Origin of the sequence: Streptococcus loxodontisalivarius, assembly GCF_016908645.1 — a bacterium.
In the GTDB taxonomy this organism is placed as follows: domain Bacteria; phylum Bacillota; class Bacilli; order Lactobacillales; family Streptococcaceae; genus Streptococcus; species Streptococcus loxodontisalivarius.
Genome location: NZ_JAFBEH010000003.1, coordinates 1 through 57,671, shown reverse-complemented (window position 1 = coordinate 57,671; position 57,671 = coordinate 1). Strand labels below are relative to the sequence as shown.

The window sequence follows — 57,671 nt, the reverse complement described above, 5'->3', positions numbered from 1 at the left end:
ACGACCAAGCTCTTCAGCAAGTGCAAAGGCTGCTTGACTTTCAGGGTTTGGAGACTTAACAGTTGAGAAGTCAGGATCTGGATTTGCTTGAGCTTCAACAACTTGAACTGACTCAAAACCAGCTTGTGCAAGGGCACGACGAGCCAACATTTCACCAGTACCGTGAAGTGGCGTGTAAACGATCTTCATATCACGACCAAATTCATTGATCAAGTCTTGGTTGATATTAACATCTTTAACTTCTTTGAGGTATTCCACATCAACAGCTTCGCCGATAACTTGGATAAGTCCTGAAGCCTTGCTTTCTTCCAAATCAGCCAATTCAACTGCAAATGGATTTTCAATGGCACGGATGTAGTCTGTCAAAGCGTCAGCATCGTGAGGTGGCATTTGACCACCGTCTTCACCATAAACCTTGTAACCGTTAAATGGTGCTGGGTTGTGACTTGCAGTTACCATGATACCAGCAAATGTGTTCAAGTGACGGACTGCAAATGACAATTCAGGTGTTGGACGAAGTGACTCAAAAACGTATGATTTGATGCCGTGGGCTGCCAAAACTTGAGCAGACTCAAAAGCAAACTCTGGTGAGAAGTGGCGTGAGTCGTAAGCAATCGCAACACCACGTTTTTTCACGTCTTCACCTTTTGATTCCAAGAGTTGTGCAAGACCTTCAGTTGCCTGACGGACCACGTAGATATTGACACGGTTTGTACCAGCACCGATGTAGCCACGCATACCAGCAGTACCAAACTCAAGGTTTGTGTAGAAGGCATCCTCTTTCGTTTTTTCATCCATTCCTTCTAATTCTTGACGAAGGTAGTCTGGAAGCTGTTCAAAATCAGCCCATTTTTGATAATTTTCTTGATATGACATAAGATTACTCCTTATATTTTTATAACGCTTACATTATATCATGAAACCCCTTGAAACTCAATTGTAAAAGCGGATTTTACAAAGAAAAAACCTAGACTAAGACTAAACTTAATCTAGGTTATAAACATCATCTTAAGCTCTTATTTTCTTAAGCCTTGGTACGATGATGAGAGTTAGAATTGCTGCAATAATCATCTCAGCGATCGAATTTGTTCCTAAAACGATGGCAAGTAGTGCCTGAATATTGCCATTGTAAACGGATGAAAAGAGAATGAAAATACCACCGAGAACAAAGATAGTATTGGTCAAAGAACCAATAGCACCGGCTAGAATCAAGCCTAGCTTATCTACTTTCTGAAAGAGTTTGTAAACATAGTAAGGGGTCACTCCAATCAGAATCCTTGGAACCAATGCAATAATCAATGAATAGAAGTTCCCATTCTCAACAAAGGGACTAAAAAGGTATGACGTTGGCAGCAGCACGACAGTATTGGTAATCAGTGAAATCATCCCCATTAGAAAACCAAGTGTAGCGCCGATTCGTGGACCATAAATGATAGAAGCCACGATGACTGGGATAGACAGTAGCGTTGGCTTGATAGGAAGGGGTAAAACATTGAAAATCACGCTAGAGAGTAGGTGTACAACCAGCATGACAGCAAAGAAGATAGAAATAACAGCTACCTTTGATGATTGACGTTGTTTCATAAAAAACTCCTTAATGTTAACTTCTTTTAGTATAATGGTTTACAATTAAATTGACAAGTCATTTACGAATTTTTATTTAAAACCTCATCAATCGTTTCTAAAATTAGCTCGAGGTCAGCCAAGGCTCCGCGTCCCACATCACCACAGGCAAGTAGAGCTGACTTGGGCTCGATAATCTGGTAACCAAGCTCTGCCAGTAGCTTCAAATTCCGCTGAGTAAGTGGGTTGTCATACATCTTGGTATTCATAGCAGGAGCCAAGAGCTTTTTCGTTTTAGGGGGAAGGGCTAGCGCTGTTGCCGTTAGCATATTGTCAGCGAAGCCATTTGCCAAATGAGCAATGGTGTTAGCAGAAGCTGGCGCCACGATAAAGAGGTCCGTCTCTTTACCCAAGTCGATATGCTCAATGCGAGGAGCCAGTTTTTCCTCCATGACATCAAGATGGACAGGATTTTTAGAGAGAACCTGCAGAGTCAGTGGGGTGATAAAGGCTGTCGCTGCCTCTGTCATAATGACCTTAACCTCATAGCCACGTTTTTTCAGTTGGCTGGTCAGATCAGCCGCCTTGTAGGCTGAAATCGATCCCGAAACTGCAAGTGTGATTCGTTTAGTCATGAGTTACCACCTTTTCATAGATAAGCTGGGCAATACCTTCCTTATCAAAAGCTTCAAAGCTATCATCCTCTGAAAGGAGATAGGCATGGTGCTGTGTCGGACTAATCTCAGTCAAATCATTGGCTAAAATGTAGTCAGCCTGGTTTTTCTGCAGACTTGCACGCGCTACTCTAAAAAGCTCTTCCTTAGGAACATCTACCAAGAGTTTGAAACCAATCAAGCGGATAGCAGGATTCCATTCCTTAACAAGGCTGATAATCTTAGGTGTCTTTTTAAGAAAGAGAACTTGATAGTCAGCTTGAGACGAAATCTTGTTCTCTGAATTGGACTTGCTTAAGAGGTCTGAAATCTGCTCTGTCTTTTCCAATTCGTCAATATCCGTCATGTAGACAGGTGTGTAGTCTGAGACAGCCATGCTATGGATAAGGACATCGTGGGTCTTGACCAGACCCTCCATCGTTGTCAGTAGACTCTCAACATTTGAAATTTCATGTAGGTTTAAATTAGGCTGGCTAGCTGGTTTGACTGCTTGTTTGGTCGTAACCAAGGTCACCTCATGCCCTTGCGCTAAAAAGGTCTCAGCGATGAGCTTTCCAAGATTGCCAGTAGAGTGGTTGGTAATCCCTCGAACAGAGTCGATCTTTTCTGTTGTTCCACCAGATGTAATCAAAATTTTCATAGGTGCATTTTACCTTAAAATGCCATTTTTGTAAACCTAAAATCAATTTAAGGTAACCTTTAGCTAGAATTAAGCTTCCTTTTAAGAATCCTTGTTAGAATGACTCTAATCATAAAGAAATGCTGGGCTATTTCCAGATTTTCTATTACATTTTGGAGGATTTATATGAACTTTCTCAAAAGGCATGCCTATGCTCTGCTATTTTCAGCAGTCCTGCTAGGTGCCAATACCTATTCTCTGCTAAAGGTCTTTGTCATTCCCTCGGCGGTAACGACAGTGGCAACAAGCACTAGCACCTCGACAAGTAGTACCGCCTCGACCAGCACTGGAGAGGTAACTCAGACCGATACTAGCTACAAGGATGATAATATTTCTATCACAATCACAACAGGTCAAACTTCTGATACGACTTACTATGTTGCTGACATCACACTTTCTAGTGCAGAATATCTCAAGACAGCCCTGGCTCAGAATACCTACGGTACTAACATTACTGAAACCACTTCAAGTATCGCTTCAAGCAACAATGCTATTTTTGCTATTAACGGTGACTACTACGGAGCTAACTCAACTGGTTATGTTATCAAAAATGGAACACTCTATCGTGATACTAGTCGAAATTCTGACTATGATGATTTGGCAATCCTTTCTGACGGTAGTTTCATGACTTATAATGAAAATGACACGACTGCACAAGAATTGATTGATGCTGGTGTTGTTAATACCTTCGCCTTTGGTCCAACTTTAGTTTCAAATGGTGAAATTGCTGTCTCTGAATCAGAAGAAGTCGGACAAGCCATGTCAGACAATCCTCGTACGGCAATCGGTGTTATCGAAACTGACGATGGAAGTCTACACTACATCGTTATCGTTTCAGATGGACGCACAGACGAATCATCTGGTTTGACACTTTATGAAATGGCAGAGCTGATGCAATCATACGGTGTTACAACTGCCTATAACCTTGACGGCGGTGGATCATCTACCATGTACTTCAACGGTCAAGTCGTTAACAAACCTACAACTAACGGAAATACCATCTCAGAAAGGGCGGTGAGCGATATTGTCTACATCGGTTACTAAGAAAACAGCCATCAAAGGAAGTATCATCTACCTGGCAATCAGTATCTTTTGCGTGATTTTCACCTATGTCTATGAACTTTACAGTTACGGTGAATCATCTCCTTACATGCGACTCATGTTTTTAGCACCACTAATTTCAGCAGCCTTCTTTGTTCTGACAGCCTTCGGATTCACTTGGCTTCAGAATCGAGCATCTCTTTTGGTATTCAATTCAGGAATTGCCATCATTGTCAGTGCCTGTCTGGTCAAGGGAATTATCGAGGTCTCAGGACGAACAACAACCATTGACCAACCCTACTGGTATGTCGCTATCGCCTTTCTAGTTCTCAGCCTCATCTTGGGACTCTTTAAGAAAAATCGAAAAGCAGCAGTATAAATCGAAAGAGGCTGGGCAAAAACTAGCTTCAAAATAAAACCACACAATGATTTCTGTCTCGAAAACAATCAAGACGAAAGTACCTCTGTGTGGTTTTTGAGTATGTGACGTTTTTAAGGCTAGATTCTTAGCCAATTTTGTGAGATTCATGCTCATGAAGAGGAAACCAATCTCCGTTTGGACTGCTTGGTTTCCTCTAACGTGAACTCTACGTACGCCAAAAACGCTCTTTAACCTACCAAAAACGGGTTCAACATCAATTTTCCGTTTGGCGTAGATACGAGATCCTTCTTGGCTATGTAATTCTTCTTTGACGAGTTCCTTAAAATAATTCCAAGTGGGATTGTAGTGAATTTGTTTCTGACGACCACTTTCTGTTTTGGCAAGTTTCTCCAACTCTGCTGTGCCTTGTATCTTATCTGCCTCATAGATTTTAAAGTCACGTTTAAAGCCGTACTTGTCAGTTTGACTAGAGTAATACTTAAAGGAATATACAATTCCGTCTGGTTTCACAAACTGGTCTGTTTTTTCAAGATAGTCCCAATTCCTTGGATTAGTAGAACTGTTCTGATATTTCTTGGACAATTCCTTCTGGTACATGCCGTAAGGAATCAGAGGTGTTTTCTCTAATTCGTCAACGATAAAACTATAATTCTCTTCGCTTCCATAACCGGCATCAGCTACAATGTGTTGGAACAAGTCCAAGGTTTGAATTGATTGGAGGAAGGGTTTCAATGTTCTGGTATCCGTTGGATTTGGAAAGATATCGTAGGCAAGGACATATTGACCATTGGTGGCAGCTTGAATATTATAGCCAGGTTTGAGCTGACCATTCATCATATGATCTTCTTTCATCCGCATAAAGGTGGCATCATGATCCGTTTTGGAGAAGGAGTTACGTTCTTGGAGGATTTCTCTGGCCTCTTCATAGCGATGCTTACGAGGGAGATAATCCTTTCTCAACTGGTTACGGAGTTTCTTAATACGACGTCGCTTCTGTTTATTGGCTGACCCACCCTTGATAACTTTGGGTTCCTCAGAAATAGCCTTCTCCACCTCAGCTAAGGCTTCCTCAGTTTTTTCAAGCAATTCTTCTAAACCTTGGCTAGTTTCACAGTCTTCTTTAGACAGGGCTATATTGACACCTTCTTGAACCAGCTGGTCATAGAGTTCTGAGAGTTTCCCATTTAGAGCAGCTTCATATTTAGCAACAGCCTTTTTCCAAGTAAAGGAATAAAGATTGGCATCTGCTTCCAATTTTGTACCATCAATAAAGAGAGCTTGGTCTTCAATCATGCCATGTTCACGCATGAGGAGAGTGAAGTAGATAAAGGAAGTTTTAATCAGGTTGTTGGCATGCTTACTAGAACGAAAATTATTGATGGTTTTGTAGCTGACATAGGTATCCTGACTCAGCCATTTCATGGGAATCACTTCCTCGTTCATCTGCACCATTTTACGACCAGAAAAGACCTGACGGGCATAAGCAAAGAGAGTCATTTTCAGGAGCATGGCAGGATGGAAGGCTGGGCGACCAGTATGAGACTTTTCTTCTAGTAAAACGTGACTAGGAATACTATCCACAAAAAGACTAATGAGTCTAGCCTCGTGTGTCATAGGAATATCATAGGCAAGATTTAGTTCTAAACTGAGTTGATTTGTGTTATACTCTTTATACATGATCATGGCTTTCTAGTTGTTTTGTGGTTATTATAATTATAAACCATGACATTGGAAAACGAGCATCTCCGACTGCGGAAGTGCTCGTTTTTTTCTATTCTGAAGCTAGTTTTTGCCCAGCCTCCGTTTTTTTAGAGATTCTTTTTCTTCTTAGCTTGTTTGGTGAGTGCTAGATCTAGATTGTCTAGGCTAGCAAGGAAACCTTGGCTAAGTTGGAAATCGGTGATATTCGGTTTGAGGTCTACTTCGTAGACTAATTTTAGTTGGTCACCAGAACCTGTACTGTTAATGGAGATAAGCAAATGAGTTGCACAGTAGTTAGCAAATAATTTTTCTAAAATCTGATTGAGATCCTCACGATTGGCTACTGTTAGTGTCAAATGTCTTCTAGTCTGACTGTCTGCAATGATCTTCATATTTTCCAAAGAAAACCAAATCAAGAGCAAAATCAGAGTAGTCGCCGCTGAAAGGAGCAGATAGCCCATACCGCAGGCAAGTCCAATAATCATCGATAGGAAGACCGCTAGCAACTCGCGTGAACCACTGGTTGCCGAACGGAAACGTATCAAGCTAAAGACCCCAGCAACGGCAACGCTGGTACCCAGATTACCGTTGACGAGAAAGATAACTAGAGTCATCAGACTTGGTAGGATAGCCAGTGTGATAACAAATTCTCTGGTATAAAGAGTGCGGTACTTGTAGACCCAGCTTAGCGCCAGCCCCAAAAGAAGGCTGACAAAGAGAGCTAGGATGAGCATACCTGCATTAACAGAAGTTGTAGTTGTCGTAAAAACGCTATTAAATAGGCTAGCTGACATAGGCACCTCCTACTTGGTCATCTGGGGGACAATCCCTTGTGATTTACGGTAGGCTGTACTATATTTAGAGAACTTCTGAGCTTCGATCCCATGTTCCTCCAAAATATCAGCCAACCATTTAGGCTGTTGACCTGGAGCCTTGATTTCCATGATGACATAACCTTCATCAAGTAGAGCTTGTCCATCATTTCCATTGAAAAGACTGACGTCATGATCACGATAGGTCAGGTTTTGGTCAATGGTCACACGAACCTTGGTTGACGAATAGCCTTTAATAGAATGTTTTTCTTTGAGTGAGTAGCGATCATAATAGATATACATACGAGGTTTTAGTCCATCATAACGCTGACGCAACTCATGGATTTCATCGAGGAGATCTTGATCTGTGATGCTAGAATCGACTTGACCATTCTCTAACAGAGCTGTGATTGCTGAAGGCGTTGAAACCAAACGGAATTTGTGACCGACACCTTCCTGATCTTTTTTCTTAATTTCAAGAAAGACCTGACTATCTGCTTGAGGATTTGCGAGGTAAGTTCGCATACGAATTTTTTCACGATGATTCTTCTTAGCGATAGAGTCTTGGATAACTTGAAAATCTTCTGTATCAAAATAGATATTTGAAATAGTAGAAGTTGGATAGTCATCTTCCACCAGATAAACCTTCAAGTCTGTTAAGAGGGCATCTAGGTCCTCCTTAGCAACAATATATTTAGTTTCAATACGTTTAAAGCGTGTTTCTAATGGTTTAGACATCTTGTCTCCTTTGTTTCATTCATTTTAGTGATGGTATGAGTTTAACGACCTTTCCTTATACTTTCTTTAAATGAGGCAAAGCTGTGGCAAACTTGTGGCAGGATTAAGGAAACTTTAACCAATCTTTCAGTCTTTTTTCAGTTGAGACCAGTATTATGTAAGCAATTCAACACAAGCTATCTCAGTATTTTCAATACCTAGAGATAACCAGAAAGGAATTCTTATTATGTATCTTATTATCCCATCTTATGAACCAGATCAGCGTCTCTGCGACCTTGTCAAAGCCTGTCGTAAAGAATTACCAGATGCGCAGCTTATTGTCGTAAATGATGGTAGCAAACCAAATTATCAAACCTATTTTGAAGAATCTAGACTTGCAGGAGCCATTGTTCTTGAACATGTCGTTAATAAAGGAAAAGGAGCTGCTCTGAAAACAGCTCTGCGATTTATCCAAAAAGATGGTGCTAAAGGTCAAGCAATCGTTACCGCTGATAGCGACGGACAACACCTTATTAAGGATATCGTTCGAGTAGCAGAAGCTAGTCAAAAAGAACCATCTGCCCTTATCCTGGGTGCGCGTGCTTTCGTAGGAAAAGTTCCGGCACGTAGCCGCTTCGGAAATAAGGTAACGGCAGCGCTCTTCCATCTTATTACTGGTCAAAAAGTGACTGATACTCAGACAGGTCTGCGTGCCTTCAGTAGTGATCTCATTCCATGGTTACTAAGTCTTGACGGCGACCGCTTCGAATACGAATTTAATATGTTGCTTGAAGCTAGAAAAGCAGGTCATGAAATCGTCGAAGTTCCTATTGAAACTGTCTATCTAGAGGAGAATAAGAGTTCTCACTTCAGACCAATTCGAGATTCTATCCGTATCTATGCTCCCTTTATTAAATTTTCGGGGTCAGCCTTAACCGCTGCGCTTATTGATGCCCTTGCACTCTTTATTTTAGTTGCCATTACAGGAAACCTCCTGCTATCAGTTGTGCTCTCACGCCTCATCAGTGCTTCTAGCCAGTGCCTCCTAAACGCCAAGCTAGTCTTTCATCCAACAGGCTCTCTCTTTAAGGCAGCTATCCGTTACTTCATGTTGGCAGCAGTCATTCTGACCTGCAACTACGTGATGCTCAAGGCACTGGTAGGTATAGGTATCGGCTTGGTCATCGCTAAGCTTCTGACTGAAACCATTCTCTTCCTAGTCAGCTATCGTGTACAGCACCGCTTTGTTTTTCATTAAAATTTAGGGACTCTTTGAGTCCTTTTTTTGTAAAATAGCAGAGCATTTTCTATAAAAAACGTTTTTTTGATAGATTTACACAAAAGAATACGCTTAATAAGCGAACAATTTTCTAAATTCAGTTAAAAATGATGCCTTTTTAGGTTTGGTTTGCTATAATAGTCCTATCAAAGAAAAAGAGGTGTCTCATGAAATCTGATATCGAAATTGCACAAAGCGTAGAACTAAAGCCAATTACTGACATTGTTGAACAAGTTGGTATCACCTTTGATGATATTGAACTCTATGGTAAATACAAGGCAAAACTATCTTTCGACAAGATCAATGCCGTTAAAGACCAAGAACCTGGTAAGCTTGTTTTGGTAACAGCTATTAACCCAACACCAGCAGGTGAAGGAAAATCAACTATGTCTATCGGACTTGCTGACGCTCTTAACAAGATTGGTAAGAAAACCATGATTGCCCTTCGTGAACCATCTCTTGGACCTGTTATGGGGATCAAAGGTGGAGCAGCTGGTGGTGGTTACGCCCAAGTCCTTCCTATGGAAGACATCAACCTCCACTTCACAGGAGATATGCACGCCATCACAACGGCAAACAATGCTCTTTCTGCCCTCCTTGATAACCACATTCAACAAGGAAATGAGCTAGGAATTGACCAACGTCGTGTCATCTGGAAGCGCGTGGTTGACTTGAATGACCGTGCTCTTCGTCAAGTGATTATCGGTCTTGGTAGCCCGGTAAACGGTATCCCTCGTGAGGACGGCTTTGACATCACGGTTGCTTCAGAAATCATGGCAATCCTCTGCTTGGCAACTGACCTCAAGGACCTCAAAGAACGTTTGGCAAATATCGTCGTTGCCTACCGTTATGACCGTACACCAGTTTATGTGCGTGACCTTGAAGTAGAAGGTGCTTTAACTCTTATTCTTAAAGATGCCATCAAACCTAACCTGGTTCAAACCATCTACGGAACACCTGCCTTGGTTCACGGTGGTCCATTTGCCAATATCGCTCACGGTTGTAACTCTGTTCTTGCAACAGCGACAGCTCTTCGTTTGGCAGATTACACCATCACAGAAGCTGGTTTCGGTGCTGATTTGGGTGCAGAAAAATTCCTCGATATCAAGACACCAAATCTTCCTAAAACACCTGATGCAGTCGTAATCGTAGCAACACTTCGTGCCCTTAAAATGCACGGTGGCGTTGCCAAGACTGACCTTTCAGAAGAAAATGTGGAAGCTGTTAAAGCTGGTTTTGCTAACCTTAAACGCCACGTGGAAAATGTTCGTAAATACGGACTTCCAGCAGTCGTAGCTATCAATGAATTTGTCGCAGATACTGAAGCTGAAATCGCAGCCCTCAAAGAACTCTGTGCTGAAATCAATGTTCCAGTTGAACTTGCTAGCGTTTGGGCAAACGGTGCTGATGGCGGTATTGACCTCGCCAAAGCAGTCGTAGAAGCTGTTGAAAATGGCGGAGCTGACTACAAACGTCTCTACTCAGATGAAGACAGCATTCAAGAAAAAATCACTAAAATTGTTACAGAAATCTACGGTGGTCGCTCAGTTGTCTTTGGACCAAAAGCCAAAACACAACTCAAACAATTCGCTGAATTCGGCTGGGATAAATTGCCAGTCTGCATGGCTAAAACACAATATAGCTTCTCAGACAACCCAGCTCTTCTCGGAGCACCAGAAGACTTCGATATTACCATCCGTGAATTTGTTCCAAAAACAGGTGCAGGATTTATCGTTGCACTTACTGGTGACGTTATGACCATGCCAGGACTTCCAAAACGCCCAGCAGCACTTAACATGGACGTTGCCGAAGACGGAACAGCAATTGGATTGTTCTAATAAGACATCTAAAGAGGCTGGGACAAAAGTCCTAGCCTTCTTATTTTTTATAATCTAGTTTGCAAGGCGCAGGGGTTGAGTGGTCTCTAATTCGTTGATAAATCAACCCTTACAGCCCTACTCAACTGTGCGGAGGTGGGACGACAAAATCGAATTCCTTTGGAATTACCGATTTTTGTCCCACTCTCTTTTTGATTCACTAACCATCAAAATGGGTGCAGTAAAAGGATTTAAAATTTCCGTAGCAAATAATTGACTAATAACAGACCGGTTGGTACAATGCTAGAGTAATAAAAATAAAGGAATTGGAGAAATTCTTATGAAACAATATGATTTGCTCGTTATCGGATTTGGTAAAGCTGGTAAAACTATCGCTGGTAAAATGGCATCACTCGGCAAAAAAGTTGCCCTTGTTGAACGTGACGCTTCTATGTATGGTGGAACATGTATCAATATCGGTTGTATCCCAACAAAGACTTTGATTCATGCCGCAGAAGAAAATCTTAGCTTCGCACAAGCTATGGAACTTAAAGAAACTGTGACAACTCGTCTCCGTAACAAAAACGAAGCCGTGCTTACAGGTGCTGGGGTTGATCTTTACAATGCCCAAGCTAAGTTTGTCTCAAACAAGGTCGTTGAAATCTCTGCTGGTGATGATGTAGAGCAACTAACTGCTGAAAATATCGTTATCAATACTGGTGCGGTTTCAAATGTCTTCCCAATTCCTGGGCTTCTTGAGTCTAAAAACGTGGTTGATAGCACTGGTATTCAAAACCTTGACCAACAACCAAAACGTCTTGGTATTATCGGTGGTGGTAACATCGGTCTTGAATTTGCCAGCCTCTACGCGCGTTTGGACAGCCAAGTAACAGTCTTTGAAGCAGCGCCAGCTATCCTTGGTCGTGCCGAAGAAGTAGCAGCTAAACTTGCTCAAACTTACCTTGAAGAAGATGGCGTCAGCTTTGTTCTCGGAGCTAAAGTGGAAAAAGTTGCTAATGCTGGTGAAGCAGTAGTCGTAACAGCTGACGGTAAAGACTATGAGTTTGATGCGGTTATGTATGCTATGGGTCGTAAACCTGCAACTGAAGGACTTGGTCTTGAAAACACAGACATCACACTTACTGAACGTGGGGCTGTTCAAGTCAATGAATACCTTGAAACAAGTGTTGCAGGCGTTTATGCAGCAGGTGATGTTAACGGTGGGCTTCAATTCACTTACACATCATTGGACGACTTCCGTATCCTTCTTGGACAATTTACTGGAAACAGCGACTACAACCTCAATAACCGTAAAAATGTTCCAAACACAACCTTCATCGAACCAGCCCTTTCACAAGTTGGTTTGACTGAAAAAGAAGTTATCGCAGCAGGCCTTCCTTACAAGGCAAATGAATTGGCTGTCGCAAACATGCCACGCGCACACGTCAATAACGACCTTCGTGGTATCTATAAAGTCATCGTAAACACTGAGACAAATGAAATCCTTGGAGCAACCCTATTTGGTTCAAACTCACACGAAATCATCAACCTCATCAAGATGGCAATGGATAACAAAATCCCTTATACTTACATTAAAAACCAAGTTTTCACTCACCCAACAATGGCTGAAAACTTGAACGATGTCTTCAATTTCTAAAAAGCAGTCACTAGAATTGAGACCTTAAATTTTTCAAAAAAGGCTTCCTAAGGGGAGTCTTTTTGGCTGCTTATTATGGTATAATAAAAGCACTATTTTTTTTCAAGGAGGACAAAAACATCAATCAAAAACACAAGGTCGTCCGTCTGCTTGACAAAGGGAGACGTGGGCTTCTTAGAGGTATTTTTAGTCGTATCACTGTTATTGCCGTCCTGTTAATTGTGCAACTCTTGATATTAGTTGCTTCATTCAGCTGGCTCAGTCATTATCAGATTCACTTAGAAGTCTTGAGTGGCATTATCGTCACCATCTCAGTGCTCTATCTGGTCAATAGTGAAATGGACAGACTATCCGTCATTACTTGGATGCTCTTGATTATCCCATTTCCAATCCCAGGAAGTCTCTTTCTTCTCTACACCAAGATTGACTGGGGTTATAATGGTTTAAAAGCTATGCTTAATAAAAATATTGAGGATAGTATTCCTTATCTGACTCAAAATCAAAATATTCTCAAAGAGCTCAAGCAGAATCACTCGACAACTTACAATCTAGCTCGTTACCTCAGTGGAGATAGTGATAGCGATCATTTCCCAGTTTATCAAGATAGCAAAGCGACCTATTTCCCATCTGGTGAGGCTAAGTTCAAAGCCCTAAAAGAACAGCTTCGTGCAGCCAAACATTATATCTTCATGGAATACTTCATCATTGATGAAGGAATCATGTGGGGTGAAATTCTTGCAATTCTAGAAGACAAGGTCAAAGAAGGCGTAGAAGTCCGTGTCATGTACGATGGTATGATTGAATTTTCAACACTATCTTTTGACTACACAGAACGCCTTGAAAAAATCGGTATTCATGCCAAGGCTTTCTCTCCGATTTCACCTTTCCTTTCAACCTACTACAATTATCGTGACCACCGTAAAATTGTGGTTATCGATGGGGAAGTTGCCTTCACAGGCGGCGTTAACCTAGCTGATGAATATATCAATGAAATTGAGCGCTTCGGTCATTGGAAGGACACTGCTATCATGATTGAAGGGAGAGCCGTAGATACTTTCACCATTCTCTTTATGCAAATGTGGGCAGTCACAGATTCAAAGACCAATAACAACTATGCAGACTATCTTGGTCTCCATCAGAAACCAGTCATCTCAGATGGTTTTATAATCCCCTATGCGGATTCACCTCTTGATGACGATAAGGTCGGAGAAAATGTTTACATCGATATTCTCAACCATGCTAGAGACTATGTTCATATCATGACACCATACCTTATTTTGGACAGCGAAATGGAACATGCGCTTAAATTTGCGGCTGAGCGTGGGGTGGATGTTAAACTGATTATGCCAGGTATTCCCGATAAGCCAATCCCTTATGCCCTAGCGAAAACATACTATGCAACCTTGATGAAGGCAGGGGTTAAGATCTACACTTATACTCCTGGATTTGTTCATGCCAAGGTCTTCGTAGCCGATGGTCATAAAGCAGTAGTGGGTACAATCAATTTGGACTACCGCAGTCTTTATCATCACTTTGAATGCGCAACCTATCTCTACCACAATTCAGAGATTGCAAAAATTGAGAAGGATTTCCAAGACACTCTTGAAAGCTGTCAAGAAGTTACCTTTGAAACCCTCAAAAATGAACCCGTTACCACTAAACTTTTGGGTAAAGTGGTCAAACTCATTGCACCTCTCTTGTAATCTCTCCTAAGTCATGCTATAATAACGTCATGCGATGAGTCGATTTGGTCTTTAGACCATTTTGCGCTGGGGAGGTCATAACGCAGGAGCGGACTTTGACGACTTGTGTGAACCTTTTCGTCACATTCTTACGAATGCCCCTAACCCTCTGTCTTTGGACAGAGGGTTTTTCTGTATTATTTTCCTTACAGATACTTTTCTTTTCATTGAAAAAATAGTATAATAGAGCCACTATAAATTTTTAGAAAATTTCGAGAATAGCTCTGCTATTTTCAAAAAAATGAGGTATATGTATGGGTTACACAGTAGCAGTCGTTGGTGCCACAGGTGCCGTCGGTACACGTATGATCAAAATGTTGGAAGAATCTACACTTCCAATCGACAAAGTGCGTCTTTTGTCTTCTGCACGTTCAGCTGGTAAAGTTTTGCAATATAAAGAGCAAGACATCGAGGTTGAATTGACAACTGAAGATTCATTTGAAGGTGTGGACATTGCACTCTTCTCAGCTGGTGGTTCTGTATCAGCTAAGTTTGCACCATACGCTGTTAAATCTGGTGCTGTTGTTGTTGATAACACATCACATTTCCGTCAAAACCCAGATGTGCCATTGGTTGTTCCTGAGGTAAATGCTCACGCTCTTGAAGCTCACAACGGTATCATCGCTTGCCCTAACTGTTCAACAATCCAAATGATGGTTGCACTTGAGCCAGTTCGTCAAAAATGGGGTCTTGAACGTATCATCGTTTCAACTTACCAAGCCGTTTCTGGTGCTGGTCAATCAGCAATCAACGAAACTGAGCGTGAATTACGTGATGTTTTGAATGATGGAGTCAACCCTCGCGATGTTAAAGCTGACATCTTGCCATCTGGTGGAGATAAAAAACACTACCCAATCGCTTTCAATGCTCTTCCACAAATCGACGTTTTCACTGACAACGACTACACTTACGAAGAGATGAAAATGACAAATGAAACTAAGAAAATCATGGAAGACGACAGCATTGCTGTTTCAGCAACTTGTGTTCGTATTCCTGTCTTGTCAGCTCACTCAGAATCAGTTTACATTGAAACAAAAGAAGTAGCACCAATCGAAGAAGTCAAAGCAGCAATCGCAGCCTTCCCAGGTGCCGTTCTTGAAGATGATGTCGCTAACCAAGTCTACCCACAAGCCGTTAACGCTGTTGGTTCACGTGATACATTCGTTGGACGTATCCGTAAAGACTTGGATGCTGAAAAAGGAATCCACATGTGGATTGTCTCAGATAACCTCCTCAAAGGTGCTGCATGGAACTCAGTTCAAATCGCAGAAACACTCCACGAACGTGGTCTTGTCCGCCCAACCGCAGACCTTAAATTTGAATTGAAATAAAATAACAAGGGAGTTGAGATTTGATCTACTCCCTTTTGTTTACAATATGAAAGAGAGTTTAGAGCAGTGACAAGCAAAGAAAACAAACAAAATGATACACTTGAGGAATATTTGCAGATAAAAAATGAGTCAAGGTTAGCAACGACTTTATTTGTCGTCTACACATTGCTTCTTTTTGTAGTTGGATTCTGGCTCGTTTCAAAAGGTGCACGGGTTCACACTTTTTCCTATCTCGGAGTATCAATCTATATTGCTGTTGGTATGAGGATCTTTATTCCTCCATTTCATAAAAAAGCCTATCTTGAACTTGCTCAGCCGGAATTAAAACAGTATTCATCTAAAGGAGTATCTGTATCACAATCCTTTTTGCAAAAACAGGTTATTGCCTATATTATGGTTGTTTTGGTGATGGGGTTTGTTACAGTCCAAGCATTACAGAATATTCCTCAAAAAGTTGAGATTGTAAATTATCCAGTGACTGATACAAGTACCTCTAGTGAAGAAACGACCACCATTCCAAGTTTGGGTAATGCTCAGTAAGCTTTATTAAAAAAGTTATTTTGCAGGCAAGGTTAGTAAACCGTCCAAAAAGCTCTACAAGGAACAGATATAAGTTTACGAGCAATTGTGATGGAACAAGAGTAGTCAAAATCTCGAGTTCAGCTGATCTCAGACAGTCATTTGCGCTTTAAAATCTGATTTTTGATGAGAAATGCAATAAAATTCCATTTATATAACCTATATTAGGAGGTTATAGGGTATAATATTAATATATTGATTTAAAACAAAGAGGAGCAGCTATGTCTATTGAACAATTACGCAATGCGAAAATGATTACGGCGATGATTACGCCATTTAATGAAGACGGTTCTATCAACTTTGATGCCCTACCAAAATTAGTTGAGCATCTTCTTGCCCATCATACTGATGGAATCTTGCTAGCAGGTACAACTGCTGAAAGCCCAACTCTTACTCACGATGAGGAGCTTGAGCTTTTTGCGGCAGTCCAAAAAATCGTTGATGGTCGTGTCCCACTGATTGCTGGTGTGGGTACCAATGACACGCGCGATTCAATCGAGTTTGCCAAAGAGGTTGCTGCCTTCGGTGGTTTTGCGGCTGGACTGGCGATCGTTCCTTATTACAACAAGCCGTCTCAAGAAGGAATGTACCAACATTTTAAAGCAATTGCTGACGCTTCTGACCTTCCAATTATTATCTACAATATCCCAGGTCGTGTTGTTGTAGAAATGACTCCAGAAACAATGCTCCGCTTGGCAGAACATCCAAATATCATCGGTGTCAAAGAATGTACCAGCCTTGCCAATATGGCTTACCTAATCGAGCATAAACCAGAGGATTTCCTCATTTATACTGGTGAAGACGGAGATGCCTTCCACGCCATGAACCTTGGTGCTGACGGTGTTATCTCAGTTGCCTCACATACAAATGGTGATGAGATGTACGATATGTTCCAAGCGATTGAGAACAATGATATTAAGACAGCTGCCAAAATTCAACGTCAGTTTATCCCTAAAGTGAATGCCCTCTTCTCATATCCAAGTCCTGCACCTGTTAAGGCAGTTCTCAACTACCTTGGCTTTGAAGTTGGTCCACTTCGTTTGCCACTCGTTGCAGCACCAGACGAAGATGCCAAACGCATTATCAAGGTTGTAGTAGATGGCGACTACGAAGCTACTAAAGCAACCGTTACAGGTGTGGTTCGTCCAGATTATTAACATAGCTAGGAGTCAAGTTTGCTTGGCTCTTTTCTTATTTTGAGCCATTTTATCAACATTTTTTGAGCTTTATGTTATGATGGGAAAAACGAAAGGAGGTCGCTCATGGCTTCAAATTTCCTCGATACCCTCTTTCCCCCTGCAAAGCTGACGCTGATTCTAGCCGATCAATCACATCTAACCCTGACTAGAACCCGAAAAGGGATTATCTATTTGGATAATGATTTTGAAAAAAGCTTTAGCTACGAAGATTGTCAACTTGTCCTGACAGCAGAAGAGAAGCACCGCATTTCCGACGGAGCATTAGCTGGCGCCTTTGCATCAGCACTCATGGATAGAGATATCCTTACAGGAGCAATCATTGGTGATTGGTGGGAAAAACAAAATGATACAAAAGCAAGAAAAGTTCGTATCATTCTCAAAGATAGACAGACTAAGGAAGAACGACAGATTGACCTTCTCCTGACCTATAACAAATATCAGAAGGTTAGACGTTTCTTCCAAAGGCCTTGAAAACCTAGTAAAATCACCCTTTCAACGATTTTTACTTGACAAATCATGAAAACATTTGCATAATGTAAATAAGAATGAAAATCCATGAAAAGAGGCGATATTATGCAAGTTACTAAACGTAGTGGACAAGTCGTAGACTTCAATCCAGATAAGATTTACCAAGCCATCATTAAAGCAGCACAGACAGTTTATGTCATCGACGACACTTGGCGTGATAACCTTGCCAATGTCACTAAAAAAGTGGTGATTGACTTGCAAGATGCACAAGTTGAACGCCCGACAATCAGCATGGTACAGTCATGCGTTGAAAACCGTTTGATGGACGCAGGCTATATCAACATTGCTGAGCACTATATCTCATACCGTTTGCAACGTGACTTGGAACGAAACGGCTACGCCGACAAAATCATCGTTCACCTCCGTTTTGAACAAACAAAATAGCTAGAGAGTTCATCTCTAGCTATTTTTCTATTTGAGGGATAATCTGATCCAGTAAGAGCTTGATATTATTCTCGAATTGGTCGTCAAGATTAAGACGAATATAAGTGAGGATGCTCTGCTTGATGGAAGAGGTAGTGATCTTTTGATAAACCTTCTGTCTGCTGAGTTTTCCTAGGCTGACCTTGGCTGGTAACTGAACTATCAAGTGACGTGGGGTTATCTGATAAGCTAGACTTTCTTGATAGGGCGCCAGCATTTCTTGACAAAGGCTCATCTGTTTAAAAAATGCCTGCTTGAGATGACGCAGATTTTTGTCGAACATACCATTGTCCAGATAGAGAGACATGGCTTTTTGAATGATGAGATTGGTATCGTAGTCTAACAGTTTCTTATAGGAGAGGAAATCAGCCTTAAGCTGGTCAGGTAGGACAATCATCCCCAATCGAAGAGCAGGGAAAAGGGCAGTAGAAAAGGATTTGAGGTAGATGACACGCTCATGAGTATCGTAGTAGTGAAGCGGTGCCTCCTTGTCCTTGGTGAAATCTCCCATATAGTCATCCTCTATAATATAGACATCGTACTTTTCGGCCAACTCCAGTAAGCGCTCCTTATCTTTCTGACTGTATGTCAAGCCGAGAGGGTTGGAGTAGCGAGAGATGGTATAGAAGAACTTGATAGACTTTTGACTAAAGAGGCGTTCCAAGTCTGCAAAATCCAAACCTGAAAACTGACGCTCAATGATCTCAAAGGCTAGTTGCTGCTCTCTTACCAAACTATTCATCCTTGAATAAGTCGGCTGTTCCAAGAGAATAGTCGATTTTTGATTGGGAAAGGTCATCTGACTGAGGATATAGAGGGCCTGTTGGGTTCCTGATGTCACAACAATATTTTCCTGCTTGGTATAGACATAGCTGTCTGCCAGATAGGTCTTTAGTGACTTACGAAGTTCCAAGAGTCCCTCTTGGTGCTGGTATTGATTGAAGAGGTAGAGTTCACGACCTACTAGGCTTTCATTCATACAGAGGAGAAAGTCGTCATAAGCTAGGTTGTTATAGTCAGAAATACTGAGCTCCACTGGCTCAATCTGCTCTGCCTTATTTTCCAAAACATAGTAACCACTTTTGGGAATGGCATAGATGTCCTTGAGGTAGGTCAACTCGGTCAGAGCCTTCTGAACCGTGTCCTTGCTGCAATGATAGGTCTGGCTGAGCTGCCGAATAGAAGGAATCTTGTCTCCCTTTTTAAGCTGACCAGTCTCAATGCTAGCCTGGATGTCCTTAATAATCTTTTGATAAATTGCCATAAACTGTCCCCATACAGATTGATAATAAGTCTATTGTACAATAAACAGAATTTTCTTACAATAGAACTATCTTTTAAACAGTGGAGGTAATCCTTATGACAACTAGACGTTTGAGCATTTCAGCAATCTTTATGGCTCTGGTAATTATCCTGAGCGCTAGCATTTTTTCTATTCCAGTCCCTGGTGGCCATTTTTACTTTAACACGATCCTTATCTTCTTGGTTGCTATGATTTTTCCAGCCACAGAAGCAGTCATTATTGCTGGCGTAGGCTCATTCTTTGGCGATTTCTTTTTCTACCCAGCACCCATGTTCGTCACACTTATTACACACAGCCTTCAAGTTTTAGTCATCGCTCTGCTATTGAAAAATAAGGAGCTTCGCCCTGATCTCAACCGATTAAAGGTAGTCTCTATACTCGCCCTGGGTGCAGTCATTGACTTGATTGGTTACTTTCTTGGCAGATCCTTTGTCTATGCGACTCCTGAATATGCCTTACTAAAGCTACCATTTGATAGCCTTGGGGTTCTTTTGGGAATAGCTGGCGCTTATCTTTTATATTTTCACACTGGTTTTCTTAAAGAGTTCAAAAAGGTTTGGAAATAAGTCTTAGCTTCTGCTATAAATTGACAAACAGCCCATATTTTGCCATAATTAAAGACAGAGAAAAAGCCGTCAGAACGGCTTTTTTAACTGTAAATAAAGGAAATAATCATGTCAATTTTAGAAGTTAAGAATCTCAGTCACGGTTTTGGAGATCGTGCTATTTTTGAAAATGTCTCTTTCCGCCTTCTTAAGGGTGAGCATATCGGGCTTGTCGGTGCCAACGGTGAAGGAAAATCAACCTTCATGTCTATCGTCACAGGTAGCTTGCAACCTGATGAAGGTAAGGTGGAATGGTCACGCTATGTCTCTGTTGGTTACTTGGACCAGCACGCCGTTCTTGAAAAAGGGATGACTGTTCGTGATGTTCTTCGTACTGCCTTTGATGAGCTTTTTAAGACAGAAAGCCGTATCAATGATATTTACATGTCAATGGCAGAAGAAGGTGCTGATGTTGATGCCCTTATGGAAGAAGTTGGTGAATTGCAAGACCGCTTGGAATCTCGTGATTTCTATACACTTGATGCCAAGATTGACGAAGTTGCACGTGCCCTTGGTGTTATGGATTTCGGTATGAACTCAGATGTGACTGAGCTTTCTGGTGGTCAACGTACAAAGATTTTGCTGGCTAAGCTCTTGCTTGAAAAACCAGACATTCTTCTCCTAGACGAGCCGACCAACTACTTGGATGCGGAGCATATTGCTTGGCTTAAACGCTACTTGCAAGAGTACGAAAACGCCTTTGTCCTTATCTCCCACGACATTCCTTTCCTCAATGATGTTATCAATATCGTCTACCACGTGGAAAACCTGGACTTGGTGCGCTATGCCGGTGACTACGATAACTTCCAGTCGGTTTATGCTATGAAAAAAGCACAGCTGGAAGCAGCTTACGAGCGCCAGCAGAAAGAAATTGCTGACTTGCAGGACTTTGTTAACCGCAACAAGGCGCGTGTTGCCACTCGAAATATGGCTATGTCTCGTCAGAAGAAATTGGATAAGATGGATATTATCGAACTCCAAGCTGAAAAACCAAAACCAGAATTCCACTTCAAGGAATCACGTACACCGGGACGCTTTATCTTCCAAACACAAGATTTGGTTATCGGTTATGACCGTCCATTGACAAAAGCACCGCTTAATTTGACCCTAGAACGTAACCAGAAAATCGCTATCGTTGGTGCCAATGGTATCGGTAAGTCAACCCTACTTAAGAGTCTTCTCGGTGTTATCAAACCACTTGAAGGTCAAGTTGAAACTGGTGACTTCCTTGAAATCGGCTACTTTGAACAAGAAGCTGAAGGCTCTCGTCAGACACCGCTTGAAGCAGTATGGGATGCCTTTCCAGCACTTAACCAAGCCGAAGTCCGTGCAGCACTTGCCAAATGTGGCTTGACCTCAAAACACATCGAAAGCCAAATACAAGTCCTCTCAGGTGGTGAGCAGTCTAAGGTTCGTTTCTGTTTACTCATGAACCGTGAAAACAATGTCTTGGTACTAGACGAGCCGACTAACCACCTTGACGTCGATGCCAAAGATGAACTCCGCCGTGCTCTCCAAGCCTACAAGGGAACTATTCTCATGGTCTGCCACGAGCCTGAATTTTATGAAGGTTGGACAGAAGTTTGGGACTTCAACGAGCTCGTCTAATTTCCCAACTACTAGAAAGAGAAGACATGATTCCAATTCGTTTAGGACTCAAGGCCAGTTCAGATCCCAAGCAAGTAGAGAGTCGTCTAAGATACCATCCACAAGTCTTTGAATTCCATACTGACCAAGAAGACTTCAGCACAGAAGGTCTTAAAAGACTAGAAGAAGCAATCATAGAGGTTAGGAATGCTGGTGTAGAGACCATCATTCTCCATCATCCCATGAAGTACAAGGAGCGTTTCTGCGAGCTGTTAGCCCATTCTAGTAACAATTCTGAGCTGGTCAACTTCATTGATTCATCAATCCAGGACCTTCTAACCTTGGCAAAAAAATATGATGCCAAGGTTCTGGTGCACGGTTCCTATGAAATGCGCGAGCCTGACCTCTTAACTCCCTTTGATGACAAGCTTCAAGCTCAAAATTATCTGCTTGATCGACTGCTCAGCCTTTACCAAAAATATCCCGACCACTTGATCTTCGAAAACGGCATCTGGTCGCTCTTTGCCTTTGGGCATGAAGATTTTGATAAAAAGCTAGCGCAGACTAAGTTACCTTTGGCCTACGACATATCTCATGCCTTTATCGAGCTAGAGGGCGATATGGCTGCGCTTTTGACATCACTGGACAATCTAAAAGACAATATCCAGCATTATCACTTGGTTGATTCAATGGGAAGAAGCCACGACAGCCTGACCCTTGGACAAGGAAAAGTTGATTGGGCGGCTGTCCTTCCCCACCTCAACCCCAATGCAAGCTACATCTATGAAATCAACCTAGCTGACATGACAAATCCCGCAGAACAACTCGCTAGCCATGAGTATTTGGTGGGAATAAATAGAAAGAAATAGTTTAGGAGAGGAAATGAGATTTTTGAAATTAAGTGCCTTGATAGTGGTAACGATCTTATTGAGTTTGGTGATACAAATGCCAACTTATCTGGGAATCACTCTTTTTGATGAGAACCTTGTTCTTAAACTAACAGTTGGACTGCTAGCCTTCTTGGTGACATTAACAGGTCTATTATTACTTAGAGCAAAGAGCTTTCCTAACATTCCTATTAAAGAAAAGCTATCTTTAAAACTTGTTTTCGGATGGACGCTATTAACCGTCTTGTTGATTATTGGGATAAAATCGATAATGCAGTTTTTCGGGGTTCATTTGACCTCTGCTAATAATGATGACCTAATACAACAATTACGTTCGCACAATATGTTGTTTATGATGGTGAACCTTCATCTTCTAGGTCCAATTCTTGAAGAGATTGTTTTTAGAGGGCTTCTCTTAGAGGGACTTCTTAGGCTTTATCCAAAGAAACAATACACGGCAATATTTCTCTCAGCCTTTCTTTTTGCTTTTGCTCATACCTATACCCTATCTCTGAGTCTGCTGGATTATTTTATCTTCGGCTTCCTCTACAGTAGCTTGTATTATCAATCTAGACATTTACGAAACAGTGTGTTAGCTCATATTTTAACGAATTCACTAATTACTCTACTATCGATAATAGCAGGGCTACTGTTGCAATGACAGATTTTATTAACCATGCGGCTTTGCTTAATAATTGTCCAGTAAACATGAATTTAACTAAGGCAAGGCTTCAAACTCTTACTACGAAAGGAATTATAAATACATGGCAACTATTCAATGGTTTCCTGGCCATATGTCCAAGGCACGTCGTCAGGTTCAGGAAAATATTAAACACGTCGATTTTGTGACGATTCTGGTGGATGCTCGTCTGCCCCTCTCTAGTCAGAACCCTATGCTGACAAAGATTGTAGGCGACAAGCCCAAACTCCTCATCCTAAACAAAGCTGATTTGGCTGATAGCAATCGTACAAAGGAATGGCGCAAGCATTTTGAAAGCCAAGGGATCAAAACGCTTGCTATCAACTCTAAGGAGCAAGCAACGGTCAAACTGGTCACAGATGCCGCCAAGGATCTGATGAAGGATAAGCTTGCGAAACTGCGTGAGCGTGGTATTCAAAAAGAAACTCTTCGTACTATGATTATCGGTATTCCAAATGCTGGTAAATCAACCCTTATGAACCGTCTAGCTGGTAAGAAAATTGCCGTTGTTGGGAATAAACCAGGGGTTACTAAGGGGCAGCAGTGGCTTAAATCTAACAAAGATTTGGAAATTTTGGACACACCAGGGATTCTCTGGCCTAAATTTGAAGACCAGTTGGTTGGCTTGAAACTGGCTTTGACTGGTGCTATCAAGGACCAGCTTCTGCCAATGGACGAAGTTACCATTTTTGGACTCAACTACTTCAAGACCTACTATCCAGATCGCTTGCTTGAGCGTTTCAAGGGCATTGACTTAGAGGAAGAAGCGCCTGAAATCATTATGGAGATGACACGAAAACTTGGCTTCCGTGATGATTACGACCGTTTTTATCAGCTCTTCGTCAAAGAGGTTCGTGATGGCAAACTTGGCCGCTATACCCTTGATATCGTCGGAGAAGAAGATGGCAACGATTAAGGAAGTCAAGGAAGCCTTGCAGCAGCTGACAGATTTGTCTGATCCAGGCTGGGAGGATTTTATCAATGATAGCAGGGCAGGTGTCCAAACAGCAATCAAACAGCGTCGCAAAGCTATTCAAGCAGCTATTGACGAGGACGAGCGTTTGGAACAAATGCTGCGCTACGAAAAGGCTGCCTATCAAAAAGGCTATCAAGCCATCGCAGGTATTGACGAAGTCGGCAGAGGCCCCTTAGCTGGTCCAGTAGTAGCAGCCTGTGTCGTTCTGCCAAAAAATTGTAAAATCCAAGGACTCAATGACTCTAAGAAAATCCCTAAGAAGAAGCATGAGGAGATTTATGAGGCAGTCATGGCGCGTGCGCTAGGAGTCGGAATCGGTATCAAGGACAATCAAGTCATTGACCAAGTCAATATTTATGAAGCTACCAAGTTAGCCATGATGGAAGCAATTGCCAATCTAGAAGGTCAGGTTAAACAGCCAGATTATCTACTGATTGATGCCATGAAACTAGACCTTCCCATTGAACAGGAGTCTATCATCAAAGGCGATGCCAATTCGCTTTCGATAGCGGCAGCTTCAATCGTCGCAAAGGTAACCAGAGATCGCATGATGGCTGACTACGACAAAACTTACCCTGGCTATGCCTTTTCACAAAATGCTGGCTACGGAACCAAGGATCACCTGGCTGGTCTCGATAACTATGGGATAACACCCATCCACCGCAGAACATTTGAGCCAATCAAGTCAATGAAAGAGTAGGAGAAGGATATGGCAAGGTTTTTGACCATTGATATCGGTGGCACCTTTATCAAGTCGGCTCTGATTGATGAGCAGTTTAAACTGGAGATGCTGGAAAAACGTCCGACACCCAAGACCAATCTCGATGACTTTCAAGCTAGTCTAGATGATTTGGTAGCTTCAGTCAGAGACGAAATCGCTGGTATCTCCATTTCCTGCCCAGGTCAAATCAATGATAAGACGGGATTCATCCATTCAGGTGGTTTAATTTCTTACTTGAAATTATATCCCCTCGGACAGAATCTAGCTCAGAAGCACCAGATTCCTGTTACTGTCATCAACGATGCCAATGCAGCAGGACTTGCTGAAGGGCGACTGGGTAATCTGCTTGATGTCGACTACGGAGCGGTTTTGGTCCTAGGGACAGGTGTGGGGCTCGCTCTCATCTCCAAAGGACAGCTTTTTTCTTTGAGAAATGCAGAGCTGATTCCCCTTCTTCAACGGTTTCAAACGAGGGATAAGGCACAGAACAATCAAGAGCAGGCAGAGCAGCGACAAATTGGTAATCAATTTTTCCAAGCAAGCCTTCAGAGTCTCTTTGAAAATTCTGGCTCTGCGGTTAATTTCATCAATCAAGCTAGTCAAGTCTTGAACTTAGAAGAAGCAGATGGACGACTGGTCTTTGAGCAATTAGAAACTGGACACAATCCTGATTTGAATCAGCTTTTCCAAGATTATTGCAGACAAATCGCCCTGCATATCATCAATCTAAAAGGACTTTTTGACTTTGACCGTATCTTGATTGGTGGGGGCATCAGCCAGCAGGAGCTCTTGATCGAAGAAATCAAGAGACAATATGACCTCCTCTGTCAGGAACAAAAACTCCTTAGAGATAAGGAAGAGTTCAAGATTTTGTCCTGTCATTTTCATAACCAAGCCAACTTAATCGGCGCATTCTGCCATTTCCAAGATATGAAAGCAAGCATTGAATCTTAGTATTCAGTGCTTTTTTCGAATTATCCTAGTGGAGGTAGTTTTATGAACAATTTTGAACTCTATAAATTAAAGAAAGCTGGTCTTTCCAATCTCAATATCAACAACATTCTCAACTATCAGCAACAGGTTGGAAAATCGCTGTCGCTTCGTGATATGGCAGTCGTTTCCAAATGTAAAAATCCGCTTGTTTTCATGGAGCATTACAAGCAACTTGATACAAAGGCAATCCGTGAGGAATTCAATCGTTTTCCAACTCTATCCATCTTGGACAAGGAATACCCTCTAGCTCTCAAGTCTATCTACAATCCCCCAACCCTTCTTTTCTATCAGGGAAATCTGGACCTCTTAGACAAGCCCAAGTTAGCAGTCGTCGGTTCCCGCAAATCTAGTCAGACAGGCACCAAATCTGTTCAGAAAATCATCAAGGAACTAGGTAATCAGTTCGTCATCGTCTCTGGTCTCGCTCGTGGCATCGATACGGCTGCTCATGTTTCTGCATTGAAAAATGGCGGAGCTACCATTGCCATTATTGGTACTGGTTTGGATGTCACTTATCCTAAAGAAAACAAGGCACTCCAAGACTATATTTCAAAAAATCATCTCATTCTGACCGAGTATGGACCTGGTGAACAGCCCTTAAAATTTCATTTTCCTGAACGTAATCGTATCATCGCTGGACTGGCGCAAGGTGTTATCGTTGCTGAAGCCAAGATGCGCTCAGGCAGTCTTATTACCTGCGAACGTGCTCTAGAAGAAGGACGAGATGTCTTTGCTATCCCTGGTAATATTTTGGATGGTTTATCAGATGGATGTCATCACCTGATTCAAGAGGGTGCGAAGTGCATCACGACAGGCTTTGACGTCCTAAATGAATACTAGAAAATTATCAACTTCTCCTATAGAAAAAAGTTTTTTATTGACAGTTTAAGGAAAGTGGGTTATTATGCTATAGGTTTGCAGTTACTGCAAGGAAAGCTCTGCTATTTTCAAGAGAAAAACAGAGCCTAATGTAAAGTATAGGAAGTAAACGTATGGCAACAGCAAAAACAAGTAAAACGTCTAAAAAAACGACGACAAAGAAGAAATCGACGACTGCTAAGAAAAACTTGGTAATCGTGGAATCACCTGCCAAGGCTAAAACCATCGAAAAATATCTTGGGCGTAACTACAAGGTTGTCGCCTCAGTCGGTCACATCCGTGATTTGAAAAAATCGAGTATGTCAATCGACTTTGAGAACAATTATGAGCCTCAGTATATCAATATCCGTGGTAAAGGTCCGCTTATCAATGATTTGAAAAAAGAGGCTAAAAAAGCCAAGCAAGTCTTTCTGGCAAGTGACCCGGACCGTGAAGGAGAAGCTATTTCATGGCATTTGTCACATATCTTAGGGCTCAGTCTTGAAGATAAGAACCGTGTTGTTTTTAACGAGATTACCAAGGATGCTGTCAAAAATGCCTTTGTTGAGCCACGCCAAATTGATATGGATCTGGTAGATTCGCAACAAGCCCGTCGCGTTCTTGACCGTATCGTTGGTTACTCAATCTCGCCGCTACTTTGGAAAAAAGTTAAGAAGGGGCTATCTGCTGGTCGCGTTCAATCCGTTGCACTTAAACTGATTATCGACCGTGAAAATGAAATTAAAGCCTTTAAACCAGAAGAGTACTGGACTATTGATGGTGCCTTTAAAAAGGGAACGAAGAAGTTCCAGGCTGCCTTTTACGGACTTGACGGTAAGAAGGTTAAACTCAGTAACAATGACGATGTCAAAGAAGTACTGGCTCGTATCAAAGATGACCTCTTCAATGTCGATAAGGTTGAAAAGAAAGAGCGTCGTCGCAATGCACCGCTTCCATATACGACTTCATCATTGCAACAGGATGCAGCTAATAAAATCAATTTCCGAACTCGTAAGACCATGATGGTTGCCCAGCAACTCTATGAAGGGATCAACATTGGTTCTGGTCAGCAAGGTTTGATTACCTATATGCGTACAGACTCAACACGTATCAGTCCAATCGCACAAGGACAGGCTGCTGATTTCATCACAGAACGTTTCGGAAGTCAATATTCAAAACATGGTAACAGAGTGCGTAACGCAAGTGGTGCCCAAGATGCCCACGAAGCTATCCGTCCTTCCAATGTCTTCCAAACTCCAGAATCGATTGCCAAATACTTGGATAAAGACCAGCTCAAACTCTACACTCTTATTTGGAATCGTTTTGTTGCTAGTCAGATGACTGCTGCAGTCTTTGATACCATGAAGGTCAACCTCTCACAAAATGGTGTGATTTTCGTTGCCAATGGTAGTCAGGTCAAATTTGATGGTTACATGGCTGTCTACAATGACTCAGATAAGAATAAGATGCTTCCTGAGATGGAAGAAGGCGATACCGTTAAGAAGGTCCTAACAAGCCCCGAACAACACTTCACACAGCCACCAGCTCGTTATTCAGAGGCAACTCTTATCAAGACCTTGGAAGAAAATGGTGTTGGACGCCCATCAACCTATGCACCGACACTTGATGTTATTCAGCGCCGCTATTATGTTAAATTAGCAGCTAAGCGCTTTGAACCAACAGAGCTTGGTGAGATTGTCAATAGCTTGATTGTTGAATTCTTCCCTGATATCGTCGATGTCAAATTCACGGCTGAAATGGAAGGTAAGCTAGACCAAGTTGAAATTGGTAAAGAGCAGTGGCAGAAGGTTATCGACGAGTTCTATAAACCATTTGAAACAGAGTTGGAAAAAGCAGAGACTGAGATTGAAAAAATCCAGATTAAGGATGAGCCAGCTGGCTTTGACTGTGATGTCTGTGGTCATCCAATGGTTATCAAGCTCGGTCGCTATGGGAAATTCTACGCATGTAGCAACTTCCCAGACTGTCATAACACGAAACCTATCACCAAAGAAATCGGTGTTGTCTGTCCAACATGTGGTGAGGGGCAGGTCATCGAACGTAAAACAAAACGAAACCGAATCTTCTACGGATGCAGTCGCTATCCAGATTGCGAATTCACCTCATGGGGTATTCCTGTTGGACGAAACTGTCCTAAATCAGGCGACTACCTCGTTGAGAAGAAAATCCGTGGTGGTGGCAAACAAGTCGTATGTAGCAATGAAGAATGTGACTACAAAGAAGAAAAAGTCAAATAAACTAAATAGCGTTTCAAACGCTGTTCAGAATGTGGATAAACCTAACTTTCAACGGAACTGGATACAAAAGCTCTGCTTATTTAAAATAAATTTTCCGATTTCATGCGAGCGTTAGCGAGCCTCAAAAGATACTTCCGCCGTGATGAAAGTGTAAGAAATGTCTATTTTAAAGCATTTCTTACACTCGGAATATTTGAGAGTGAAACAGTCCAGCGGACTGTTTCAGGTCTGAGCTTTGAAACTTGAAGGCGAAGAGGCTCAAATGGAATTCCACTGATTCCTGAAATCATCCACTGGATAATTTCACCTACCGTCCGAAATCACATAAGGAAGTATCAAGAAAAAGACTTTGTCTTCAACCAGAACAGCGTTTGAAACGCTGTTTTTCTATATAAGAAATGAAACTTGTAAAAATGTGAATTTTTCTTGTTTCTTCCAAAAAAGATATGAAAAACGAATGAAATCAACTTTCCTATAAGTTTTCATTCTTAAAATAGGCAAAGAGTAGTTTTGCAATCACTTTTCTAAGAAAATACCACTATAAATAGTAAATTTACTGGATTAGAGTTAATTTTACTTTGAAAATGTGAAATGGAAGCATGAAAACGCTTGTAAATATGAGAAAGTTATCATTTTTGTCATTTAAGATTCATTTGTAATCTTCTCTTTTATGCAATTTTAAAATTATTCTAAATAGTTATTTATTTTAGGGAATTACTCTAGAAAAATAGTTTTTTAAGTCGATTTTTGGTAGAATGGTAGTTGCATTGCTTTTTATAAAGCAGTCTTATTTTATTATTTAGAAAGATTTGTGGGTCTGGTTGTCTATCAACTCACTCCCAAAGAGGTATTAGTTTTGTCTCAATCTTATATCAATGTTATCGGTGCTGGTCTTGCCGGCTCTGAAGCTGCCTATCAAATCGCTAAACGCGGTATTCCAGTCAAACTCTATGAAATGCGTGGTGTCAAGGCGACTCCACAGCATAAAACAGCTAATTTCGCTGAACTGGTCTGCTCAAATTCTTTCCGTGGCGACAGCTTGACCAATGCGGTCGGTCTCTTGAAAGAAGAGATGCGTCAGCTTGATTCTATCATCATGCGTAATGGAGAAGCCCACCGTGTTCCAGCTGGTGGTGCCATGGCTGTTGACCGTGAAGGTTACGCAGAAGCAGTTACTGCAGAGCTTGAAAACAACCCACTTATCGAGGTTATCCGTGGTGAAATCACTGAGATTCCAGATGATGCTATCACAGTCATTGCGACTGGACCGCTAACTTCAGATGCCCTTGCTGAAAAGATCCACAAACTCAATGGTGGTGATGGTTTCTATTTCTATGATGCGGCAGCACCAATCATTGATAAATCAACGATTGACATGACTAAGGTTTATCTCAAATCTCGTTATGATAAAGGCGAAGCTGCTTACCTAAACTGTCCTATGACAAAAGAAGAATTCATGGCTTTCCACGAAGCCTTGACAACAGCAGAAGAAGCTCCGCTTAATTCCTTTGAAAAAGAAAAATACTTCGAAGGTTGTATGCCAATCGAAGTGATGGCAAAACGTGGTATCAAAACCATGCTCTACGGACCAATGAAACCAGTTGGTTTGGAGTATCCAGATGACTATGAAGGGCCACGTGATGGCGACTTCAAGACACCTTATGCCGTTGTTCAGCTTCGTCAGGACAATGCTGCTGGTAGTCTATACAACATCGTTGGTTTCCAAACACACCTCAAATGGGGTGAGCAAAAACGTGTTTTCCAAATGATTCCAGGCCTTGAAAATGCAGAATTCGTCCGTTACGGCGTTATGCACCGCAATTCCTATATGGATTCACCAAATCTCTTGACACAGACCTTCCAATCACGCGCCAACAAGAACCTCTTCTTTGCTGGGCAAATGACTGGTGTTGAGGGTTATGTTGAATCAGCAGCCTCAGGACTTGTTGCAGGTATCAATGCTGCCCGTCTCTTCAAAGGTGAAGAAGAAGTGGTATTCCCCCACACAACAGCTATCGGAAGCCTGCCTTACTATGTCACACATGCTGAAAGTAAACATTTCCAACCAATGAACGTTAACTTCGGTATCATTAAAGAACTAGAAGGACCACGTATCCGTGATAAAAAGCTTCGCTATGAAGCCATTGCTGATCGTGCCCTTAAAGACCTTCAAAATTACCTAACCGTTTAATAACTAGAACATAAAAAAAACAATTGAGAAAATGAACTCAATTGTTTTTTCTTTGCTCTTAAATAGCTTTATCCTTAAAAGTAAACTTTGGTCAAACATTATTTCAGAATGATGACAATATTTCAAAGATTTTGACATAAGCCTTTTCATATATGCATAAAAATTGGAAATATACGTTTTTTGGAAGCGAATCCATCTCTCTTTCATTAGTAAACTTCTTTATAATCCGAAAGATTAAATTGTGTAAAAACTCATGAATACACTGATATAAAGGGATTTTCGGCTATTTTAACAGATTTTATTCATGAGAATATCATTAAGAAGTGCCTTAAGTTGATTTTTAAGCAAAAGTTAAGCTATAATATTTTTAACATTTTATGAGGGAGAAACAAAATGGAAATCAAAATGCGATATAAGATGCGTAAAGTGAAGAAAAAATGGGTAACCATCGCTTTAACATCTGTTGCTGGATTTGCACTTGTCGGTGGTCTTACATCAACTGTACAAGCAGAAGATGTGACAACTGAAACAAGTAGTCAAGTCACGACGTCTAGTGAGTCGAGTACTAGTGAAACTAGTCTAGCTTCTGAGACAAGCCAAGCTACAAGTCAAGCTGAGCTTAACCAGGAAGTTAGCCTCACAAGTGAAGAAACAAGTACAACTGCAGTTGATACTAGTAGCCAAGAGGAAGAGCTTGAGACTACTACAGAAACAGCAGTAGCTGCAATTGCACCTTCAATCGCTTATGCGACAACGGAAGAGTCTACTACAAATACGACAATCGTTGATCCTACGACTGAAGAAATCAATTCAGCTCTTAGTAGCCAAGCTAATATCAAATTAGTTGACGGAAAATACTACTATTATGATGAATCAGGTAATATCATCAAGAATATTACTATTACTGTGAACGGCGTGTCACTCTACTTTGATGCAGAAACAGGTGCCTACACAGATACAACTTACAGTTATAGCGACTATAACCAAGCCTACGACAATACTGCAGAGAGCTTTGAAACTGTCGATAACTACCTAACAGCTGATAGCTGGTATCGTCCAAAATACATTCTACAAAATGGTACAACTTGGACTGCAAGTACAGAGAATGACTTCCGTCCAATTCTTATGTCATGGTGGCCAGACACTGCAACTCAAGTTAACTATGTTAACTACATGAACAAAGAACTCGGTATCAGTGGAAGTGTAACAACAAGTTCAACAAGCCAAGCTCTCACAACTGCTACACAAGCTATTCAAGCTAAAATTGAGCAAAAAATCACTGCGCAAGCAAGCACTGAATGGTTGCGTGAAACGATGAAATCCTTCGTTGCGACTCAGTCTCAATGGAATCAAAGTTCTGAATACCGTACAACTGAGCACTTGCAAGGTGGTGCCTTTGAATATGTTAATAGTGATAAGACGCCATGGGCGAATTCTGATTATCGTTTGATCAGCCGCACACCAACTAACCAAACAGGTACTCGTAAATACTTTACCGATAATTCAATCGGTGGTTCAGAATATCTCTTGGCTAACGACGTTGATAACTCAAATCCAATCGTTCAAGCAGAGCAACTTAACCAACTTTACTACTTGATGAACTTCGGTAGCATCTTTGCAAATGATCCAGATGCTAACTTTGACGGTGTCCGTATTGACGCAGTAGATAATGTTGATGCTGACCTTCTTCAAATCGCAGCTGATCTCTACCAAGCAATGTACGGAACTGATGAAAGCGATGCTAAAAACAATGAGCACCTTTCAATCCTAGAAGCTTGGAGTCACAACGACCCACAATACACTAAAGACAATGGTGGTGAGCACCTCAATATGGATGACAGTTTCCGTATTTCCTTGCTCAATACCTTGACTCGTTCATCACGCTATTCTTTGAGTTACTTGATTAAGAGTGAACTTGTTGATCGTTCTAATAACAGTACTTACAACACTTCACAAGCCAATTACTCATTCGTTCGTGCCCACGATAGTGAAGTACAAACAATCATCGCAAAAATCATCTCTTCTGAAATCAATTCAGCAACAGATGGTTACACATTTACTCTTGATGAGCTTTCAAAAGCATTTGAAATTTACAATGCTGATATGAATAGCGCTTCAAAAAAATATACTCACTACAATATTCCAGCTGCCTACGCTCTGCTATTGTCAAATAAAGACACTGTTCCACGTGTTTATTATGGTGACCTCTACACAGATAACGGCCAGTTCATGGAAACTAAATCACCTTACTACAATGCTATCGATACCTTGCTTCAAGCCCGTATCCGTTACGCATCAGGTGGTCAAAGCATGAAAGTGACTAATGTCGCTTCGACAACATACAATAAAACTTATGAAGTGTTGACATCAGTTCGTTACGGACAAGACATCATGTCTTCAACTGATACAACAGGTACAGCCTTGTCTAAGACATCTGGTATGGTTACAATCATTGCAAATGATCCAAACATCCAAATGTCATCACGTACATCACTCCAAGTTAATGTTGGTAAAGTGCATGCTGGACAAGCATACCGTCCACTTTTGTTGTCTACAAGTACTGGTATTGCCACATACTTGAACGATAGCGATACGAAGACTGTTAAGTATGTTGATTCAAACGGTAACTTGACATTCACGTCAGCAGATATTAAAGGTTACTCTACTGCACAAGTATCTGGTTATCTAGCAGTTTGGGTTCCAGTTGGTGCAAGTGCTGATCAAGATATCCGTGTCGAAGCAAGTACTACTAAGATAAACGACGGTCAACAGTACCATTCAAATACTGCGCTTGACTCACATCTTATCTTTGAAGGATTCTCAAACTTCCAAGACTTTGTTAAAACTGATGATCAATACACAAACAAAGTGATTGCACAAAATGTCGATCAATACGTTAAATGGGGTATTACAGACTTCGAAATGGCTCCTCAATATGTATCATCAACAGACGGAACTTTCCTTGACTCAATCATCCAAAATGGTTATGCCTTCACAGACCGTTACGACCTTGGCATTAGCCAAAATAACAAATACGGTTCTGCACAAGACTTGGTTGGTGCCTTGAAAGCTCTCCACTCGGTTGGTATCAAGGTCCTCGTTGACTGGGTTCCAGACCAAATCTATTCATTGCCAGGTGAAGAAGCAGTAGCTGTTAAACGTGTTAATATCTACGGAGACTATCTATCAGCTTCTGGTATCAATGGTCAGGTTTACGTAGCTAATACTAAATCAAGCGGTAGCGATCTTCAATCTGTCTACGGTGGTGCCTTCCTTGATGAACTTCAAGCTAAGTACCCAGAAATCTTCAATGTTAAACAGATTTCAACTGGTAAAACTATCGATCCATCAACTAAGATCACTCAATGGTCAGCTAAATACTTCAATGGTACCAATATTCTTGGTCGTGGTATTGGCTATGTCCTAAGTGATGCTGCAGGTTACCTCAACCTAACAGCAGGAAGTATCAATCTTCCAACAGCTCTATTTAGCAGCGGAACAATTTCAGGTTTCAGCTACGATGGAAAAGGTTACACTTACAAACTAGCATCTGGTAAAACTGCAAGTAATCAATTCATCACTGTTTCAGGTGATTCATATTACTTTGACGGACAAGGCCACATGGTTACTGGTTTAACAACTATCAACGGTACTGTTTATTACTTCTTACCTAACGGTAAACAGCTTAAAAACGGTGTCTATACAGATGAAAATGGCAATGCTTACTACTTTGATGAGAATGGTAAGCAAGTTACTGGAACTGGTTACAAACAAATCGGTAACAGCTGGCGCTACTTTAACAATGGCATCATGGCTACAGGCTTGACTAACGTCAACGGAGACATCCAGTACTTCACAGCAGAAGGTAAGCAAGTCAAAGGTGACTTCGCAACAGATGCTTCAGGTCAAAAACGCTATTACGATGCTGATTCAGGTAACCAAGTAAGCAACAAGTTCGTCATGGATACAGCAGGTAACTGGTATTATGTTGATGCTCAAGGTAATATTTTGACAGGTCTTCAAACAATTAACGGGCAAAAACTTTACTTCGACAACACTGGTAAACAAGTTAAAGGCCAAGTTGTTACTATTGATGGTAGTCAGTATTACTTTGATGCTGATTCAGGTGAAATGGCAATCAGCCGCTTCGCTCCTGATAGTAACGGTAATTGGTATTACTTCGGTACTGACGGTAAAGCAGTCACTGGTCTTCAAACTATCAACGGTCAAAAACTTTACTTCGACAACACTGGTAAACAAGTCAAAGGTCAATTGATCACAGATGCATCAGGTAACATCCGTTACTTCGATAAAGACTCAGGTGAGATGCTTGTTAGCCAAACACTTAAAATCGGAAATACAAACTATAATTTTGATGCCAACGGTGCAGGTACCGCACAACTTGTTCGTGATGGCTTCGTAACAGAAGATGGTAGTCTTTACTACTATGTTAACAAAGCAGCCGTTAAGAACAAATATGTCCAAAACACTGAAACTGGCAAATGGTTCTATTTCGGATCTGACGGCAAAGCTGTAACAGGCTTCCAAACTATCAATGGTGTTAAACAATACTTCTACGCCGATGGTAGCCAAGCTAAAAATGAGTTTGTCACAATCAACGGAAGCGTTTATTACTTCGATAATAATTGGGCTCAAATGGCAACTAGCCAATACATCCAAAACACAAGTACTGGTAAATGGTACTATTTCGGATCTGATGGTAAAGCCGTAATAGGTCTCCAAACTATCAATAATATCCGCCAATATTTCTATGCAGATGGTACACAGGCCAAAGGCGAACTCGTTACAATCAATGGTAAACTTTATTACTTTGAAGCTAGCTGGGGTCAAATGGTTCGTAACACCTACATCAATATCAACGGCCACCGCCTCCGTATTGATTACAATGGTGTTGCTACCTACATCTATTAAAAGATTATTGTAAAATACAGGTCAGATTGCTTCTCATTTCTTAAAGAAGTTTTCGACCACAAGTAGTAAGCAGAGAGATTCAATATTTGCAAGAGAAAAGTCCTTGTAAATATGCAACCATCATTGTTTTCAAAAAATTTCTGAATGCTTTCAAATAGCTTTCTAGAAAAGTTTTCAGTCATATCAAGGGATTTCACGAGAGAGAAACATTATAAGAAAATTAGTTTTTGAAATTACTTGATTTTTGGACAATGAAAGAGTTATAATAATGCGAAACGTTTATTTAGAGAGGGATTAAAAATGGAGAATAAGATTCATTTTAAAATGCGTAAAGTCAAGAAAAGATGGGTAACTGTTGCCGTAACAACAGCTGCTGTCCTTTCTTCAGGTTTCATTGGTTCAGCTGCATCAGCTGACGAACAAGTTAGCCCAGCTACTGAACCAACAACGACTTCAACAACTACAGAAGTTGCTGAAAGTTCAACACAAACTAGCGAAGCTAGCACAACAACAACTACTGAGGCAACTGTCTCAGAAACAAGCCAAGCGGCTACATCAGAATCAACGACTTCAGAAGCTAGCACAACTGTTGCCTCTGAAGCTTCAGATACAACAGCAGCAGAAGTAGCAACTACAACAGCTGCTGAAGAAACTACTGCAACAACTGTTGCAACAGAAGAGACTGCTACAGTTACTGATACTGCATCAGCAATCGCAAGTCTTTCAAACGTTAAACTTGTTGACGGTTCATATTACTACTATGATGAACTTGGTCAAGTTGTTAAGAACTTGACTGTTACAGTTAACGGTATCACATTGCACTTTGATGCAACAACTGGTGCCCTTGTAGATGATTCTGCAAGCAGCATTAAACTTTCAGATAGCACTAACAAAACTGCTTTCACTGAAAATAACCGTGCCTACGATGCGACTACAAACAGCTTTGAAGTTATCGATAACTACTTGACTGCTGAAAGCTGGTACCGTCCAACAGCAATCCTTGAAAATGGTACAACTTGGGTTGAATCTACTTCAAGCGATTTCCGTCCAATCTTGATGGCATGGTGGCCTGATACAACAACTCAAGCTAACTATGTTAACTACATGAACAAAGAACTTGGTATTTCAGATTCTGAAACTTACACTGCTGAATCTGAAACTGCTAGCCTTACAGCAGCAGTACAAGCTATCCAAGTTAAAATCGAGCAAGAAATTACTGCACGCCAAAATACTGAATGGTTGCGTAATGTTATCAGCTCATTTGTAACTACTCAAGATCAATGGAATATCACTTCAGAAATTAAGAATAAAGACCACTTGCAAGGTGGAGCACTTCTTTATGTTAATAATGATAATACAGCATGGGCTAACTCAGCATACCGCTTGCTTAACCGTACGGTAGCTAACCAAACTGGTACAATCAATCCAGCCGTTCTTGATAAAGCATCAGATCCAACTGATATCAGTGGTTACGATTTCTTGCTTGCTAACGACGTTGATACTTCAAACCCAGTCGTTCAAGCTGAGCAACTTAACCAACTTTACTACCTCATGAACTGGGGTACAATCGTTAAAGGCGATGACGATGCTAACTTTGACGGTATCCGTGTTGATGCGGTAGATAACGTCGATGCTGACATGCTTCAACTTTACACTAAATTCCTTGAAGAAGTTTACGGTGTAAACGAAAGTGAAGCAAACGCTCTTGCACACATTTCAATCCTTGAAGCATGGGGTTACAATGATAACCACTATAACGCTCAAAACAATGGTGCAGCGCTAGCAATGGAAAACAAAACACGTCTTGCATTGCTCTACTCATTGACTAAACCAAAATCAGAACGTACTGTTGCTGTAAGCCCAATCTACAACAATACTTTCAACGAAACAAACGAAGAAATCAAAACTGAACAAATCAACTCTGATGGTTCAGTTGCAAAAGACGCTAATGGTAATACTCTTTACTCAACAGTTGGTAAATTGAACACTGAATACGGTGATGTTGATCCAACTTACGTCTTCATTCGTGCCCACGATAACCAAGTTCAAGATTACATCGCTAAAATTATCCAAGAAAACATTAACCCTGAAACAGATGGTTACACATTTACTTTGGATGAACTAGAACAAGCCTTCAAGATCTATAACGAAGACATGAACAGTGTTGAGAAGAAATACACTCTTTACAACATTCCTGCAGCTTATGCAATCATGCTTTCAAATATGGAATCAATCACTCGTGTTTACTATGGTGACCTTTATACAGATAACGGTCAGTACATGGAAACTAAATCTCCATACTACGATGCAATTACAACGCTTCTTACAAACCGTTACAAATACGTTTCTGGTGGACAAGCAATGCGTAGTAACTGGCTAGCTGGTGATTCATCAATCGCAGCATACGCAGCAGCAGATCCATCTGACCTATACGCTTCAACTGAAGTTCTTACATCAGTTCGTTACGGTAAAGACATCATGACTGCTGACGATACTGAAGGTTCAGAATACAGCCGTACTTCAGGTATGGTGACAATCGTTTCAAACAACCCTAAATTGTCACTTCATGAATCAGCAAGTCTTCGTGTTGAAATGGGTCAAATCCACGCTAACCAAGCATACCGTCCTTTGATTCTTGGTACTGCAGATGGTATTAAAACATTTGCAAGCGATGAAGAAGCAGCATCATACATCAAATACACTGATGAAAATGGTATCTTGACATTCGGTTCAAATGATATCCACGGTTACGAAACTGTTGATATGAATGGTTTTGTTGCTGTTTGGGTTCCAGTTGGTGCTTCAGATACTCAAGATATCCGTGTAGCAGCTTCAACTGAAGAAAAAGCAGAAGGAAGCCAAACAAACATCACTTCTGAAGCTTACGATTCACAATTGATCTACGAAGGATTCTCAAACTTCCAAGATTTCGTTAAAGATGATTCACAATATACAAACAAAATCATCGCTCAAAACGTTGAACTCTTTAAATCATGGGGTGTAACATCATTCGAATTGGCTCCTCAATTTGTATCAGCTACAGATGGTACATTCTTGGATTCAATCATCCAAAATGGTTATGCCTTCTCAGACCGTTACGACTTGGCGATGAGTAAGAACAACAAGTACGGTTCATCAGATGACCTTGCTAATGCTCTTAAAGCTCTTCACTCTGTTGGTATCCAAGTTATCGCTGACTGGGTTCCAGACCAAATCTATCAATTGCCAGGTGAAGAAGTCGTTACAGCTACTCGTGTAAACAGCTACGGTGTTACAACTCCAGGCGCTGAGATTAACAACACTCGTTATGTTGCTAACTCTAAATCATCAGGAACTGACTACCAAGCTCAATACGGTGGTGAATTCCTTGCTATGTTGCAAGAGAAATACCCAGCAATCTTCGAAGAAGTCATGGTTTCAACCGGTGAAACTATCGATGCTAGCGAATTGATCAAAGTATGGTCAGCTAAATACTTCAACGGTACAAACATCCTTGGACGTGGTGCTGGTTATGTTCTTAGCGATGGTACAGGTGAGTACTTCTCAACACTTACTGACAAAACTTACCTTCCAGATCAATTGACTGGTCAATCAAGCCAAATCGGATTTAGCTATGATGGAACAGGCTATAAATACACTACTTTGAGTGGAGCAGCAGCACACAACTCATTCATCAAAGAAGATGGTGAACTTTACTACTTCGATGGTAATGGTTACATGGTAACAGGTCTTCAAACAATTGATGGTACCGTTTACTACTTTGCTGAAAACGGTAAAGCGCTCCGCGATGGTGTCTACACTGATGAAGAAGGTAATGCATACTACTTCGATAAGAATGGTAAACAATACACTACATCAGGTTACAGCCTCTTTGAAGACAAATGGCGTTACTTCTCAAATGGTGTAATGGCAACAGGTCTTACAACTATCGACGGTAACGTTCAATACTTCACTGCAGAAGGTTACCAAGTTAAAGGTGAAGCAGTAACTGATAAAGATGGCGTTACTCGTTACTTCGATGAAGAATCAGGAAACCTTGTAACAAGTCGCTTTGCTACTGATTCAGAAGGTAACTGGTACTACCTCAATGAAGAAGGAGTTGCTGTGACTGGATTCCAAACAATCAACGGTCAACACCTATACTTCAACGAAGATGGTACTCAAATCAAAAAAGGTACTGCTACAATCAATGGTAAATACTATTATTTCGACGTTGATTCAGGTGAAATCTATATCAATCGTTTTGGTGAAGACGAAAATCATAACTGGTTCTACTTTGGTGCCGATGGGGCAGCTGTAACTGGTCTTCAAACAATTGATACTTTCCTTCTTTACTTCAATGAAGACGGTTCTCAAGTTAAAGGTCAATTCGTTACTGTTGATGGCGCTACTTACTACTTCCAAGCAGATTCAGGTGCAGCACTTAAGAGCTCATTTGCTTCTGATAGCGAAGGTAACTGGTATTACTTCGGTGCTGATGGTAAAGCTGTAACTGGTCTTCAAATTATCGGTGGTCAACACCTATACTTCAACGAAGATGGTACTCAAGTTAAAGGTCAATTCGTAACAATCGATGGATCAACTTATTACTTCTATGCTGATTCAGGTGAAATGGCTGTTAACACAACAATTACTGATGCTGATGGTAACAACTATGTCTTCAACGCATACGGTGTTGGGTCACTTGTAAGAAGTGGTTTTGTAACTCTTAACGGTGCAACTTACTACTATAGCAATGGCAGTGCTGTAACAAGCCGTTTCATTCAAAATACTGAAACTGGTAACTGGTACTACTTCGGTGCTGATGGTAAAGCTGTAACTGGTACTCAAGTTATCAACGGTGTGACTCTCTTCTTCTACGAAGATGGTACTCAAGCTAAAAATGAATTTGTAACAGACAGTAATGGTCAAGTTCGTTACTACGATGCTAACTGGGGTCAACTTGTAAGAAACCGTTACATCCAAAACACTGAAACTGGTAAATGGTACTACTTTAACAGTACAGGAGTAGCAGTAACTGGTTACCAAACAATCAACAACGTTAAACAATATTTCCACGCTGACGGAACTCAAGCTAAAGACGAATTTATCGTCGAAAGCGATGGAACTCTCCGTTACTTCGATGGTGGATGGGGACGTATGGCTACTAACACAACAAAGACTTATAACGGTCAACGCGTTTACTTCAACGCATACGGTGTTGGTGTTATCCGCTAATCCTTAATACAAAAAGAGGCGATGGCCTCTTTTTTATTTACTCTGAATATCATGATTTGTATGCAAATACTAGCCTATTTGTAAGGGAATTTGAGCTAAACAATTAAGTCTCGGTATTTTAATACTAACTTGAACTTAGACTAATTTTATGATAAACTGTTTAGGTATTTAATATTATAGATGTTTGGGAGACGCCATCGTTAAAAAAAACCAGTAAGTTTTAGCTCCTAGATCAATTACTAGGAGCTTTTTTGATGCCTTTCTCCCACTTTGAAAGGATTCTAAATGAAACGTAAATCTGCACTTGTCGTCTTTAGTGGCGGACAAGACTCAACAACCTGCCTAGCCTGGGCTAAAAAGCATTATGAGCATGTTGAAACAGTAACCTTCCTCTATGGACAAAAACACAGTCTTGAAGTAGAAGTAGCTCAGGAGATTGCAGCTGACTTTGGCGTAGCTAATCATCTGCTCGATATGTCTCTCCTTGGTCAATTGACGGATAATGCCTTAACCAGCGATAAGCCAATTGAGGCTGAGGAAGATCAAATTCCAAATACTTTTGTTGATGGGCGTAACCATCTCTTCCTGTCTTTTGCAGCAGTTCTTGCTAAGCAAAAAGGAATCACCGATATTATTACTGGAGTCTGTGAAACTGATTTCTCAGGCTATCCAGACTGCCGTGATTCCTTCGTCAAATCTCTCAATGTGACGCTTAATCTTGCAATGGATTATCCCTTTGTCATTCAAACACCCTTGATGTGGCTTGATAAGTCTGAAACCTGGGAATTAGCTGACCAGCTGGGCTATTTTGACTATGTTAGAAACAATACCTTAACCTGCTATAACGGAGTCAAGGGAAGCGGCTGTGGTGACTGCCCTGCCTGTCATCTCCGTCAAGCAGGGCTTGAGAACTATCTAGCAAGAAGAGGACAATAATCATGTTTTTTGCACCTAAAGAAATCAAAGAAGCAACTGGAGAGTCTCTAATCTATTGCCAACGAAGAGTAATGGTTTCAAAGGAATTCACCTTTGATGCAGCTCATCACCTTTTTAATTATGAAGGAAAATGCAAAGCACTCCATGGGCATACCTATCGCTTACAGATTGCTGTGTCGGGCTTTCTCGACGAACGTGGGATGGTTTATGACTTTGGAGACCTAAAAGCAATTTATAAGACTGAGCTAGAACCAAAACTAGACCACCGTTACCTTAACGAAAGTCTTCCTTACATGAATACAACCGCTGAAAACATGGTTTACTGGATTTACCAGACCTTTGCGCAAGCATTGCCAAACGAAAGAGGACTCCAAATCGAGCATGTCCGTCTCTATGAAACACCTAGCTCCTATGCTGAATTCAGAAGGGAGTGGGAACATGGCTAGACAAAGACAGCTGACTCTTCCAGTCCTTGAGATCTTTGGTCCAACCTTTCAGGGGGAAGGCAGAGCAATCGGTCAGAAAACCATGTTTGTTCGAACAGCAGGCTGTGATTATCATTGTGACTGGTGCGATTCCGCCTTCACATGGGATGGCTCTGAGAAACCAACTCGTATGACCAGTGATCAAGTGATTGAAGCCTTGGACCAACTTGGAAACTATGACTATGTAACCCTGTCTGGTGGTAATCCTTGCCTTTTAGCATCTAATATGGCTGAGCTAGTTAGCAAACTAAAGGAGAGAGGCGTCACACTAGCCGTTGAAACTCAAGGGTCACGCTGGCAAGAGTGGCTAACTGATATCGATCAAGTGACCTTAAGCCCTAAACCACCTTCAGCAAAGATGGATGTCAATTTGGAAACTCTTGATTTCATTGTCGAAAGATTGGATCCTAACAAGGTGACCTTTAAAATTCCTGTCTTTAACGATGAAGATCTAGAATTCGCCAAATCAATCCAAGACCGCTACCAGCCCGATGTCCTCTATCTTTCAGCAGGAAATCCAGAACCTCAAAAAGACGGTGATATCGTCAGCGGACAACTGAGACGTCTCAAAGAACTCTGGGAAAGAGTTGCACAGGATGATAGCTGGGGAAATGTCCGTGTCCTCCCACAACTTCACACCCTCCTCTATGATAATGAGCGCGGTGTTTAAATTTTAGAAAAGAGAAGCAGCATGAGTAAAGAAACAGAAATGAAAAACCTAACCCTTTTGGGGAATCAAAATACAAACTATATTTTTGAGTATAGTCCAGAAATCCTTGAAACCTTTGAAAATCGTCACAAAGATAACGACTATTTTATCAAATTCAACTGTCCTGAATTTACCTCACTCTGTCCAATGACAGGCCAACCAGACTTTGCAACCATCTACCTCTCATATATCCCTGATGAGCTCTGCGTTGAATCAAAATCCCTAAAACTTTATCTTTTCAGCTACCGTAACCACGGTGACTTCCATGAAAATTGTATCAATACTATCGGGAAAGACCTGGTCGAATTGCTCAAACCTCGTTACCTTGAAGTTTGGGGTAAATTTACACCTCGTGGTGGTATTTCAATTGATCCTTACTATAACTATGGTAGACCAGGAACAAAATACGAAGAAATGGCTAATTACCGTTTGATAAATCACGATCTCTACCCTGAAACAATTGATAATCGCTAACAAACAACCCCACTAGCAAAAACTAGTGGGGTTTGATGATAAAAGATTTGTTACATAATTATAGTTATGTTTTATTTTGACAGACAGAGAAAACTAAGGAGAGATCTAACATACTTAAAATTATGTTACAAATTATCCAAAGCATTTTTTTGTTCATCGTTGACGATATGGGTATAAAGATCTGTAACCTGAGTTGAAGCATGCCCTAATTGATGACTGACCAATACTTGCGATTTAGTTGCGTCATAGAGTCTGGTTGCCAGTGTATGGCGCAGCTTATGGGGTGTCACACGAATTTTGAAGTCCTGAGAGTATTTGGCGACCATTTTTTCAACACTAGATGCATCGATACGGTTAGGGACGCCTCGGTATTCACTAATAAAGAGAGCTGTATCCTGTTTTTCTGCCTTATAACGTGGAGCTCTTATTTCTAAATAAGCCTCTAGATAGGGCTTGGCAAAGCTTGCTACGTTTACGGAATCCCGTTTACCACCCTTACGTGTAACCTCAATGACCATCATATTGAGATTGAGATCTTTGAGATCCAGATTGACTGCCTCAGACAGACGAACACCAGAGGCAAGCAGTAGGGCGATAATGGCTAAATCACGTTCCTTATTTTTTCGGAAAGAAGACTTAGCTCTATTAGAAAGTTTGTTCTCATATTCACAATCTATATGTTCTAAAAAATCCATGGTCTCATCGCCGAGAAAGAGCTTTTGTTTGATATTCTCAGCTCTGGCAGCAAGTGTCTCTTTTTTCTTCTTAGTAGAGACTTTTTTCATCACATTTCGGTAAAAATAAGGCTCTCCCTGATCATTTTCAACCTCCTCAGTCAAATACTTATAAAGACTAGATAAGGCTGACAAAGTACGATTTATGGTTGTTTGAGAAACACCTTGCTTTGTTGAATAGGTATTGAGCGACGGACGTTCTCTAAGGTAAAGAATAAATGATTCCATATCCTTTTTGGTCAAATGTTCCAAAGTCGCTAAATCAATATCAGCAATCTGATGGGCATCTGAAATACCAGACTCAATCAACCAATCAAAGAATCGTTTATATTCCTTGAGGTATTCATATAGAGTCGTAAAACTATACGGTACGGAAAGTTTGGATTGATAATAATCTAAAACAAACCAGGGCATGATTGCCTTGTAGCTTTCAATTTTTTCAAGTAAGAGTTCACGTTTCATATTTTTTCTCCGTTTTTGAAGGATTATTTCTTAAATAGAAGTATATCACACCTATATCTTTCTTTCAAGAAAATTACAGTTTTTCGGAAAGATGTGTGGGAAAAATAATCAATGGTTTTCTAAACACAAAACTCAGTTAATCAGTAAGGTCAGCAAATCTATAAAATCCTCTGTAAAAAATAAATAAGTTACTTCAACTTTCTAGGTAAGAAAAAAGAATGGATTTGAATTCCATTCTTTTTAGATTATTTACGTTTTCTCTTAGCTTTTTTCATTTTGTTAGCCTGGCGTTTCATGGCTGATTTCATTGCAAATGAACCAATTTTCCCTTTGAGACCGCCACCCATCATTTGACTGAGGTCCATGTTTGATAGATCTGGCATACCTGCTCCGCCCATCATTCCTTCAAGGGCTGACATATCCATACCGCTCATATCAGGCATGTTGTTAGGCATATTCTTAGGAAGATTATTTGGATTTAGTCCCATTTGACGCATAGCTTTTTCCATGTCTCCAGACATCATGCCCTGCATCATACCTTTTGCTTGATTAAAGTCCTTGATAAACTTGTTCACTTCAACAAAGGTATTTCCTGAACCTGCTGCGATACGACGGCGACGGCTCGGTGTCAACAATTCTGGATTTTCACGTTCTTCTGGTGTCATTGATGAAACAATGGCACGTTTACGGGCAACTTGTTTTTCATCAACTTTAATATTTGAAAGAGCTGGATTGTTTGCCATACCTGGAAGCATCTTGAGAAGATCTTCCATTGGTCCCATATTTTGAACCTGATCCAATTGTTCAACGAAGTCATTGAAATCAAAGGTATTCTCACGCATCTTTTCAGCCAATTCCAATGATTTTTGTTCATCGTATTCTTGGCTAGCCTTTTCAATCAAGGTCAGAAGGTCACCCATTCCCAAAATACGTGATGACATACGATCTGGGTGGAATGTTTCGATATCTGTGATTTTTTCACCAGTACCAGTGAATTTGATTGGTTTTCCAGTGATTTCACGGATTGAAAGGGCCGCACCACCACGGGTATCACCATCAATCTTGGTCAAAATAACCCCTGTGATGTCCAATTGATCATTAAATTCACGGGCAACATTTGCTGCCTCTTGACCAATCATGCTATCTACAACCAAGAGAATCTCGTTTGGCTGCGTTAGAGATTTCACATCACGAAGTTCCTGCATCAAGAGCTCATCAATTTGCAGACGACCAGCTGTATCAATCAAGACATAGTCGTTCTTGTTTGCTTTAGCAACTTCAAGACCTTGGCTTACGATTTCAAGAGCAGAAACTTCTGTTCCCAAGTCAAAAACAGGAACATCAATTTGCTGACCTAGTGTTTTCAGCTGATCAATGGCTGCTGGACGATAAATATCGGCAGCAATCATCATTGGTCGAGCATTTTCTTCCTTAATCAGCTTGTTAGCCAATTTCCCTGCAAAGGTTGTTTTACCAGCCCCTTGAAGACCGACCATCATTATGATTGTTGGAATCTTTGGAGACTTGTTGAGTTCAGCAGTTTCTGAACCCAAAATCTCTGTCAATTCTTCATTAACAATCTTGATAATCTGTTGTGAAGCATCCAAGGTATCAATGATTTCGTGTCCGACTGCACGTTCACGAACGCGTTTGATAAAGGTTTTAACAACTGGAAGCGCAACGTCAGCCTCAAGAAGAGCTAGACGAATTTCTTTTGTGACTTCCTGAACTTCTTTTTCAGATAGTTTTCCTTTACGACGTAAATTTTTGAAAACGCCCTGCAAGCGTTCTGTTAAACTTTCAAATGCCATTTTCTTTCTCCTGTGTTACATAATTTTAATTACGTAGTTTTATTTTTAATCACGATTATCAATACTTGTCAGCACTGCTATTTGCTCCTGAAGGTAAGCATCATCAGGATACTTTGCGACAATCTCATCGAAAATCTGCCCACGAACGATATAGTCAGAATACATGTGCAACTTCATCTCATAGGCTTCTAAAATCTTCTCAGTTCGCTTGATATTATCGTAAACAGCCTGACGACTGACACCAAACTCCTCAGCAATCTCAGCTAGGCTATAATCGTCAGCGTAATAGAGTTCGATATAATTCATCTGCTTATCTGTCAAAAGCGCTGCATAAAACTCGAACAGCGCATTCATACGATTGGTTTTTTCAATTTCCATAAGCTCCATTTTATCATAAAAGAGCTTGAAAGAGTAGCCTAAAAGGTCGATTGAGTCTTTAATCTAGACAAAATAACTTTAAATTCGTTACATAATATTTTATATGTTACTCAATTGAAGACAAAGTCTTTTAGGAAGATTCATTTTAAACAATATATTACTTAATTGTTTTCCAAATAAAATTCAAAACGATCGCCGACATATTGGCTACGAACATACTCGAATGGTCGACCGTCTGTGAAATAAGAAACCTGAGTCAAAGCAAGAATGGCGTGTCCTTTAGTAACATCGAGGTAATCCGCCACGCGCTCATTAGCTGTCTTGGCATAGATAGTCTGCTGGCTCTTACCAATCTGGTAGCCATTTGCGGTCAGAGTCTTGAAAAAATGCTCTGTTATCTCAGTACGGTTGAAGTCACAAATCAATTTTTCTGGAATTGAAGCTACCTCATAAACCAAGGGAACTTGATCGGCATAACGCACGCGCTCCATACTAATCACATAATCCTTTGAGGTCAACTGCAGTTGCTGACATTCGGTTTCGCTAGCCAGTTTTCTCTGGTAGGAAATCAATTTGGATGACGGTGTTTTGCCTTGGGCATTGACGATTTCTGTGAAGCTGGTCGTTCCACGCATCTTTTCCTGAACACGACGTCCTGCCACATAGGTTCCACTACCCACACGACGTTCCAAAATTCCCTCTTCAACTAGAAGCGTTACCGCTTGACGAAGCGTCATACGGCTGACGCCAAAATCGTCAGATAGGTCACGCTCGCTCGGTAAACGCTGGCCAATCTGCCATTTTCCCTCATCTATTTCCTTTTTAATCTGATCATGAATCTGAATATAGGCTGGAATCATTCTTATCCTCCTCTTGTATCCCTTATATTATAGCATTTTTTGACAAAGCTGTGCTGCTAAGTCCATCTCATTAGTCCAGAGGTTGACTCACTCTTATACCTCGATTGGTAAAGAGCTGCGCCAGATGAGAATCTTCTAATCCTGCTTTGCTTTTTTCTGCATAAAATCTAATGCCTTTTCCTACTTTTTGTGCTATAATAGGTGCAAACTATATCGTCTGGTATCTCCAGACATTAAATGAAAGGGTAACAATGACTGACATTTCTACTTTGAATGATGTTCAAAAAATCATCGTTCTTGACTATGGTAGCCAGTACAACCAACTGATTGCACGTCGTATCCGTGAATTCGGTGTCTTTTCTGAGTTGAAAAGTCACAAGATTTCTGCCGAAGAAATTCGTGCTATCAACCCAATTGGTATCGTTCTTTCTGGTGGTCCAAACTCAGTTTACGCAGACAATGCTTTTGGTATCGATGAAGAGATTTTCGAACTCGGTATTCCAATTCTTGGTATCTGCTATGGTATGCAACTGATTACTCACAAACTTGGTGGTAAGGTTGTACCTGCTGGTGAAGCTGGTAACCGTGAATACGGTCAATCAACACTTCGCCTTCGTTCAGAATCAAAATTGTTCGCAGGTACTCCTGAAGAGCAACTTGTTTTGATGAGCCATGGTGATGCTGTTACTGAGATTCCAGAAGGTTTCCACCTTGTTGGTGACTCAGCTGACTGTCCTTATGCAGCAATGGAAAATACTGAGAAAAACTTCTACGGTATTCAATTCCACCCAGAGGTTCGTCACTCTGTTTACGGTAACGATATTTTGAAAAACTTTGCCGTTGAAATCTGTGGCGCTCGTCAAGACTGGTCTATGGACAACTTCATCGACATGCAAATTGCACAAATTCGTGAAACTGTTGGTGAGCGTAAAGTTCTTCTTGGGCTTTCAGGTGGTGTAGATTCATCAGTTGTTGGTGTCCTTCTCCAACGTGCTATCGGTGACCAATTGACATGTATCTTCGTTGACCACGGTCTTCTTCGTAAAAATGAAGGTGACCAGGTTATGGATATGCTTGGTGGTAAGTTCGGTCTTAACATCATCCGTGTTGATGCTTCAAAACGTTTCCTTGACCTTCTTGCAGGCGTTGATGATCCTGAGAAAAAACGTAAAATCATCGGTAATGAATTTGTTTATGTCTTCGATGACGAAGCAAGCAAACTCAAAGGTGTTGACTTCCTTGCTCAAGGAACACTTTACACAGACATTATCGAGTCAGGTACTGAAACTGCGCAAACAATTAAGTCTCACCACAACGTAGGTGGTCTTCCTGAAGACATGCAGTTTGAATTGATTGAACCACTTAATACCCTTTTCAAAGATGAAGTGCGTGCCCTAGGTACAGCTCTTGGAATGCCTGATGAAGTCGTTTGGCGTCAGCCATTCCCAGGACCAGGTCTTGCTATCCGTGTTATGGGTGAAATCACCGAAGAAAAACTAGAAACTGTCCGTGAATCAGACGCCATCCTTCGTGAAGAAATCGCCAAAGCTGGTCTAGAACGTGATGTATGGCAATACTTCACCGTTAATACTGGTGTTCGTTCAGTCGGTGTTATGGGTGATGGTCGTACTTATGACTACACCATCGCTATTCGTGCTATCACTTCTATCGATGGTATGACAGCAGACTTTGCAAAACTCCCATGGGAAGTTCTTCAAAAAATCTCTGTTCGTATCGTAAACGAAGTAGACCACGTAAACCGCATCGTCTACGATATTACAAGTAAACCACCAGCAACAGTTGAGTGGGAATAAAACAGTCCAGTGGACTGTTTTAGGTCGGCAACTTGAAACTAGGACTAGACGATAGTCCAATAAACTCGTCTAGCAAAATAATAAAAGCCTAGGAAATTCATATTTCTAGGCTTTTTAAGTTGTATCTGTAAGTTGATTGCCATTAAACTTTCTTGGTCTGATATTTTTCTCAGTAACTACTACTTTTCGAGTCATACAATATGAACCTGTAAGACAATTTTAAGTCGCAGTTAGACATCAAAGGCTTACTGACTAATCATTCCATACATTTCTGGTCTGCGATCACGGAAAAGTCCCCAGGCAAGGCGTTCTTGAGCTCCTTTTTCCAAGTCATACTGAGCTAGTAAAATTTCTTCTTGATTTCGGCTAGCTTGGCACAAGAGAGCTCCTGTCTCATCCGTCATAAAGGAAGAACCGTAGAAATCAAGACTTGAAGACTGTTTCCCATTTTCAGGACAAGGCTGCACTTCTTCTAAACCAAAGCGATTAGCCGCAATGACAGGCGTAACATTCGCTGCAGCGTGTCCTTGCATGGTGCGCATCCAGTGCCCCATTGAGTCTGTCTCCAAAATCGGCTCGCTTCCAATCGCCGTTGGATAAAAGAGCAATTCTGCTCCTGCCAAAGCTAGGCAACGAGCAGTTTCAGGGAACCATTGATCCCAACAGATGCCGATTCCGATTTTAGCGTAGCGTGTTTCCCAGACCTTGAAGCCTGTATTTCCAGGAGTGAAATAAAATTTTTCTTGGTAATAATGGTCATCTGGAATATGTGTTTTGCGGTAGACGCCTAAGACTGTCCCATCTGCATCAATGACTGCAATGGAATTATAGAGGACTTGTCCATCTTTTTCATAAAAGCTAATGGGCAAGACAACTCCTAACTCTGCAGCTATTGGCTTAAAATGCTGAATGGCTATATTTTCCTCAAGAGACTCCGCGTACTGATAATAATCATATTGACGCTCTTGGCAAAAATATGGACGCTCAAACAACTCTGGTAGCAAAATAATCTGCGCACCTTGAGCTGCTGCTTGTCTGACTAATGTTTCAGCCTTTTCAATATTGTTTGCTACTTCCTTTGAACAGGACATTTGGATAGCAGCTACTGTCACTTGTCTCATGTTTCCTCCTATCTAGGGATTTGTTGGGTGATACAATGAATATTGCCTCCGCCCAGTAAAATAGCGCGTGCAGGAATTCCGATGATTTCTCGATTTGGAAAAAGCTGCGCTAGCAAATCAAGTGCTGTCCTGTCATGTGGATCGTCAAACTGCGGTAAGACAACAGCCTCGTTTGCGATGTAAAAATTCACGTATGAAGCCGCTAATCGTTCCCCAGCAAATCGCTCTTCTTCTCCATCCGCATAGGAATAGCCCGCTAAATCTTCTTCGTGAACGATCTGCGTCTGCTTTGGAATCAATAGCTTGTGAACAGTGAATGGTCGACCTTTGGAATCTGTTTCGCCTGCTAAAAAGGTCAAATTTTCCATTGACAAGGCGTATTGCGGGTCTGATGTATCATCTGTCCAAGCAAGGACAATCTCTGCCGGCCCCACAAAGGCAGCCACGTTGTCTACGTGTTCATTGGTTTCATCTTGGTAGATTCCGTTTGGCAACCAGATGACTTTTTCTGCTCCAAGGGTCTCTTTTAATCGTTCTTCGATTTCTGATTTGCTCATTTGTGGATTGCGTCCAGCGCTCAGCAAACAAGCTTCTGTCACTATAAGTGTTCCCTCTCCATCGCTGTGAATGGAGCCGCCTTCCAGTACAAAAGGATGGGCATCATAAACAGGTAAATTCAGCGCAGTAGCAAAGCGACTTGCCACTTGATCATCTTCGTGAAAATCCTGATAGAGGCCGTCTACTTGCCCGCCCCAGGCATTAAAAGCCCAGTCTACAGCTAGACGGTCACCTTTGTCATTGACCAAGACGGTCGGCCCTGTATCACGTGCCCAAGCGTCGTTGGTCGGTATTTCGAGGTAGGTAACCAAGTCACCTAGCGCATCTTCCGCTTCTTTACGATGGCACTCTTCTACCAGCAGATAGACCGTCTCACTCTTAGCAATGGCAGCAATGACCTGGGAAAAAGCGATTTTTGCATCTTTTCCATCAAAAGGCCAAGAACCCGGTCTTGTCGGCCATATCAGCATACAATCTTGATGTGGTTCATATTCAGCAGGCATGCGAAAGCCCAATTCTTTTGGTGTCTTCATTAGGACAGTCTCCCCTTAAAATCTTCATAACCAAATGTCTTAATCAGCTGACAATCGCCTGTCTCATCCATAAGAGCTAGAGAAGGCAATGGCATACCGTTAAAGGTATTATTTTTTACGAAAGAGTAAATGGCCATGTCTTCAAAATAGAGTTTGTCACCAATTGCTACTGGTTTTTCAAAGGAATAGTCGCCGATGACATCCCCCGTCAGACAGGTGTTGGAAGATAGGCGATAGGTGTAGGCTTTCTCACCTGCTTCAAATCCATTTTGTAAAGGCGGACGATAGGGCATTTCCAGCACATCTGGCATATGACAGGTAGCAGACGCGTCTAGTACCAAGGTCTCTATCCCATTTTCGACAATGTCTAAGACTTCGGTCACCAGATAGCCAGCATTGAGCGCAATAGCTTCTCCTGGCTCGATATAGACCTGCACACCGTAGATTTTCTGGACGTGCTCGATAGAAGCCACCAGCAAGTCAATATCGTAATCTTCTCGTGTCACATGGTGACCACCACCGAAATTCACCCATTTCAACTGATGGAAATACTCTCCGAACTGCTCTTCTACAACAGCCAAGGTAGATGCCAAATCATCTGAATTTTGCTCACAGAGGGTATGAAAATGCAGTCCATCTAAATATTCTAACCAGTCTGGATTGAATTGGTCTTTTGTCACCCCAAATCGCGACCCTTCGGCACAAGGATCATAAAGCGCGTGATCTCCTTGTGTGGAATGCTGCGGGTTGATTCGGAGTCCGATGGATACTCCAGCCCTTAAACATTTGTCCAAGTGTTTTTCTAGCTGGCGCCCTGAATTGAAGACAATATGGTCTGATATGGCTAAAATCTCATCGATTTCGCTATCCTTAAAGGCTGGGGCAAAGATATGAACTTCGCCACCAAATTCTTCACGCCCTAATTTTGCTTCGTAAAGGCCGCTTGCTGTTGTCCCAGACAGATAGGAGCTAATCAAGGGATAGGTCGCAAACATGGAAAAGGCTTTTTGGGCGAGTAAGACCTTGCAGCCAGTTCGGTCTGCCACGCTTTTCAAAATCTGCAGATTCTGCTTTAACGCCTTCTGGTCAATGACATAACTTGGAGTTGGTAATTGTTCGATTTTCATTAGTCCACCAATACTGGATTTTCAACGACTTGCCAAGGCAAACCATACTGATTCAAAGCTTGCATAAACGGATCTGGATCCAATTCTTCTAGGTTGTAGACCCCAGGTTGTTTCCATGTGCCATTCATGACTAATTTAGTCCCAATCATGGCTGGAACGCCAGTCGTGTAGGAAATAGCTTGAGAGCCCACTTCCGCATAGCACTCTTGGTGATCACAGACATTGTAGATATAAATCGTTTTTTCAACACCGTCTTTTACACCTGTGAAAATGCAGCCGATATTAGTTTTTCCAACAGTACGTGGGCCTAAAGATGCTGGATCTGGCAAGAGAGCCTTCAAGAACTGAATCGGCACAATCTCTTGTCCGTTGAAATTGATAGTATCTGTACGCAAGAGTCCGACATTTTCCAAGCACTTCATGTGTGTCAGGTAAGCTTGTCCGAAGGTCATGAAGAAACGAATGCGTTTAACTCCTGGAATATTTTGTGCCAAGGATTCGATTTCTTCGTGGTGGAGCAGATACATGTCTTTTTGCCCAACCTCTGGAAAATCGTATTCGCGTTTGATGGACATGGCTTCCACTTCCACCCATTTGCCATTTTCCCAGTAAGAACCTGGCGCTGAAACTTCACGTAGGTTGATTTCTGGATTAAAGTTTGTCGCAAATGGATAGCCGTGGTCTCCGCCATTACAATCTAAAATGTCAATGTAGTGAATCTCATCAAAATAATGCTTTAAGGCATAAGCTGAGAAGACGCTAGTCACCCCTGGGTCAAAACCTGAACCGAGCAAGGCGGTCAAACCAGCTTCTTTGAATTTTTCCTGATAAGCCCATTGCCATGAATAGTCGAAATAAGCCGTAAAACCAAGCTCCTCACAGCGTTTTTCATAGATGGCACGCCATTCTGGGTCTTCGGTATCTTCTGCCTCGTAGTTGGCGGTGTCGATATAATGCACACCAGTTACCAAACAAGCATCCATAATGGTCAAATCCTGATAAGGCAGAGCAACATTCAAAACAGCTTCTGGCTGGTAGGCTTGAATCAAGGCGGTCACTTCTTCCACCTTATCCGCATCAACTGATGCAGTTTCAATTTTTGTCTGTGTTTTTCCTTCTAATTTAGCCTTTAACTCATCACATTTTGATTTGGTGCGGCTGGCAATCATGATTTCTGTGAAAGTCTCGCTGTCCTGACAAATCTTTGAGATGGCAACTTGGGCTACACCACCACATCCAATAACTAGTAAACGACTCATTTTTTCTTCTCCTCTTCTTCTAAAATATCTTCAACATACTTTGGTAACATAAAGGCTCCTACATGGAGATTAGCGGTATAGTATTCGGTTTTCAATTGTCGCGCTTTCCATTGGTCAGCCTTAAAATCCCCGATAGGATGGTAGGTTTTAGAAGCAAAACCAAAGAGACGATAGCCTGATGCCCCTGTTGGAATATGGGCCTGATAAACACGGCTAATCGGAAAAGACTGAAATGCCTTGCGGTGCATGCTTCTGCAAGCGGATTCGTCCTCATCAAAGAAAGTACTCCCATGCTGATAGACCATGATCCCATCTTCTTTCAAAGCCCTATAAGCATTCCCATAAAATTCCTTGGTGAAGAGTCCTTCTGTGTGTCCAAAAGGATCCGTTGCATCATTAATAATCAGATCATAATCAGCCTCGATACTCCGTAAAAAGCGCAACCCATCTTGATTGTAAATCGTCACGCGCTCATCATCTAGACCAGGTGAGTATTCTGGGAAATAAGTCCGGCAAACTTCCACCAAGACTTCATCTGGCTCTACGATATCAATCTGTTCAATCTCTGGATATTGCACCAAGATATGAGCAACACCACCATCACCGCCCCCTAGAATGAGCACTTTTTTGGGATTTGGATGCACAGCCATGGGCACATGGACGACCATTTCATTGTAGACAAAATCATCTGCATCTGAAAAGAGAATCTTTCCATTCAAGGTCAGCACTTTGCCAAAGCCTTGCGTTTCAAGTACGGCGATATCCTGAAAATCACTTTTTCCAAAATAGAGTTGACGATTGGTACGTATCGATAATTTTACATCAGGTGTGTGAACCTCAGAAAACCACATCTCCATCAGCTGTCCTCCTTAATCACATTCACAACTTTAACTTCTGGATCTTCCGTTCCTTGCAAGGAACAGCCACGTTCTTTGGCAAACAAGATGTAGTCTACAATTTCTTGAGTAATCAATTCTCCAGGAGCTAAAAGTGGTATTCCAGGTGGGTAACACATGACAAATTCTCCGCAAATACGTCCAACAGCTTCCTGCAATTCCAAACTCTCCCGTTCGTCATAAAAGGCATTTTGAGGTGACAGAATCACTTGTGGCTGGATATATTCTCCTGAGATCAGGTCTTTCCCATCCCTAGCGTAGAGGCGTTTAATATCTGCCAGGGCACCGACTAATCTTTCAATATCTTGCAAGCGATCACCGATGGAAATATAGGCCAAGATATTGCCAATATCTCCAAATTCAATTTGAATATCGTACTCATCCCTTAGCAAATCGTAGACTTCGATCCCAGTCAGTCCGATTCCTTGAGTATAGATGGCTAGTTTGGTCACATCAAAATCATAGACTTTTTGACCATCTACCAGCTCTTTAGCATAGGCGTAATAACCACCAATGGCATTGATTTCCTGACGGGCATACTGAGCCATCTCCATGACTTTTTCAAAGGATTCCTTGCCACGAAGGGCCAGGTTACGTCGTGAAATATCTAGACTGGCTAGTAAGAGATAGGAAGCACTGGTCGATTGGGTCAGATTGATGATTTGACGGACATATTCGGCGTTCATCTCTTCTCCAATCAGCAACAAAGAACTCTGTGTCAAGCTACCGCCTGACTTGTGCATTGATACAGCTGCCATATCCGCTCCTGCCTGCATGGCTGATTGAGGTAATTTATCTGAGAAAGACAGATGGGTGCCGTGGGCTTCATCTACCAAGACCTTCATCCCTGAAGCATGCGCCAGGTTCACAATCTCTTTCAAATCAGAACAAATCCCGTAATAGGTCGGATTATTAACCAAGACTGCTACCGCATCTGGATGCTCTGCTATGGCCTGAGCTAAGCGCTCTGTCTCCAAGCCTAAGGCAATCCCGATTGGCTCCTGTACACTCATCTCAATGTAAACAGGAATGGCACCACATAGGACTAGAGCATTGATGACACTTTTATGGACATTTCGCGGTAATATAATCTTCTGACCTGCCTGACAAGTCGCTAAAATCATGGTCTGAACCGAAGACGTGGTTCCCCCAATCATGAGAAAAGCATGCGAGGCTCCAAAGGCAGCCGCAGATAACTCTTCAGCCTCTCTAATAATGGAAATAGGATGTCCCAAATTATCCAACGGCTTCATTGAGTTGACATCGATACTGACACATTTTTTTCCCAATAAGGCCACCAGTTCAGGATTCCCTCGCCCTCGCTTATGACCTGGCACATCAAAGGGAACGATGCGTTTGCGCCTTAACCTTTCCAAACCCTCATAAATAGGGGCTCGATGTTGATCTAATGGTTTCAAGATCCACTCCTTTTCTAAGTAAAATGAGTTCATCTCTGAAAATAAAAAGAGCAGGTTCTCACCTGCTCCATAGCCTTTTTATTGACGTTTGCTATCTTTTTCTATCTGAGTGTCTGGTGCTAGATGTTTCTTACTCTCAAGTGCAAATACATACGTACTTTATTGACCGTTTCACAAGATGACGTGTGCTTGACCACACTAATAACTAGGCATTCAGTAAGTCCCTTGACCCCTGAAATCAACTTATAAAATGTAGGCTTTTAACCCTATCAATAATGGGAAAAGTTGGTCACTTATCCCGCTTCGGCATTTCCCCTGCCTGTCCGGAGGCATTTTTTACTCGGGGCTATATTTGCTAGAAAACATCTACCGACTTCTTCTAGACCTTTTTATTATAACATAAATCATCAGACTGTAAACTATAATGCAAACATTGATAGAAAAAAAGTAAAAAAGTTCGTATTTTTGTAAATATAGTTCCTAATTTTATACAAATGATAAATTGTAAAATAAAGTGCAACAAAAAAAACTCAAAGCTTCCTCAATCGTGTAAACTCTATGTAACCACACTAACAAGAACACGGAGAAGACTATGAGCTACCATCATATTACCATAACTGAACGTATTATGATAGAGGCTTATCTCGAAGTTTGTGTCAAGTAATCCTCGGAAACAATTTTCAAAGTCCTAAATCCACTTTTTGAGTTGACCAATCGGAGAGCTCGTTGCAGCAGCTAAAGCAA

The 57,671-nt window shown here is 41.4% G+C and carries 46 protein-coding genes (1 of these 46 running past the window's edge); 28 read left to right on the top strand and 18 right to left on the bottom strand.

The genetic code is table 11. The annotated features are described in order from the left end of the window. The 4 genes from JOC28_RS01490 to JOC28_RS01475 form a co-directional block, all read right to left on the bottom strand. On the bottom strand, window positions 1–876 hold the 5' portion of the coding sequence (locus JOC28_RS01490; protein ID WP_205008877.1) for a phospho-sugar mutase. Its footprint begins 843 nt before the window's first position; 876 of the gene's 1,719 nt are visible here — the first part of the coding sequence; its start codon is at window positions 874–876; its stop codon lies off the left edge, out of view. A 132-nt stretch (window positions 877–1,008) separates the two neighbouring features. After that, window positions 1,009–1,584, bottom strand: coding sequence for an ECF transporter S component (locus tag JOC28_RS01485; protein ID WP_205008876.1), 576 nt, complete (start codon window positions 1,582–1,584; stop codon window positions 1,009–1,011). A 62-nt stretch (window positions 1,585–1,646) separates the two neighbouring features. After that, window positions 1,647–2,198 carry a phosphopantothenoylcysteine decarboxylase gene (gene coaC, locus JOC28_RS01480; RefSeq protein ID WP_205008875.1) on the bottom strand — a complete coding sequence of 184 codons (552 nt, stop codon included), beginning with the start codon at window positions 2,196–2,198 and terminating at the stop codon, window positions 1,647–1,649. After that, entirely contained in the window at window positions 2,191–2,877 is a 687-nt protein-coding gene (locus tag JOC28_RS01475) for a phosphopantothenate--cysteine ligase (protein WP_205008874.1), read from the bottom strand. The genes coaC and JOC28_RS01475 overlap by 8 nt, the downstream gene beginning before the upstream one ends. A 165-nt stretch (window positions 2,878–3,042) precedes the next feature. Between JOC28_RS01475 and JOC28_RS01470 the strand changes: the two genes are divergently transcribed. Together JOC28_RS01470 and JOC28_RS01465 are read left to right on the top strand one after the other, a co-directional pair. Then, window positions 3,043–3,960 carry a phosphodiester glycosidase family protein gene (locus JOC28_RS01470; protein ID WP_205008873.1) on the top strand — a complete coding sequence of 306 codons (918 nt, stop codon included), beginning with the start codon at window positions 3,043–3,045 and terminating at the stop codon, window positions 3,958–3,960. After that, the gene (locus tag JOC28_RS01465) at window positions 3,941–4,336 is read left to right on the top strand and encodes a hypothetical protein (protein WP_205008872.1); all 396 of its coding nucleotides are present in this window, start codon (window positions 3,941–3,943) and stop codon (window positions 4,334–4,336) included. Before JOC28_RS01470 ends, JOC28_RS01465 begins: the two co-directional genes overlap by 20 nt. Here the strand turns inward: JOC28_RS01465 and JOC28_RS01460 are convergent. From JOC28_RS01460 to JOC28_RS01450, 3 genes are all read right to left on the bottom strand, one after another. Next, a complete protein-coding gene (locus tag JOC28_RS01460) occupies window positions 4,280–6,016 on the bottom strand; it encodes an IS1182 family transposase (RefSeq protein WP_205008890.1) in 1,737 nt (578 codons plus the stop codon). The two genes, JOC28_RS01465 and JOC28_RS01460, sit on opposite strands and share 57 nt — an antisense overlap. Window positions 6,017–6,147: 131 nt before the next feature. Next, window positions 6,148–6,834, bottom strand: a complete 687-nt coding sequence (locus JOC28_RS01455) for a DUF4956 domain-containing protein (RefSeq protein WP_205008871.1) — start codon at window positions 6,832–6,834, stop codon at window positions 6,148–6,150. Between the two features lie 9 nt (window positions 6,835–6,843). Next, the gene (locus tag JOC28_RS01450; protein ID WP_205008870.1) at window positions 6,844–7,590 is read right to left on the bottom strand and encodes a polyphosphate polymerase domain-containing protein; all 747 of its coding nucleotides are present in this window, start codon (window positions 7,588–7,590) and stop codon (window positions 6,844–6,846) included. 226 nt (window positions 7,591–7,816) lie between these two features. Between JOC28_RS01450 and JOC28_RS01445 the strand changes: the two genes are divergently transcribed. The 9 genes from JOC28_RS01445 to JOC28_RS01405 all read left to right on the top strand — a co-directional run bounded on the left by JOC28_RS01445 (window position 7,817) and on the right by JOC28_RS01405 (window position 18,085). Further along, window positions 7,817–8,827 carry a glycosyltransferase gene (locus JOC28_RS01445; RefSeq protein ID WP_205008869.1) on the top strand — a complete coding sequence of 337 codons (1,011 nt, stop codon included), beginning with the start codon at window positions 7,817–7,819 and terminating at the stop codon, window positions 8,825–8,827. A 188-nt stretch (window positions 8,828–9,015) separates the two neighbouring features. Next, entirely contained in the window at window positions 9,016–10,686 is a 1,671-nt protein-coding gene (locus JOC28_RS01440; protein ID WP_205008868.1) for a formate--tetrahydrofolate ligase, read from the top strand. Between the two features lie 319 nt (window positions 10,687–11,005). Continuing rightward, complete coding sequence (locus JOC28_RS01435) at window positions 11,006–12,322, top strand: FAD-containing oxidoreductase (protein WP_205008867.1); 1,317 nt, start codon at window positions 11,006–11,008, stop codon at window positions 12,320–12,322. A 146-nt stretch (window positions 12,323–12,468) separates the two neighbouring features. Next, window positions 12,469–14,025 (top strand): cardiolipin synthase, encoded by a 1,557-nt coding sequence (cls, locus tag JOC28_RS01430; RefSeq protein WP_205008889.1) that lies wholly within the window; start codon window positions 12,469–12,471, stop codon window positions 14,023–14,025. A 293-nt stretch (window positions 14,026–14,318) separates the two neighbouring features. Beyond that, window positions 14,319–15,395, top strand: a complete 1,077-nt coding sequence (locus JOC28_RS01425; protein WP_205008866.1) for an aspartate-semialdehyde dehydrogenase — start codon at window positions 14,319–14,321, stop codon at window positions 15,393–15,395. 66 nt (window positions 15,396–15,461) lie between these two features. Next, entirely contained in the window at window positions 15,462–15,935 is a 474-nt protein-coding gene (locus JOC28_RS01420) for a hypothetical protein (protein ID WP_205008865.1), read from the top strand. 260 nt (window positions 15,936–16,195) lie between these two features. Continuing rightward, window positions 16,196–17,131, top strand: a complete 936-nt coding sequence (gene dapA, locus JOC28_RS01415) for a 4-hydroxy-tetrahydrodipicolinate synthase (RefSeq protein ID WP_205008864.1) — start codon at window positions 16,196–16,198, stop codon at window positions 17,129–17,131. A gap of 105 nt (window positions 17,132–17,236) precedes the next feature. Then, a complete protein-coding gene (locus tag JOC28_RS01410) occupies window positions 17,237–17,644 on the top strand; it encodes a hypothetical protein (RefSeq protein ID WP_205008863.1) in 408 nt (135 codons plus the stop codon). A 102-nt stretch (window positions 17,645–17,746) separates the two neighbouring features. Then, window positions 17,747–18,085, top strand: a complete 339-nt coding sequence (locus tag JOC28_RS01405; RefSeq protein ID WP_205008862.1) for an ATP cone domain-containing protein — start codon at window positions 17,747–17,749, stop codon at window positions 18,083–18,085. Between the two features lie 19 nt (window positions 18,086–18,104). On the opposite strand, the gene JOC28_RS01400 is transcribed toward JOC28_RS01405, so the two are convergent. Beyond that, window positions 18,105–19,388, bottom strand: a complete 1,284-nt coding sequence (locus JOC28_RS01400; protein WP_205008861.1) for an aminotransferase-like domain-containing protein — start codon at window positions 19,386–19,388, stop codon at window positions 18,105–18,107. A gap of 95 nt (window positions 19,389–19,483) precedes the next feature. Between JOC28_RS01400 and JOC28_RS01395 the strand changes: the two genes are divergently transcribed. The 16 genes from JOC28_RS01395 to queF all read left to right on the top strand — a co-directional run bounded on the left by JOC28_RS01395 (window position 19,484) and on the right by queF (window position 43,956). Further along, complete coding sequence (locus JOC28_RS01395) at window positions 19,484–19,993, top strand: ECF transporter S component (RefSeq protein ID WP_205008860.1); 510 nt, start codon at window positions 19,484–19,486, stop codon at window positions 19,991–19,993. 108 nt (window positions 19,994–20,101) lie between these two features. Then, entirely contained in the window at window positions 20,102–21,640 is a 1,539-nt protein-coding gene (locus JOC28_RS01390) for an ABC-F family ATP-binding cassette domain-containing protein (protein WP_205008859.1), read from the top strand. A 26-nt stretch (window positions 21,641–21,666) separates the two neighbouring features. After that, a complete protein-coding gene (locus JOC28_RS01385; protein ID WP_205008858.1) occupies window positions 21,667–22,488 on the top strand; it encodes a sugar phosphate isomerase/epimerase family protein in 822 nt (273 codons plus the stop codon). Between the two features lie 13 nt (window positions 22,489–22,501). Beyond that, a complete protein-coding gene (locus JOC28_RS01380; RefSeq protein WP_205008857.1) occupies window positions 22,502–23,167 on the top strand; it encodes a CPBP family intramembrane glutamic endopeptidase in 666 nt (221 codons plus the stop codon). Window positions 23,168–23,270: 103 nt separating this feature from the next. Beyond that, window positions 23,271–24,122, top strand: a complete 852-nt coding sequence (gene ylqF / locus JOC28_RS01375; RefSeq protein ID WP_205008856.1) for a ribosome biogenesis GTPase YlqF — start codon at window positions 23,271–23,273, stop codon at window positions 24,120–24,122. Beyond that, entirely contained in the window at window positions 24,109–24,882 is a 774-nt protein-coding gene (locus JOC28_RS01370; protein WP_205008855.1) for a ribonuclease HII, read from the top strand. Before ylqF ends, JOC28_RS01370 begins: the two co-directional genes overlap by 14 nt. Before the next feature lie 9 nt (window positions 24,883–24,891). After that, entirely contained in the window at window positions 24,892–25,857 is a 966-nt protein-coding gene (locus JOC28_RS01365) for an ROK family protein (protein ID WP_205008854.1), read from the top strand. A 42-nt stretch (window positions 25,858–25,899) separates the two neighbouring features. Next, window positions 25,900–26,736, top strand: coding sequence for a DNA-processing protein DprA (dprA, locus tag JOC28_RS01360; protein WP_205008853.1), 837 nt, complete (start codon window positions 25,900–25,902; stop codon window positions 26,734–26,736). A 152-nt stretch (window positions 26,737–26,888) separates the two neighbouring features. After that, window positions 26,889–29,012, top strand: a complete 2,124-nt coding sequence (gene topA, locus JOC28_RS01355) for a type I DNA topoisomerase (RefSeq protein ID WP_205008852.1) — start codon at window positions 26,889–26,891, stop codon at window positions 29,010–29,012. Window positions 29,013–29,868: 856 nt separating this feature from the next. Next, on the top strand, window positions 29,869–31,203 hold the full coding sequence (gene trmFO, locus JOC28_RS01350; RefSeq protein ID WP_205008851.1) for a methylenetetrahydrofolate--tRNA-(uracil(54)-C(5))-methyltransferase (FADH(2)-oxidizing) TrmFO: 1,335 nt from the start codon (window positions 29,869–29,871) through the stop codon (window positions 31,201–31,203). A gap of 393 nt (window positions 31,204–31,596) precedes the next feature. Then, complete coding sequence (locus JOC28_RS01345; protein WP_205008850.1) at window positions 31,597–36,135, top strand: glycoside hydrolase family 70 protein; 4,539 nt, start codon at window positions 31,597–31,599, stop codon at window positions 36,133–36,135. Between the two features lie 300 nt (window positions 36,136–36,435). Then, window positions 36,436–41,352 (top strand): glycoside hydrolase family 70 protein, encoded by a 4,917-nt coding sequence (locus JOC28_RS01340; RefSeq protein ID WP_205008849.1) that lies wholly within the window; start codon window positions 36,436–36,438, stop codon window positions 41,350–41,352. Window positions 41,353–41,637: 285 nt separating this feature from the next. After that, window positions 41,638–42,288, top strand: coding sequence for a 7-cyano-7-deazaguanine synthase QueC (gene queC / locus JOC28_RS01335; protein WP_205008848.1), 651 nt, complete (start codon window positions 41,638–41,640; stop codon window positions 42,286–42,288). Between the two features lie 2 nt (window positions 42,289–42,290). After that, the gene (gene queD, locus JOC28_RS01330; RefSeq protein WP_205008847.1) at window positions 42,291–42,734 is read left to right on the top strand and encodes a 6-carboxytetrahydropterin synthase QueD; all 444 of its coding nucleotides are present in this window, start codon (window positions 42,291–42,293) and stop codon (window positions 42,732–42,734) included. Next, the gene (gene queE, locus JOC28_RS01325; protein ID WP_205008846.1) at window positions 42,727–43,443 is read left to right on the top strand and encodes a 7-carboxy-7-deazaguanine synthase QueE; all 717 of its coding nucleotides are present in this window, start codon (window positions 42,727–42,729) and stop codon (window positions 43,441–43,443) included. The genes queD and queE overlap by 8 nt, the downstream gene beginning before the upstream one ends. A 21-nt stretch (window positions 43,444–43,464) precedes the next feature. Then, window positions 43,465–43,956 (top strand): preQ(1) synthase, encoded by a 492-nt coding sequence (queF, locus tag JOC28_RS01320; RefSeq protein ID WP_205008845.1) that lies wholly within the window; start codon window positions 43,465–43,467, stop codon window positions 43,954–43,956. A gap of 125 nt (window positions 43,957–44,081) precedes the next feature. Here the strand turns inward: queF and xerS are convergent, their stop codons facing one another. From xerS to JOC28_RS01300, 4 genes are all read right to left on the bottom strand, one after another. Next, window positions 44,082–45,152 carry a tyrosine recombinase XerS gene (gene xerS / locus JOC28_RS01315; RefSeq protein WP_205008844.1) on the bottom strand — a complete coding sequence of 357 codons (1,071 nt, stop codon included), beginning with the start codon at window positions 45,150–45,152 and terminating at the stop codon, window positions 44,082–44,084. A 245-nt stretch (window positions 45,153–45,397) separates the two neighbouring features. Next, complete coding sequence (gene ffh / locus JOC28_RS01310) at window positions 45,398–46,963, bottom strand: signal recognition particle protein (protein WP_205008843.1); 1,566 nt, start codon at window positions 46,961–46,963, stop codon at window positions 45,398–45,400. A gap of 45 nt (window positions 46,964–47,008) precedes the next feature. Beyond that, complete coding sequence (locus tag JOC28_RS01305) at window positions 47,009–47,341, bottom strand: putative DNA-binding protein (protein ID WP_205008842.1); 333 nt, start codon at window positions 47,339–47,341, stop codon at window positions 47,009–47,011. 161 nt (window positions 47,342–47,502) lie between these two features. Continuing rightward, window positions 47,503–48,201: a GntR family transcriptional regulator gene (locus tag JOC28_RS01300; protein ID WP_205008841.1), complete on the bottom strand. Its 699-nt coding sequence runs from the start codon at window positions 48,199–48,201 to the stop codon at window positions 47,503–47,505. Between the two features lie 251 nt (window positions 48,202–48,452). On the opposite strand from JOC28_RS01300, the gene guaA reads away from it, so the two are divergent. Then, complete coding sequence (gene guaA / locus JOC28_RS01295; protein WP_205008840.1) at window positions 48,453–50,015, top strand: glutamine-hydrolyzing GMP synthase; 1,563 nt, start codon at window positions 48,453–48,455, stop codon at window positions 50,013–50,015. A 245-nt stretch (window positions 50,016–50,260) separates the two neighbouring features. On the opposite strand, the gene aguB is transcribed toward guaA, so the two are convergent. The 6 genes from aguB to JOC28_RS01265 are packed head-to-tail and all read right to left on the bottom strand — an operon-like array spanning window position 50,261 to window position 56,927. Next, window positions 50,261–51,136, bottom strand: a complete 876-nt coding sequence (gene aguB / locus JOC28_RS01290) for an N-carbamoylputrescine amidase (RefSeq protein WP_205008839.1) — start codon at window positions 51,134–51,136, stop codon at window positions 50,261–50,263. Window positions 51,137–51,144: 8 nt separating this feature from the next. Next, the gene (gene aguA / locus JOC28_RS01285) at window positions 51,145–52,227 is read right to left on the bottom strand and encodes an agmatine deiminase (RefSeq protein ID WP_205008838.1); all 1,083 of its coding nucleotides are present in this window, start codon (window positions 52,225–52,227) and stop codon (window positions 51,145–51,147) included. Further along, window positions 52,227–53,354, bottom strand: a complete 1,128-nt coding sequence (gene nspC, locus JOC28_RS01280; RefSeq protein ID WP_205008837.1) for a carboxynorspermidine decarboxylase — start codon at window positions 53,352–53,354, stop codon at window positions 52,227–52,229. Before nspC ends, aguA begins: the two co-directional genes overlap by 1 nt. Further along, a complete protein-coding gene (locus tag JOC28_RS01275) occupies window positions 53,354–54,613 on the bottom strand; it encodes a saccharopine dehydrogenase family protein (protein WP_205008836.1) in 1,260 nt (419 codons plus the stop codon). Before JOC28_RS01275 ends, nspC begins: the two co-directional genes overlap by 1 nt. Then, window positions 54,610–55,470: a polyamine aminopropyltransferase gene (gene speE, locus JOC28_RS01270; RefSeq protein WP_205008835.1), complete on the bottom strand. Its 861-nt coding sequence runs from the start codon at window positions 55,468–55,470 to the stop codon at window positions 54,610–54,612. Before speE ends, JOC28_RS01275 begins: the two co-directional genes overlap by 4 nt. Further along, window positions 55,470–56,927 carry an aminotransferase class I/II-fold pyridoxal phosphate-dependent enzyme gene (locus tag JOC28_RS01265; RefSeq protein WP_205008834.1) on the bottom strand — a complete coding sequence of 486 codons (1,458 nt, stop codon included), beginning with the start codon at window positions 56,925–56,927 and terminating at the stop codon, window positions 55,470–55,472. The genes speE and JOC28_RS01265 overlap by 1 nt, the downstream gene beginning before the upstream one ends. Between the last annotated feature and the right edge of the window lie 744 nt (window positions 56,928–57,671).

Bases quoted from the DNA above. Each gene is read 5' to 3' on its own strand.
- JOC28_RS01485 (WP_205008876.1), bottom strand. From the start codon at position 1,584: ATGAAACAACGTCAATCATCAAAGGTAGCTGTTATTTCTATCTTCTTT.
- coaC (WP_205008875.1), bottom strand. From the start codon at position 2,198: ATGACTAAACGAATCACACTTGCAGTTTCGGGATCGATTTCAGCCTAC.
- JOC28_RS01475 (WP_205008874.1), bottom strand. From the start codon at position 2,877: ATGAAAATTTTGATTACATCTGGTGGAACAACAGAAAAGATCGACTCT.
- JOC28_RS01470 (WP_205008873.1), top strand. From the start codon at position 3,043: ATGAACTTTCTCAAAAGGCATGCCTATGCTCTGCTATTTTCAGCAGTC.
- JOC28_RS01460 (WP_205008890.1), bottom strand. From the start codon at position 6,016: ATGTATAAAGAGTATAACACAAATCAACTCAGTTTAGAACTAAATCTT.
- JOC28_RS01455 (WP_205008871.1), bottom strand. From the start codon at position 6,834: ATGTCAGCTAGCCTATTTAATAGCGTTTTTACGACAACTACAACTTCT.
- JOC28_RS01450 (WP_205008870.1), bottom strand. From the start codon at position 7,590: ATGTCTAAACCATTAGAAACACGCTTTAAACGTATTGAAACTAAATAT.
- JOC28_RS01445 (WP_205008869.1), top strand. From the start codon at position 7,817: ATGTATCTTATTATCCCATCTTATGAACCAGATCAGCGTCTCTGCGAC.
- JOC28_RS01440 (WP_205008868.1), top strand. From the start codon at position 9,016: ATGAAATCTGATATCGAAATTGCACAAAGCGTAGAACTAAAGCCAATT.
- JOC28_RS01435 (WP_205008867.1), top strand. From the start codon at position 11,006: ATGAAACAATATGATTTGCTCGTTATCGGATTTGGTAAAGCTGGTAAA.
- JOC28_RS01425 (WP_205008866.1), top strand. From the start codon at position 14,319: ATGGGTTACACAGTAGCAGTCGTTGGTGCCACAGGTGCCGTCGGTACA.
- dapA (WP_205008864.1), top strand. From the start codon at position 16,196: ATGTCTATTGAACAATTACGCAATGCGAAAATGATTACGGCGATGATT.
- JOC28_RS01410 (WP_205008863.1), top strand. From the start codon at position 17,237: ATGGCTTCAAATTTCCTCGATACCCTCTTTCCCCCTGCAAAGCTGACG.
- JOC28_RS01405 (WP_205008862.1), top strand. From the start codon at position 17,747: ATGCAAGTTACTAAACGTAGTGGACAAGTCGTAGACTTCAATCCAGAT.
- JOC28_RS01400 (WP_205008861.1), bottom strand. From the start codon at position 19,388: ATGGCAATTTATCAAAAGATTATTAAGGACATCCAGGCTAGCATTGAG.
- JOC28_RS01395 (WP_205008860.1), top strand. From the start codon at position 19,484: ATGACAACTAGACGTTTGAGCATTTCAGCAATCTTTATGGCTCTGGTA.
- JOC28_RS01390 (WP_205008859.1), top strand. From the start codon at position 20,102: ATGTCAATTTTAGAAGTTAAGAATCTCAGTCACGGTTTTGGAGATCGT.
- JOC28_RS01385 (WP_205008858.1), top strand. From the start codon at position 21,667: ATGATTCCAATTCGTTTAGGACTCAAGGCCAGTTCAGATCCCAAGCAA.
- JOC28_RS01380 (WP_205008857.1), top strand. From the start codon at position 22,502: ATGAGATTTTTGAAATTAAGTGCCTTGATAGTGGTAACGATCTTATTG.
- ylqF (WP_205008856.1), top strand. From the start codon at position 23,271: ATGGCAACTATTCAATGGTTTCCTGGCCATATGTCCAAGGCACGTCGT.
- JOC28_RS01370 (WP_205008855.1), top strand. From the start codon at position 24,109: ATGGCAACGATTAAGGAAGTCAAGGAAGCCTTGCAGCAGCTGACAGAT.
- JOC28_RS01365 (WP_205008854.1), top strand. From the start codon at position 24,892: ATGGCAAGGTTTTTGACCATTGATATCGGTGGCACCTTTATCAAGTCG.
- dprA (WP_205008853.1), top strand. From the start codon at position 25,900: ATGAACAATTTTGAACTCTATAAATTAAAGAAAGCTGGTCTTTCCAAT.
- topA (WP_205008852.1), top strand. From the start codon at position 26,889: ATGGCAACAGCAAAAACAAGTAAAACGTCTAAAAAAACGACGACAAAG.
- JOC28_RS01345 (WP_205008850.1), top strand. From the start codon at position 31,597: ATGGAAATCAAAATGCGATATAAGATGCGTAAAGTGAAGAAAAAATGG.
- JOC28_RS01340 (WP_205008849.1), top strand. From the start codon at position 36,436: ATGGAGAATAAGATTCATTTTAAAATGCGTAAAGTCAAGAAAAGATGG.
- queC (WP_205008848.1), top strand. From the start codon at position 41,638: ATGAAACGTAAATCTGCACTTGTCGTCTTTAGTGGCGGACAAGACTCA.
- queD (WP_205008847.1), top strand. From the start codon at position 42,291: ATGTTTTTTGCACCTAAAGAAATCAAAGAAGCAACTGGAGAGTCTCTA.
- queE (WP_205008846.1), top strand. From the start codon at position 42,727: ATGGCTAGACAAAGACAGCTGACTCTTCCAGTCCTTGAGATCTTTGGT.
- queF (WP_205008845.1), top strand. From the start codon at position 43,465: ATGAGTAAAGAAACAGAAATGAAAAACCTAACCCTTTTGGGGAATCAA.
- xerS (WP_205008844.1), bottom strand. From the start codon at position 45,152: ATGAAACGTGAACTCTTACTTGAAAAAATTGAAAGCTACAAGGCAATC.
- ffh (WP_205008843.1), bottom strand. From the start codon at position 46,963: ATGGCATTTGAAAGTTTAACAGAACGCTTGCAGGGCGTTTTCAAAAAT.
- JOC28_RS01305 (WP_205008842.1), bottom strand. From the start codon at position 47,341: ATGGAAATTGAAAAAACCAATCGTATGAATGCGCTGTTCGAGTTTTAT.
- JOC28_RS01300 (WP_205008841.1), bottom strand. From the start codon at position 48,201: ATGATTCCAGCCTATATTCAGATTCATGATCAGATTAAAAAGGAAATA.
- guaA (WP_205008840.1), top strand. From the start codon at position 48,453: ATGACTGACATTTCTACTTTGAATGATGTTCAAAAAATCATCGTTCTT.
- aguB (WP_205008839.1), bottom strand. From the start codon at position 51,136: ATGAGACAAGTGACAGTAGCTGCTATCCAAATGTCCTGTTCAAAGGAA.
- aguA (WP_205008838.1), bottom strand. From the start codon at position 52,227: ATGAAGACACCAAAAGAATTGGGCTTTCGCATGCCTGCTGAATATGAA.
- nspC (WP_205008837.1), bottom strand. From the start codon at position 53,354: ATGAAAATCGAACAATTACCAACTCCAAGTTATGTCATTGACCAGAAG.
- JOC28_RS01275 (WP_205008836.1), bottom strand. From the start codon at position 54,613: ATGAGTCGTTTACTAGTTATTGGATGTGGTGGTGTAGCCCAAGTTGCC.
- speE (WP_205008835.1), bottom strand. From the start codon at position 55,470: ATGGAGATGTGGTTTTCTGAGGTTCACACACCTGATGTAAAATTATCG.